Origin of the sequence: Kitasatospora sp. NPDC088264, from assembly GCF_040685715.1 — a bacterium.
Lineage (GTDB): Bacteria > Actinomycetota > Actinomycetes > Streptomycetales > Streptomycetaceae > Kitasatospora.
Window position 1 is genome coordinate 1 of sequence record NZ_JBFBIR010000035.1, and the last position, 57,671, is coordinate 57,671.

31 protein-coding genes, 1 tRNA gene and 4 pseudogenes (1 of these 36 running past the window's edge) are annotated in these 57,671 nt (G+C 71.6%); 25 read left to right on the top strand and 11 right to left on the bottom strand.

Annotated elements, in window-relative coordinates:
* Positions 1–167: 167 nt before the first annotated feature.
* The 3 genes from AB0O82_RS24645 to AB0O82_RS24655 form a co-directional block, all read right to left on the bottom strand.
* Complete coding sequence (locus tag AB0O82_RS24645; RefSeq protein ID WP_363586116.1) at positions 168–1,724, bottom strand: MFS transporter; 1,557 nt, start codon at positions 1,722–1,724, stop codon at positions 168–170.
* 672 nt (positions 1,725–2,396) lie between these two features.
* Positions 2,397–3,236 carry a hypothetical protein gene (locus AB0O82_RS24650; RefSeq protein ID WP_363586117.1) on the bottom strand — a complete coding sequence of 280 codons (840 nt, stop codon included), beginning with the start codon at positions 3,234–3,236 and terminating at the stop codon, positions 2,397–2,399.
* A 63-nt stretch (positions 3,237–3,299) separates the two neighbouring features.
* On the bottom strand, positions 3,300–3,827 hold the full coding sequence (locus AB0O82_RS24655) for a hypothetical protein (protein WP_363586118.1): 528 nt from the start codon (positions 3,825–3,827) through the stop codon (positions 3,300–3,302).
* Between the two features lie 351 nt (positions 3,828–4,178).
* On the opposite strand from AB0O82_RS24655, the gene ddaH reads away from it, so the two are divergent.
* A complete protein-coding gene (ddaH, locus tag AB0O82_RS24660; RefSeq protein WP_363586119.1) occupies positions 4,179–5,021 on the top strand; it encodes a dimethylargininase in 843 nt (280 codons plus the stop codon).
* Between the two features lie 24 nt (positions 5,022–5,045).
* Positions 5,046–5,693 (top strand): FMN-binding negative transcriptional regulator, encoded by a 648-nt coding sequence (locus AB0O82_RS24665; RefSeq protein WP_363586120.1) that lies wholly within the window; start codon positions 5,046–5,048, stop codon positions 5,691–5,693.
* Positions 5,694–6,500: 807 nt separating this feature from the next.
* On the opposite strand, the gene AB0O82_RS24670 is transcribed toward AB0O82_RS24665, so the two are convergent.
* A complete protein-coding gene (locus tag AB0O82_RS24670; RefSeq protein WP_363586121.1) occupies positions 6,501–6,707 on the bottom strand; it encodes a hypothetical protein in 207 nt (68 codons plus the stop codon).
* Between the two features lie 38 nt (positions 6,708–6,745).
* On the opposite strand from AB0O82_RS24670, the pseudogene AB0O82_RS24675 reads away from it, so the two are divergent.
* A pseudogene (locus AB0O82_RS24675) lies at positions 6,746–7,375 on the top strand (reverse transcriptase domain-containing protein); the annotation flags it as partial.
* Position 7,376: 1 nt separating this feature from the next.
* Here AB0O82_RS24675 and AB0O82_RS24680 read toward each other — a convergent pair.
* Complete coding sequence (locus tag AB0O82_RS24680) at positions 7,377–8,498, bottom strand: site-specific integrase (RefSeq protein WP_363586161.1); 1,122 nt, start codon at positions 8,496–8,498, stop codon at positions 7,377–7,379.
* Positions 8,499–8,708: pseudogene (locus tag AB0O82_RS24685) on the bottom strand (Arm DNA-binding domain-containing protein); the annotation flags it as partial.
* 484 nt (positions 8,709–9,192) lie between these two features.
* Between AB0O82_RS24685 and AB0O82_RS24690 the strand changes: the two are divergent.
* A tRNA-Pro gene (locus tag AB0O82_RS24690) sits at positions 9,193–9,279 on the top strand.
* Here the strand turns inward: AB0O82_RS24690 and AB0O82_RS24695 are convergent.
* Positions 9,245–9,873: pseudogene (locus AB0O82_RS24695) on the bottom strand (restriction endonuclease). The gene AB0O82_RS24690 and the pseudogene AB0O82_RS24695 overlap by 35 nt on opposite strands.
* A gap of 755 nt (positions 9,874–10,628) precedes the next feature.
* Between AB0O82_RS24695 and AB0O82_RS24700 the strand changes: the two are divergent.
* The 3 genes from AB0O82_RS24700 (at position 10,629) to AB0O82_RS24710 (ending at position 14,403) form a co-directional block, all read left to right on the top strand.
* Positions 10,629–10,844 (top strand): hypothetical protein, encoded by a 216-nt coding sequence (locus AB0O82_RS24700; RefSeq protein WP_363586122.1) that lies wholly within the window; start codon positions 10,629–10,631, stop codon positions 10,842–10,844.
* A 17-nt stretch (positions 10,845–10,861) separates the two neighbouring features.
* The gene (locus AB0O82_RS24705) at positions 10,862–11,188 is read left to right on the top strand and encodes a transposase (RefSeq protein ID WP_363586123.1); all 327 of its coding nucleotides are present in this window, start codon (positions 10,862–10,864) and stop codon (positions 11,186–11,188) included.
* Positions 11,189–12,327: 1,139 nt separating this feature from the next.
* Positions 12,328–14,403 (top strand): DUF2075 domain-containing protein, encoded by a 2,076-nt coding sequence (locus AB0O82_RS24710; RefSeq protein WP_363586124.1) that lies wholly within the window; start codon positions 12,328–12,330, stop codon positions 14,401–14,403.
* A gap of 57 nt (positions 14,404–14,460) precedes the next feature.
* Here AB0O82_RS24710 and AB0O82_RS24715 read toward each other — a convergent pair whose 3' ends face one another.
* Positions 14,461–14,589: a DUF6408 family protein gene (locus AB0O82_RS24715; protein WP_363586125.1), complete on the bottom strand. Its 129-nt coding sequence runs from the start codon at positions 14,587–14,589 to the stop codon at positions 14,461–14,463.
* 491 nt (positions 14,590–15,080) lie between these two features.
* Here AB0O82_RS24715 and AB0O82_RS24720 point away from each other — a divergent pair.
* Positions 15,081–15,423 (top strand): annotated as a pseudogene (locus AB0O82_RS24720) (HNH endonuclease); the annotation flags it as partial.
* Between the two features lie 7 nt (positions 15,424–15,430).
* On the opposite strand, the gene AB0O82_RS24725 reads toward AB0O82_RS24720, so the two are convergent.
* The 3 genes from AB0O82_RS24725 to AB0O82_RS24735 all read right to left on the bottom strand — a co-directional run bounded on the left by AB0O82_RS24725 (position 15,431) and on the right by AB0O82_RS24735 (position 19,854).
* Positions 15,431–17,332, bottom strand: a complete 1,902-nt coding sequence (locus AB0O82_RS24725) for a DNA/RNA helicase domain-containing protein (protein WP_363586126.1) — start codon at positions 17,330–17,332, stop codon at positions 15,431–15,433.
* Between the two features lie 496 nt (positions 17,333–17,828).
* Positions 17,829–18,248, bottom strand: coding sequence for a hypothetical protein (locus tag AB0O82_RS24730; RefSeq protein WP_363586127.1), 420 nt, complete (start codon positions 18,246–18,248; stop codon positions 17,829–17,831).
* A 463-nt stretch (positions 18,249–18,711) separates the two neighbouring features.
* Positions 18,712–19,854 (bottom strand): sensor histidine kinase, encoded by a 1,143-nt coding sequence (locus tag AB0O82_RS24735; protein ID WP_363586162.1) that lies wholly within the window; start codon positions 19,852–19,854, stop codon positions 18,712–18,714.
* Positions 19,855–20,121: 267 nt separating this feature from the next.
* On the opposite strand from AB0O82_RS24735, the gene AB0O82_RS24740 reads away from it, so the two are divergent.
* From AB0O82_RS24740 to AB0O82_RS24820, 17 genes are all read left to right on the top strand, one after another.
* The gene (locus AB0O82_RS24740) at positions 20,122–21,669 is read left to right on the top strand and encodes a glycosyltransferase family 39 protein (protein WP_363586128.1); all 1,548 of its coding nucleotides are present in this window, start codon (positions 20,122–20,124) and stop codon (positions 21,667–21,669) included.
* Positions 21,670–21,734: 65 nt separating this feature from the next.
* Positions 21,735–31,286, top strand: a complete 9,552-nt coding sequence (locus tag AB0O82_RS24745; protein WP_363586129.1) for an amino acid adenylation domain-containing protein — start codon at positions 21,735–21,737, stop codon at positions 31,284–31,286.
* Complete coding sequence (locus AB0O82_RS24750) at positions 31,273–43,632, top strand: amino acid adenylation domain-containing protein (protein WP_363586130.1); 12,360 nt, start codon at positions 31,273–31,275, stop codon at positions 43,630–43,632. The genes AB0O82_RS24745 and AB0O82_RS24750 overlap by 14 nt, the downstream gene beginning before the upstream one ends.
* 2 nt (positions 43,633–43,634) lie before the next feature.
* The gene (locus AB0O82_RS24755; protein ID WP_363586131.1) at positions 43,635–44,990 is read left to right on the top strand and encodes a serine hydrolase domain-containing protein; all 1,356 of its coding nucleotides are present in this window, start codon (positions 43,635–43,637) and stop codon (positions 44,988–44,990) included.
* 4 nt (positions 44,991–44,994) lie between these two features.
* Positions 44,995–46,311 carry an MFS transporter gene (locus AB0O82_RS24760; RefSeq protein ID WP_363586132.1) on the top strand — a complete coding sequence of 439 codons (1,317 nt, stop codon included), beginning with the start codon at positions 44,995–44,997 and terminating at the stop codon, positions 46,309–46,311.
* Between the two features lie 125 nt (positions 46,312–46,436).
* Positions 46,437–47,459, top strand: a complete 1,023-nt coding sequence (gene gntD / locus AB0O82_RS24765; RefSeq protein WP_363586133.1) for a guanitoxin biosynthesis L-enduracididine beta-hydroxylase GntD — start codon at positions 46,437–46,439, stop codon at positions 47,457–47,459.
* A gap of 39 nt (positions 47,460–47,498) precedes the next feature.
* On the top strand, positions 47,499–48,629 hold the full coding sequence (gene mppP, locus AB0O82_RS24770) for an enduracididine biosynthesis enzyme MppP (protein WP_363586134.1): 1,131 nt from the start codon (positions 47,499–47,501) through the stop codon (positions 48,627–48,629).
* On the top strand, positions 48,626–49,885 hold the full coding sequence (locus AB0O82_RS24775; protein WP_363586135.1) for an aminotransferase class I/II-fold pyridoxal phosphate-dependent enzyme: 1,260 nt from the start codon (positions 48,626–48,628) through the stop codon (positions 49,883–49,885). The genes mppP and AB0O82_RS24775 overlap by 4 nt, the downstream gene beginning before the upstream one ends.
* Positions 49,869–50,696 carry an enduracididine biosynthesis enzyme MppR gene (mppR, locus tag AB0O82_RS24780; RefSeq protein ID WP_363586136.1) on the top strand — a complete coding sequence of 276 codons (828 nt, stop codon included), beginning with the start codon at positions 49,869–49,871 and terminating at the stop codon, positions 50,694–50,696. Before AB0O82_RS24775 ends, mppR begins: the two co-directional genes overlap by 17 nt.
* A gap of 48 nt (positions 50,697–50,744) precedes the next feature.
* A complete protein-coding gene (locus tag AB0O82_RS24785) occupies positions 50,745–51,653 on the top strand; it encodes a winged helix-turn-helix domain-containing protein (RefSeq protein WP_363586137.1) in 909 nt (302 codons plus the stop codon).
* 12 nt (positions 51,654–51,665) lie between these two features.
* Entirely contained in the window at positions 51,666–51,878 is a 213-nt protein-coding gene (locus tag AB0O82_RS24790; RefSeq protein ID WP_363586138.1) for an MbtH family NRPS accessory protein, read from the top strand.
* A 65-nt stretch (positions 51,879–51,943) separates the two neighbouring features.
* Entirely contained in the window at positions 51,944–52,606 is a 663-nt protein-coding gene (locus AB0O82_RS24795; protein ID WP_363586139.1) for a response regulator transcription factor, read from the top strand.
* A 120-nt stretch (positions 52,607–52,726) separates the two neighbouring features.
* Complete coding sequence (locus AB0O82_RS24800; RefSeq protein WP_363586140.1) at positions 52,727–53,863, top strand: acyltransferase; 1,137 nt, start codon at positions 52,727–52,729, stop codon at positions 53,861–53,863.
* Positions 53,864–53,999: 136 nt separating this feature from the next.
* Entirely contained in the window at positions 54,000–55,181 is a 1,182-nt protein-coding gene (locus AB0O82_RS24805; protein WP_363586141.1) for a histidine kinase, read from the top strand.
* A 124-nt stretch (positions 55,182–55,305) separates the two neighbouring features.
* Positions 55,306–55,686 (top strand): hypothetical protein, encoded by a 381-nt coding sequence (locus AB0O82_RS24810; RefSeq protein ID WP_363586142.1) that lies wholly within the window; start codon positions 55,306–55,308, stop codon positions 55,684–55,686.
* 32 nt (positions 55,687–55,718) lie between these two features.
* Positions 55,719–56,618, top strand: a complete 900-nt coding sequence (locus tag AB0O82_RS24815; RefSeq protein ID WP_363586143.1) for an ABC transporter ATP-binding protein — start codon at positions 55,719–55,721, stop codon at positions 56,616–56,618.
* Positions 56,615–57,671, top strand: the 5' portion of a protein-coding gene (locus AB0O82_RS24820) for a hypothetical protein (RefSeq protein WP_363586144.1). Its footprint extends 563 nt past the window's final position; 1,057 of the gene's 1,620 nt are visible here — the first part of the coding sequence; it begins with the start codon at positions 56,615–56,617; its stop codon lies off the right edge, out of view. The genes AB0O82_RS24815 and AB0O82_RS24820 overlap by 4 nt, the downstream gene beginning before the upstream one ends.

Below are 57,671 nucleotides of genomic sequence, written 5' to 3' on the forward strand. Positions count from 1 at the left end.
GGGGGTGGCCTCGGCGGAGGTGTAGGTGTTGACGTCGGTCGCCTTGGGCAGGGCGGCGCAGAGCCCGGCGGCGACGGCGGGCGGGAGGGCCTCCTTGTCCGCTCCGGGCGGGCGCAGGAGGAGGCCCCGGGCTCAAGCGGGCAGGGACGCCGGCCTGCCGTCCGGGATCAGGCGGACAGCGCACCGTCCGGTGCCGACGCGTCCGACTTCTTCGTACGGATCAGCAGTGAGAACAGGCCTGAGGCGGCCGCACAGCACGCCGCCAGGAGGAACACGGTGTGCATGCCGTTGATGAAGGTGTCGTGGGCCACCCGGGTGACCGTGCCGACGAACTGCTCGGCGGTGCCCGCGTCCGTCTTCGCCCCGGCCAACTGCTGCTGGAGGCCCTGCTGGACTGCCGGCGGGAAGCCCAGTTCGACGCTCTTGAGCAGGGACTCGTCGTTGACCACGTGCTTGACCGCGTCGTTGTCGCCGCCGAAGGCCGTCGTCAGTGCCGGAGCGAACTTGGCCGTGACGACGGAGGAGAGCAGGCTGCCGAACACCGCGATGCCGAGCGTGCTGCCCAGCTGCTGGGTCGACTGCTGCACGCCGGAAGCGACACCGGCCTTGTCGACCGGGGCGTTCCCGACGATCGCCTCGATGGCCGGGATCATCATGAACCCGGCACCGAAGCCGGCCAGCACCAGCGACGGCACCAGGGCCATCTCCCCGGAGTCGGCCCCCAGGCGCAGCAGCAGCAGCAATGACGAGGTGGTGCAGGCCGCGCCGAGCAGCAGGGTGGCGCGGTTGCCGAACTTGCCAGCCGCGGCGCCGGCGATCGGCGCCGCCACGGTGAACAGCAGCGTCAGGGGCAGGAGCGCGACGGCGGCCTGCAGCGGGCTCTTGCCCTGGACGCCCTGCAGGTAGAACGTCAGGTAGAAGAGGATCGCGAAGAACGCGAACATGCTCACGATGGTCACCAGGCAGCCGGCCGAGAACGAGCGGACCCGGAAAAGCCCGAGCGGGACCATCGGGCTCTTGGTCCTGCTCTCGATGATGACGAACACGATCAGCAGCGCGACGCCGAGGCCCATGAAGCCCAGGACGTTCGGCGACGACCAGCTGCCCGCTGCCTGCACCCGGGTGACGCCCCAGACGAGGCTGACCAGCGCAAGCGTGAGGGTGATCGCACCGGGCAGGTCGAGTCGCTGGGGCACGCGCTGCGACTTCTTGATCACGAACAGCCCCACCAGCACGGCGACGATTCCGAACGGCAGGTTGATGTAGAACACCCACGGCCAGCTCGCGTGCTCCACCAGGAGGCCGCCCAGGATCGGACCGCCCGCCAGAGCCACCGCGGACACCGACCCGAACCAGCCGAACGCCATCGAGAGCTTCTCCGGTGGGAAGGCAGCCCGCAGGATGGCGAGGCCGGCCGGACCGAGCATGGCGCCGAAGACCGCCTGCAGCACCCTGGCGCCGATCAGCATCTCGACCGAGCCGGACAGCCCGCACAGCAGCGACGCGAGCGAGAACCCGCTGACACCGATGAGGAACGCGGTCTTGTGACCGATCTTGTCCGCCACCAGACCGGCCGGGATCAGGAGACCCGCGAGGGCCAGCAGGTAACCGGTCGTCACCCACTGGATTCCCTCGAGGCTCGCGTGCAGGGACGTGGCGATCGTCGGGTTCGCCACCGAGACGACGCTGCCGTCGAGTTGGACCACCATGATCCCGAACGCCACCGCAATGAGGCTCAGCCAGGCTGTCAGCGGCGCTTTGACCTTGGCATCCCGCCCGTCGGCCGCATCGCTTCCGAGTCCTTCGCCGACCATTAGTTCGCTCAATTTCCCGTCTCCCTACCTACTGCGGAACCCGGCTGACCGGTGTGGCTGACCGGCGTCGAGGGCGAGCGGCTGGCCGCGAAGACCCGACCACTGCCCTCTCGAGCGGGCAGGCGCTGCCCACCCGACTAAGACAACGCCAGTATGGCACCATGGTGGCATCGCTTTGACCCCATGACAACCCAATGTGGCGCCGGATGGTCTGGTGGGGAGCCTGGGCGCAGTGGGATCACGCGTCGGCGCGACCGCGGGGGGAGCGGGCTCCGGCCCACAGGCTCGTGGTGCGGGCGCATCTGGAAGCACAAGGGCAGCACGGCGCGCGGCATGGATCGACGGCGGTGGAATCGGGCTGGCCCGGGGCGGGGGAGCGCGGTCGGTCCGGGCTCTGCGCTGTCGATGGAAGGTGGGCCCGGCGGCCGTCGCGGTGGTGGTCGCGTCAATCCGGCGCCACTTGATCGATGCGGGTGTGGCAGGTGTGCGCGGTGGCTCGGCTTCGGCCTGTTCGGTCAGGCCGGTTCGGCCACGCCCGGGCGGACGGGGCGTGGCCGGGCTGGTGCGGCGCCGCGCGGTGGGTCAGGCGCGGCGGATCATGATGTCACCATTAGACGTCCGGGCCCGGACCGCTGCCGTCCGGCTCGCCGGCTGTGGGTTGTCGACGAGATCGAGGGAGTTCTCCACCCATCCCCGCCGGGTGCTGACGTCGAGGCGGGCGGACGTGCCCTCGCCGATGCCGAAATCGATGTCTCCGATGCCGGTTTCGAGCACGAAGGACCCCTCGCGGACCTCGCCGATGCTGATCCTGCCCCTGGCGGTCCTCGCCTCGACGGCGGCCGCCGCCCGGCCGACGGTGATGGCGCCCCGGGACGCGTTGACCCGTACGCTCGCGCCGGCCGACCCGATCCACGTGTCGCCGCCGGCGCTCTTGACGACCGCGGGGCCCTCGACCTCGGCGAGCCTCACCGTGCCGTGCCCGAGGGTGACCTCGGCGCCGCCGTCGACCCGTCCGGCCGTGATGTCGCCGCGGCCGGCTTCGACCGACAGCGGGCCGGTGTCGTCGAGCGCGATGTCGCCGGTCCCGGTCTTGAATCCGCACTTGCCCAGCTGGCCTTCGCACCGGAACACCGCGGTAGCCGCACTGCCGCGGACCTCGGAGCCGGCGGGCAGGTCGATCCGCACGTCGAGTGCGCCCTGCCCGCCGAAGAGTCCGCCCAGCTTCGGTGCCCTGACCACCAGCCGACCGTTCGTGAACTCGACCACCGCCTGATCGGCAGCCTTGACATCCGCTCCGACGGCCGCATCGTAGGGCTGGACCTCGACCACGGTGTCCACGCGGTCGCTCGCGACGATCCTCGCCTGGCCGGTAATCAGGCTGACGGCGACGGTGATCGGCTCAGGCGTGGCGAAAGTCGGCATGCGTATGTCCTCCGAGATGTCTGAGCCCGCCGCCCGCGGCAGGCATCGGGCCGCCGAGCTGCGTTACTCGATCCAGCCGGAGAGACTCTGCCCGCCCTGCGCGGCGCGCCGAGCGGCGGGGCGCGCGGGCGGCTGGAGAGTGGCGGAGACGGCCCGGACCAGCCAGGCGTTGATCGACAGCCCTTCCCGGCCGGCGGCCTCCTCGATCCGGGCCTTCAACTGCTCCGGCGGGCGGAAGTTGATCCGGGCCGTGCCGCCTTCTTCGGCGGGCACCGCGACGGTGGAGGCGGCGCCGTGCAGCGGCGCGCCGTACCCGCCGTCCTCGAGGTCGGCGGAGACCGGGTCGGAGGCCGGCAGCGTAACGACGAAGCTGGGGTCGAGTCCGTTCAGGCGCAGGTCGACCGAGCCGGGAGCCATGTCGCGGGTGATCTCGCTGGCGGCGTCCGAAAGCACGTTGAGGAAGGTGAGCCGGGCAGTGGACCCGAGCGGGCTGATCAGACGCTCGGCGAGCGCGCGAGCTTCCTCGCCGCCTGCCTCGGCCGCGACGAGGAGATCATGGCGGAGGTTGTCGACGTACGGCGTCAAGTCCATCACGCCATGCTACCGCCCGGCTTCTGCCGCCCCCGAACCAGGTCTGGGTGCTCGTTTGCCCGTGGTGAGGCGGGCTGGCCGCCCGTCGCGCCGGCCCTGGATGGCGCCGGGTCCGGCGCCATGGTGTCCTGTCGACCGGACGGCGGCGTGGGCGGCGGAGCGACGGCGTGCCCGCCGGTTCGTCGCGGGTACCGCTCGGTGCGATTGATCCGCCGACAGGGTGGCGAAAGCTTGGCGCCATGCTAGCTTGAGGCCGGATCAATCGCCGGGAATTGCCTGTTCGGATTTCCCCCACCCCCGCGGGGTATTCCCTTCTAGGTTTCTGAAATCCAGTCGAATGAGGGATCTGAAATGACGCAGGAATCCGATCGCCGTGCGCCTTCCGGAAACAGGATGATGCGACCGAGGAAATATCTGATGTGTCGCCCGACGCACTTCGACGTGACGTATTCGATCAACCCGTGGATGAACCCGGCGGCGCCGACTTCGGGCGACAAGGGGCTGGCGCAGTGGAAGCAGCTGCACGACGCGCTCGTCGACCTGGGGCACGACGTCTCCCTGGTCGAGCCGGTGCCGGGCCTGCCCGACATGGTGTTCGCGGCCAACGGCGCGACCGTGATCGACGGCAAGGTCCTGGTGGCCAGGTTCCGGCACCGGCAGCGTGTCGACGAGGCTCCGGCGTACCTCGAGTGGTTCCGCCGCACGGGATGGTCGGAGGTCAAGCAGGCCGAACACATCAACGAGGGCGAAGGCGACTTCCTCTTCACGGGGCAAGAGATCCTGGCCGGTTCCGGCTTCCGCAGTGATCTGCGGTCGCACGACGAGGCGCGGGAGTTCTTCGGCCGGCCGGTGCTGGGCCTCACCCTGGTGGATCCCCGTTTCTACCACCTGGACACGGCGCTCGCGGTGCTCGGCGGCGACGAGATCATGTACAACCCGGCGGCGTTCTCTGCGGAGAGCCGTGCAGTGCTGGCGGAGCGTTATCCGGACGCGATCCTCGCCACCGAGGCGGACGCGGACGTGTTCGGGTTGAACGCGCTGTCGGACGGCAGGCACGTGGTCCTGCCCCGTGCCGCGACCGGCCTGGCGGCAAGGCTGCGCGAGCGCGGCTACCAGCCGGTCGGCGCGGAGCTGACCGAGTTGCTGAAGGCAGGCGGCAGCGTGAAGTGCTGCACGCTGGAACTGCGCGCCTGAGACATTCGAGAGGACGTGTGACAGATGTTCGTTCCCGGTCAGTACCGGCCCCCGGACGGTACGTGGATGACGGACCTTGTCCGTGCCAATCCGCTGGCTCTGCTGGTGACCAACGGTGCCGCGGACGGTCCGTTGGCGACGCACCTGCCGGTGATCCCGGAACCGGCCCCGGATGCCTCCGACCGACCGACGGACCTGTCCGGCGCGGTGCTCCTGGGCCACATGAACAAGGCGAACCCTCAGTGGAAGGCCTTGGCTGACGAGACCGCGGCGGTCCTGACGTTCACGGGTCCGCACGCGTACGTGTCACCGACCACCTACGCGTACACCCCGGCTGCCCCGACCTGGAACTTCACCGCGGTCCACCTGCGCGGCAGGCTCAGCAAACTGGCCCCGGGGGAGGAGACGCTGCAGGTCGTCTGCTCGACCGTGGAGGCGTTCGAGGAGGACCACGGGACGGGCTGGGACATGTCTGGCTCTCTCGACTACTTCCGCAGGATCCTGCCGGCCGTGGGGGCGTTCCGCTTCACGGTGACCAAGGCGGAGGGCATGTTCAAGCTGAGCCAGGAACAGAAACCGGAGGTCCGCGAACGGGTCCGGGCCGTGTTCGGGGAATGCCCCTCGACCCGGCACCGCGAAACGGCGGCCCTGATGGGAAGACTGCCGTCCTGAACGCAACGCCGCCGGCCTTCGGGCCGTCGTCACCCGGCTTGTCGTTCCATTCCGGCCATCACTCGATCTGATGAGATCCCGGTCGGCGAAGGCCGCCCGCGAGACCTGCCGGTCGGAGCCCGGTGCCCGTCCCGGCCGGGATGTCTGGCCCGGTGCGCGTGCCGAGGGCTCAGCGATCGCCGGGCCGTCGCCCGGCGGTGCGCGGTGCCGCAGGAGGTTGGTCCGGCCGGATGGCGGGCCTTCGGCGCCCGGCTCGTCGGGGAGTCGCCGTGGCGGGTCCGCCCTGGTGTGTGGGCCAGGAGCATGGGTCAGTAACGGGGTTGCTGATACATCGGCCCAGGTCGGCAGTTTTGATCTTGTCGAGGCGGTCAGAGTCGATGCACATCTGTCCGCAGCATCTGGCGAGGCACTCACTGAGGCAGAGGCCCCAAGCGGAGGTGCGTTCCACGGGCACCGTCACGTTCAGGTAGCTCGGGGCCGACCAGTTCCCCGACCGACGGCGGACAAGGGGCCTCGGGCCACACCTGAACGGAACGAGAGCTCTCACGCGGCGAAGCGCGCGGTGACCGGATGGCCAGCCATGTGCTGGGTCTCGGCCTGGTCGAGGGCGCTGTCGCATCCGGTGCCCGCTGTCCTTCGGGTCGGCATTGGCGCAGGCAGCCCGCGAGCGGCTGAACCGGCGCAAACGGGGGCGACCCCGCAGTGGGTATCTGCACGGTCAAGCGCGGCGGCCAGGGGGGGCACCCCGGGAAGCCGGCCCGGTGCAGCTACGCCGGACCGGTGAGGGGCTTCGGCCGCGACGACTTGCTACGCGGCGAGCGGCATGTTGTCGTCGCCATGGGGGACGGCGCGGAGCCGGTCCGTCTGGGCTTGGTCGAGGGCTCGGGCGAGGGCGTTGACGGCCTGGTCGGCGGAGTCCTTGACCAGGTGGCCGTAGAGGTTGATCGTGGTCGCGAGGGTGGAGCGGCGCAGGGTCTTGGAGAAGATGGCCAGCGGGACGCCTTCGGCGATCATGATGCTGGCCGCGGTATGCCGCAGGTCGTGGGTGCGCCGTGAGGCGCTGTGGTTCGAGTGGAGGTGAGAGACCTTCGCCGCTGATCCTGGAACTCGGCGAACACCGGGACACCATGGCCGGCACGCCGCAGGGCGGCATCCTGTCCCCGCTGCTGGCCAACATCGCCCTGGGCGTGCTCGACGAGCACGTGATGGGGCCGTGGAAGCCGGGCGGGGCGATGTCGACCCGCGGCAAGCGCGACTACCGGCGCGCCAAGGGGCGGCCTACGTGGCGGCTGGTCCGCTACGCGGACGACTTCGTCGTCATGGTGCATGGCTCGCGCGAGCACGTTGAAGCGCTGCGCGAAGATGTCGCCGTCGCGCTGGCCCCGCTCGGATTGCGGCTGTCACCGGCCAAGACCCAAGTGGTTCACCTGGGCGACGGGTTCGACTTCCTCGGCTTCCGCATCCGGTGGAAGCGCAAGAGGGGGACGGACAAGTGGTACGTCTACACCTTCATCGCGGTCCGGCCCGTCCGGTCGGTGAAGGCGAAGATCCGTGCCCTGACACACAGGACATCGCAGCAGGACTTCGCGTCCGTGCTGGTCAGGCTTGCCCAGATCATGCGCGGATGGGCCAACTACTTCCGACATGCCGTGGCGAAGTGGACCTTCAGCAAACTGGACGCTTTCACCTGGTGGAGGCTCGTCCACATGCTGAGGGCGCGTCACGGCTGGAACTGGGGACAGGTCCGTCGACACCTCGCCGCCTCCGGGCGATGGGTGATCGCGGCCGACGGGGTCGAGTACTTCCGGATCCAGGGTGTGACGGTCTCCCGCTACACCTACCGGGGCAACAAGATCCCCTCCCCATGGCCTCCTGCGAACCCCGCCTGACGGCAGGAACCGTGGAGAGCCCGTTGCCGAGAGATCGGCACGGCGGGTTCGGAGAGCGGTCCGGGGAAACGGACCGGGAGCAATCCCGGCACCGCGCCCCGGGCCGACTCACCAGCCCGATGCGGGGGAGGTCGAGTTCGGCGGTGCGCTTGCGGAGCTGGTCGAGAACCCACTGCGGGCGCAGCGGCAGGCCGTCCGGCTTGGCGAAGACCAGCCCATCGAGCCGGCCGTCAGGGTGGGCGCTCATCTGGAGGGCGGCCTGGCGGTGGAGGGCCGCCATGACCCTAGGGGAGAGGCTGATCCAGGCGCGGCTGGCCTCGGTCTTCGGTTCCCGGAGGTGGATCTTGCCGTTGTCGATGGCGGCGAGGGTCCAGCGGACGAACAGCTTGCGGTCCACGAGGTGGACGTCCGACCAGTGCAGGGCGAGGACCTCACTGCGGCGCATCCCGGTGCCGAGCATCACCTCGAACAGGTCGGTCAGCCGGTCCGCGTAGCGCTCGGCGCCGTGGCGCAGGAACGCAGCGGCCTCATCGGGGGTCCAGCAGGTGCGCTCTTCGGCGCGCGGCCTGGGCGGGACGGAGTGCTTGGCCGGGTTGTAGCGCAGTCCCCAGGAGCGCACCGCGTGGTTGAGGGCGTTGCGCAGGGTGGAGACGATCCGGTAGATGGTGACCTTGCCGCGCTTGGCCTTGCGCTGGGCGGCGATCCACCGCTCGATGTGCTTGGGGCGCAGGTCGGGCAGCCGGTAGTGGCCGAACGCGGGGATGAGGTCCCGTTCCACGCACGCCTCGTAGCCGGCGTAGGTGTTCGGCGCGAGCTCCTCCTTCTGCGCCGCCAGCCACTGCCGCAGGAAGCTCGCCACCGTGACGCGACGGTCCTCGTACACCCCGCGCAGCTCACCGTTCAGCACCGCCTTCATCTCCCGGGCCGCCTCAGCGCGGGTGGCGAACCCACCGCGTCGGCGGGTCTTGCGATTCCCGTCCTCGGGGGCAAGGTCGACGCAGTACGTCCACTTCCCGTGCTTCAGATCCCCGGCTAGCCGCGGACACCACGGCCCCAACTGCTTCCCCGAACCGTCCGAACAACCACACCGCCGGTACACCCGACCCCGCTGCGCACGCTGTCCCATGAGCTTCCCCTTCTCTCGGACTGGGTGGTTCCTCTGAGGTAAGAGTGGCTGCTGTGTCGGGTGTGGCGGCAGAGCGCGTTGGGCGGTGTGCGGAGCATTCAGAACCAGATGGCGAAGACACGCTCAAGACGACACACCGCCTGGAAGATCACCATCCGTGACCAGTGGGTAAGCGACCGTGATCCGCCCGCAGGAGCCGGACCTGCAGGCTGGCCAGCGCCGCCGATGCAGCACCTGTTGGGATCGCATGGGGGTGCTTGCTGAAGGACCGACAGATCTCGGTCACCGGCAGTAGCGGTGGTGGGGTCGCCAGCCCTGGGACCAGTTTGGGACCGCACCCGACGAGCGCCCATGAACGCTGATGGGCGAAAACGGACGCTCGTGCGCAAAGTAAACGCTGAGTCACGGTCAGCATCTCGTGGCATCGCTTCCGCTGAAAGTCTCCAACTCACGTTAGCCTCAGGATAGTTGAGCAACAAAAAGCCGGGACCTTGAGGTCCCAGCTGTCGACAATAGTTGAACCACTTGACTGGGGGTCAAGGGGTCGCAGGTTCAAATCCTGTCGTCCCGACAGTGATGTCGGAAGGCCGTTGGCCGGGAGAAATCCCAGGCCAGCGGCCTTTTTGTTGATGATCCGACAGGTGATGGGTGGCTGCGGCGCAGCCGCTTTGTGATCTTGCTGGGGACCAGCCAGGGACCGCAGCCGTCGGCCGAGGGTCACCGCGATCTGCTGCGGCGACCCCATGGCCGTGCCTACACGAGGTCGCCGGCCTGCCAGCCCGGGGGACCTTGGGCAGTCCGATCAGGGCGTCGATGTTCAGGTGCTTGGTGAGCAGGGCCTTGAGGTTGCGGCCGTCGATGAGGCGGAGGCGGCCGTTGCGGTGGGCGAAGTCGTAGCTGTCTTTGCCGAACCACGAGGTGGTGACGGCGATGCCGTAGCCGGCGTCCTTGTCGTCGATGACGCCGGACATGGCGCGGACGGTGTTCACCGGGACCACGTTCTTGGAGCGTTTGGCCTGGATGGCGAAGATGGTGGATCCGGTCGGGTCGGCCAATGTCGCGACGGCGTCCACGCCGTCGTCGCGGAGCCCTGGGTGCGCCAGGTTTCGTAGCCCATGGCTTCGAAGAGTTTGCGGACCAGGCGTTCGAAGTCGTAGGGGTTCATCTGGAGCAGGTCGGGCCGGCTGTCCAGGGTGGCGACCACGGCGGTGTCGGTGGTGATGCGGTAGTGGGACAGGTCGGTCTCGACGATGGGTGTGACCGGTTCCAGGTCGTGGGGGTGCTTGGAGACGGTGGCGCCGAGCCGGTGGAGGCACTGCTGCGGGTCGAGCCTGGGCTCGTCCAGAACGAGTTCGGCGAAGTCCTTGCGCTGGGCGACGACGCTGACGACGCAGGCCCGGACGGTCTGGCCGGTCGCCCGATCGGTGGTGTTGACGCGGCCGTTGAGGATGACGGTCTCCACGAACGCGGCCGGTGTGGCGGAGAACGCCTCGTCCAGCGCGCGCAGTGCCAGGCGGGCCACGAGCCGTGCGTAGGCCTCGTGGATCTCGGCCTGCTTGGCGGGCTGGGGGATGACCTTGGTCTGCTGCGCGACGTAGCGGTAGGAGGCCACCGGGGGGACGATCTCGTGGTTGGGCAGCTCGACATCGACCAGGAGCTGCTGGGCCTCGGGGACGTAGACCGCCTGGGCCGCGGTCCGGCAGCCCGGGGGACAGGAGAGCGCTGCAGCAGGTCCTCGATCCGCTCCGCGACGCCCTGAGGACCCTCGTGATCGAAGGCCTCTTCGACGTGCGGGTGCCACGCCTCCAGACCTTCGGGGCGCAGCAGCAGGACTGATTCCAGTTCCTCACGGCGCCGGTTGAACTCGGCGGTGCTCTCCTCGGCCTGGGCCTTGAGTCGGGCCGTCTCGGCTTGCCGGGCTTGCCGTTGGGCTTCCTTCTCGGCCTGGGCGTCCGCGCGCTTCTTCGCCTCCTCCACCCGGCGGCGAGCCGTCTGGCGCTTGGCCAACTCGGCTTCCACGCGGGCGGCTTCCTTGGCTCGGGCGGCCTCCTCGCGTTGGAGGTGCTTCTCGCCGGCGGCCAGGAGCCGGGCGTGTTCGACGGCGGGGTCCACCTTCCGCTGAGCTTTGCCCCGTGACGTGGACACCCTGACACTTGGATCTTGTCGATCCAGGAAGGGAAGTCCAGGTGGGACGTCCGTCGAAGTACTCGGACGAGTTCCGGCATGATGCCGTCGCGCTGTACCGGGCCGCGGAGGGCCGGCGCACGTTCGCGGCCGTCGCGAAGGAGATCGGGGTCAATCACGAGACCCTGCGGAACTGGGTGCGCGCCGCCGACACCGAGCCGGCGTCGACCGGGCAGGTGCTGAACAGCGAGGAGCGGGCCGAACTCGTCCGCCTGCGCAACGCCGAGCGCGAGTGGCAGGCCGAGAAGGAGATCCTGCGCCGGGCAGCGGCCTATTTCGCACGGGAGATGAAGTGAGGGCCTGGCGGGCCGGTGCTCCGGCCCGCGCCGAACGGGCGTCGGCCGAGGCCGTGCTCGTTCACGAGATCCGCGGGGTCCACCAAGAGGCACGGGGCGCGTACGGGGTGTCGAGGGTGCACACCCCACCGCCACCCTCGCCGGCCTCACCGACGAACGCCAGCGCTTCTCCGACGAATACCTGCGCCTACGCACCGACCTCACCCCACAGATGTGGAAGGTCGGAACGGCGGATGCGGTCTCACGGCTGTGCCTGCCAGACGTCGATGTGAAAGCCATGCGCGGACTGAAGTTCCATGAGGCACTCCCCGAGCGGCTGGCTCTGGCCACACTCGCCACCAGACTCGCGGACCTCGACTCAGCGGCGGTCGTATTGTCTCAACCGGCTAGGTTCTCGCTCCGGGCGGACTGAAACCGTGGCTCGGGACTATTGGGACACGCGCGGACGGACGCTGGTGTACCCGGACGTAGGGCATATCTCGTACTTCGCTATCGAGTTGGCGGCGGCGTTCCGCGGTGGCTGGCGAGTACACGTTGGCCAAGGCCCAGGGGGTCGTCGAGGGCAGGGTCGAGAGACGTGGTGTCCTCCTGAAACGTGCTCAGCCGTGATGTGTTGCACACATCGAAGAGAAGGCCGGCGAAGCCCTCCCCGGACCGTGCCGCAAAGGAAAGCAACTGATGGCCGCGGCGGGGAATCAGTGGCGTGGGCGGATGAGTCCTCGTCGCGGCTGACGTGCGAGGGTGGGCGCCCGTAGCTGCTGGCCGGGGCCGAGGGCATCGACTGGTTCAGCTCCTTGGAGACGCTGGTCAGTGCATCAGTCGGGGGCGATCTGGGACCACGCGCTATTCACCTCCGCCTTTGAGGGCTTTTGGGTGAACGAACAGCGCGGGCTGTCTACCGCCTGACGTGCAGAGATGGCAATGGCCGGGCGACTGGGGGTATTGCGCGGCTGGGCCTTCGCCCGGGATGAGAATGATCTCTTGATGTACGTATCGCCGCTGAGCATTGTGTACTGACGGCCGCTTCTGCACGTAGGATCGACGGTACTGTTTGCGGCCCGACAGGCTTCCCGCTGAGGACATGCCCCCAACCCGCACGAATCACTCGTGGTCTGGTCTGGGGGAGTCCCTTCGTGCCCATGCTCCTGCTGAAGTTGTCGGCGCAGGATCTGCTCACTCTGAACTCGCGTCGCCGGATGGTGCCGCATCTTGCCGAACGGTGGCGAAAGTTCCGGGAGCACGAGGCTTCGGAGACGGAGCGGTTTGCGTGGGCGGAGAGTCTGATTTGTCTGGCGAACGATTTGGTTGCCGCTGATCGTGGCAATGTGCAGATGGTCGTCGAGTGCGCCGCGACTGCTGACGAGGACATCAAGGGGAGCAGTCCCAGGCTCGTGGACGTCGTCCTTGTGGGCCGCCACCCGCGCGAGAATCGGCCGTCCGTCCAGCTGGTGGAGCTGAAGCGTTGGTCGACCGTGACCAGGGTCGAGCGGGCCATTGCGGACCAGGTCTACGTGGCAGGCCTGGCGAAGCCCAAGAAGCACCCTGCGCTGCAACTGCGTGAGTACTACCATGCGTTCACCGGCAGCCGGGGCCCCTTCGGCATGGTCGACATCGAGTGCGGCGGCTTTGCCTACCTGCACAACGCCACTGAGGACTCTGTCCGTCCGCTGATCGACGTGGACGCACCGACGGGTGTCTATGCGCAGGTGTACACCGGTGATCGTCGCCGCCAGTTGCTGACCGACTTGCAGGGACACTTTGCCGCTGACGGCGGCGGCACCGAGGCCGAGCTGCTACTACAGGGCATCGGCGTGCGCAACGCACCGCTGCTCGACGCGATGATGTGGTCCCGGGGCACGGACACGGTCTTCACCCTGCGGGGGCGGCAGAAGGAGGTGGCTGATCAGATCCTGGAGACAGCTGCCAAGGTACTGCCCTCCTCGAAGCAGTCCGCGCTGGTTCCGGACGAGCGACGAGTAGTTTTCCTGGTGACCGGTGGCGCAGGCACCGGCAAGAGCGCTATCGGCCTGCAGATCAAGGCGGAGCTGGAGGCCGCTGGCCGGAACGTCAACTACGCCAGCGGGAGCAGGGCCTTCAACGCGGCGATGCAGGAGCACGTCGGTGTCGGTGACCGGGAGTTCAAGGAGACCTTCACCTACTTCTTCGATTACGTCACGACGCCCGACCCGCTGCTCGATGTTCTGATCTGCGATGAGGCACACCGACTCCGTGACCGCTCCGAGAACCGGTTCTGGCCGCCGGAGAAGCAGGGATCTCGGCCGCAGGTGGACGAACTCCTCGATGCGTCCCGGCTGACGGTGTTCTTCCTCGACGAAGGCCAGGTCGTTCGTCCGAAGGAGGTCGGTACGGTCGACCTTATCCAGCAGGCGGCTGATCGGCGCGGAGCCAAGGTGGTGCGGTACGGCCTCCGCGAGCAGTTCCGATGCGGTGGCAGTGACGCGTACGTCCGCTGGGTGCACGCGCTGCTCGGTATGTCGGATGACGAACCTGAGCACTGGACGCCGGACGGCTTGATGCATGTCGAGGTGGTGGACACGCCGAACGCGCTCAGGGACATCATCCTCGGCGAGGAGAGCGCCGGGGCATCCGCGCGTATGGTTGCCGGCTACTGCTGGCCTTGGACCGAGCCTCTGGGCCGGGAGAAGCGACTGGAGCGGGATGTCAGGATCGGTGACTGGCACGAGCCGTGGAACGCGAAGAGCGACAGCTTCTGCGCGGACGGCGTCCCGCCCGGTGTCAGGTGGTCGATGCACAAGAACGGCATCGGCCAGATCGGCTGTGTGTACACCGCACAGGGCCTCGAGTGGGACTGGTGCGGAGTGATCATGGGCGATGACATGGTGCGCCGGGACGACCAGTGGGTGTTCCGCCGAGGCAAGGAGACGGAGAAGTCGGCGCAAGGTGTAAGACGGGTGAGAGTTCCAGGATCGCTTGATCCGAAGGTCAGTGCGAGCAGCGTCGGTGACGAGGAGTTCGCCCGCCTGATTCGGCACGCCTACCACGTGCTGATGACCCGGGCCAGCCGGGCGACGGTGCTCTATTCCACGGACGAGGAGACCCGGGCCTACCTCAAGGGCCTTGTCGGGGAGACCGAGATCCACGGATTGCGGCCGACTCGGGAGAGCTTGCCATGGCATCACGCCCGTCCGAAGCGGGGACGGAAGAAGCCCAAGAACGACCTTCGCTTGTTCTGACCGAAGGTGTGGAAAGGGTGGACGTGGCGGGCTCGCCGGGCCCGCCACTGACCTGCGTCAGAAGAGCAGGTGCGCCACCGAGGTCAGCGCCGCCACCAGCATGTTGGAGGCGACTCCGACGGCGATGTCGGTGAGGATCTTGCGGATCCGTCCACGACGCGCAGGCTTGTACTCGATCGAGGTCATGCGGCCATCCCTAGGTAGTGATATCGGAATGGCAGGGGGCACCCTACCGGGCAACCACGCTCACGTCAGATGTTGACCACCTGACGGGCACAACCATCCGTCAATCGCCGCCTGTCGAGGGCGCACGGAACCTAGGCCTCGTACCCTCCGGGAAGGTGCGCAGCGCAATGATGCTACCGCGTGGACGCGTTGGCGTCGGGGATCAGCGAGCGGAACCTCGCAGGACGCACGCCGGTCCGCCGCCATGCCCCTCAGGGGCAGAGGCAAAGGGCTCACCGTCGGCGCGCGAAGCTGTCGTGTCAGTGCTGCCGTGGGATGGGCAGGGGCTCATGGCGGTGCCAGATCAATGACCTGTCCTCGCGGCGGAGTTCCGCGGATTCCCACTCAAGGCGGATCACACCGTCGGCCAGGGAGCAAGCGCAGGCGACGAGAACGAGCTTGGTGTCCGGTGAGAGGCGTGCGAGATCTGAATGAGGTTCGTCCTCGTCCGGGGAATGCTGGGAACGAGCACGGTCGGACCGGAAGCGGGCGCATGTGCGTTGGTGATCCCACGACGGGCCGGATGAGGTCGACAACGGTCTGTGCCTGCGCTCCTTGCACCACAAGCTTTTCGACAAGGGCGTCCTGGGTCTTGGGGAGGGGCGCCGCATACCCGTCTCACAGCGCTTCGTCGGACGCAGCGAGGCAAGCCGCCAGCACGTGCTGGCGTTGGCCGGACGGCCGGTCATCGGCCCGCAGGCAGGGGCTCCACTGGTCGCAGGCCTGCACCGGCGGTGGCACGGCGAACAGGTCTTCCGAGGCGAACCCGGGGAGCCCGTCGGCCCGGCGCGGTGAGTGCCGATCAGCCGCGACGGCCGTGCGCCACCTCGATCTGCTCCACCTGTTGGCCGGCCACCAGGTTCCGCAGTTTGGCGCGTGTCTCCGGGTCCGTCGAGTACACGACCGTTCCGATCATGCCGCGTGTCAGGAGCACCTTGTAGGTGTTGCGGATCAGGCGGTCGATGTCGGCGTCGGTGGTGGACTTGCGGAAGACGGGGTCCTTGGACGCCGTCCGGTCGGTGATCCACTGGTCGGTCCGCCAGATGAGGTCGGGCCCGAGGATGACGCCGCTCCAGTCGTACTCGAAGCCCTGGGCGGTGTACACGCAGCCGACCTGGCCGAAGCCGGCCGGGTCGGTGGCCCACAGCGCGGCTGGTGGGGCGCCGGCGATCGAGCGGTCGCCGTAGACGTTCCACGGGCGGGCCCAGTCACCGATGTGCACGTCGAGGGGGAGCTGGTCTCCTGGGGCCACCTTCGTGGTCCACTTCCAGCAGTACCCGGCCGACATGCGGGCGCCGTATCCCTCCGCGCGGCGGGCGTCGAGGAACGCCTCCAGTTCCTGGGGGCTGTCGACCACCTCCAGGGCGACCTTGCCGTCGGGCTCCCAGCCGACCGGGCCGCCGGGCTCGAGGCCCAGGAGGCGCACCACCCAGTGCAGGTAGGCGTCGCTGCCGCCGCAGCGGAACTGGCTGTCCAACTCCACCACCTGGCAGCCCAGGCCCTTCACGGCGGCGGCCGCCCGGATCTGGGCCAAAGTGCCCATCTCGCCAGGCCGGACGACCTGGTGCTCGTCCAGCAGGAAGACAGGCACCCGGGCGGCGTCGATCAGCTCCTCGATCTGGGGCTTGCCGGTGCGCTGGGCGGCCCGCGTGTAGCGGTTGGCCGACGTCTCCCGGATCCGGTGGGCCTCGTCGCAGATCAATACGTCCAGCCCGTTGCGTTCGGCGGTCATGAAGCTGTTGAAGTACTTGAACAGGTCCTGGACCTCACGCTTCCGCGCGCCGGCGATCCGGCGCATGGTGGTGGTGAATGAGCTGGACCCGGTCGCGTGCAGGGCCGTGACGCCACGCCGGTACAGATCGCCCAGGAGGGACAGCGCGATGACGCTCTTCCCGGTACCCGGGCCGCCCGTGATGACGACCACCTCCTTGTGGTCGGACTGCTGCGCCTGGCGTACCGCGCGCAGCACCAGCTCATAGGCGACCCGCTGTTCGTCCAGCAGGACGAACTGCTCGCGCTCGCGGACCTCGTCGGCGGCGACCGCCATCAGCTGCTTGGACGGGGCCACCTTGCCCGCAAGCAACTGGTCCGCAGCCTCCGCGCCGGAGACCGGCTTCAGCTTCGAGCGGAGGTACTGGATGAACTCCCCTCGGCGCTCGGCCGTGAAGAGCCGGCCGCGATCGTCCTGCGGCACCTCGTACAGGCCCTGGACACCGAACTCCGTCGCGTTGTGGAGGAAGGCAACGCCGGACAGCCGCTCGGGATGCGCCGCGAGCGCGCCGTTGAAGGAGATCAGGTAGTCGCAGTAGCCGCGGACCTGCTCGATCGGGTTCAGCACCGGCCGGGTGTACGCGTCGACCCGGCAGAGCAGCGGATCGCCGTCCTCCGGAAGCGCGCTGCTCCACTGCTTGAGCTCGACCACCACGTACGATGGTTCGCCCGTGCTCGGGTGGACGCCGGCGAGTATGACGTCGGCGCGCTTGCTGTTCAGCGGCAGTGAGTACTCGAGGAGCACCTCCACCATGTCGAGCCCGGCGTCCAGGAGCGCATTGGTCAGGGCCGGGATGCTCCGCTCCCAGGAACGCACCTCGGACGGGCTGGGCTTGTGGCCGTGCTTGTGGACGAACTGGTCGATGAGGCGCACGAACAGTGATCCGGCCAGGCTCTCGGCAGCGACCGCGGACGCGGAGTCGCGGAACAGCAAGACATGCTCCCAGGCAGCACGAAGTGACTCGTGCGGGTGGGGGCATGTCCCTGGAGGGAAGCCCGGCGGGCCGCGCTGATGACAGGGCTAAACCTACAGCGGAGAGTCTGAGCTCGTGCCCGAACACCTGAGCCTCCACCAACGCATGGCGGACCGGGGAATGGGTGACGGGGGAGGCTTGCGTGGCCGACGGAGCCTCGGAGCGGCCCCGTCTGGACCGGGCTACTCCAACGGCTTGGGCCACGAGAACTGCGACGGAGCCGGGGAGGGTCTGGAGCGGGGAGAACCGGGGACCACGCGTCGATCACCATTGCCTCTGAGGCGTCTTTCGGTGAACGAACAGCACGGGCTGTCTACCGTCTGACGTGCAGCGATGGCTACGGCTGGGCGACTGGGGGTCAAGGGGGTGCAGGTTCAAATCCTGTCGTCCCGACAGTGATGTCGCTTGTGAGGGCCGGTACTTGGGAACCAGGTACCGGCTTTTCCTGTTTCGGTGTCAGCTGGTAGTCGCCGGGCCGCATCGGCCTGGGGGTGGACGGTTCTTCTGTTCGTGCCTGTTGGTATGTGGGTACTTGGCGGTGCGGGCGTGGGTCTGGTGCCGTGGGCGGTCGACTGCGGCGCGGTCGGCATCGTTGAGGACCGAGGCGACGGCGTCGACGGCCGCGCGGGCGGCGAGGAACGTCAGGTCCGTATAGATGTTCGCGCTGGTGGACAGGGTGCGGTGGCGCAGGGTCTTGGAGGCGACGGTCAGTGGGACTCCGGCTGCGGTGGCGAGGTCGGCGGTGAGGTGGCGTAGGTCGTGGAGGGCGATGCGGGGGACGCCTGCCTTGTCGCAGAGCAGGTGGAAGCGGTCGAGGGCGGTCTTGGGGTGCAACAACCAGGTGGTGCTGACCAGGCCGAAGACCAGAGGCGGCAAGGCGTGGGTCGCCCTGTCCGACCGCGTCGTCGAGGCCCTCGAAGACCGGGCCGGATCACGAGCCTTCGGCCAGCTCACCCCCGCCGGCGGCAACGTCTTCCACCGCCACGGACGACCTCTGTGCTCGGCACGAAGAGCATCGCAGCAAAAGGCGGATAGGTGGCCGGCAGAGCCCACCCGCACGCCGCCGCCAAGTCGACCCCACGACCGAACCGCGTCGGCAACCAGATCGCGGGTGGTGTGAACTGCGGTACGGCCGGGCTCGGATCCTGCGTCGTACGGGAACCGGTCGCTGCTGGTCAGGCCGCGTATCGGTACTCGTTGAACTCCGCTGAGCACTCGGGTGCGGAGAAGCCGGTGAGCGGTCAGGCCGGCTTCCGTAACCTGCTGCCGGAGGAAGCGGCATCAATGATGTTTTCCCCGGATGTCATTCGGTGGTTGTGACGCAGAGGCCGGAGGGCGGTCACGGGGCTTTGAGGGGGAGGGCAGCGTGGACGCGGACGCCGCCGTCGGGGCGGGGGCTGGCGTCGAGGCAGCCGTTGACCATGGCGACGCGTTCGCGCATGCCGACCAGGCCGTGGCCGTGGCCGTCGGCGCCGCCGGTGGTGAGGTGTTCGTCCGTGCTGCCTCGGCCGTCGTCCTCGACCAGGACGATGAGTTCGCGTTCACCGAAGTCGACGGCGACGCGGGCGCGGGCGGCGGGGCCGCCGTGTTTGCGGACGTTGGTGAGGGCCTCCTGGACGATGCGGTAGACGGTCAGTTCGACGCCGCGGGGCAGTGTGCGGGGGCGGCCGCTGGTGGTGTAGTCGACGGGGAGGCCGGCGGTGCGGACCTGTTCGAGGAGTTCGGACAGTTCCTCGACGCCGGGTTGAGGCACGTATTCCTTGGCGGTGTCGGAGGTGCGCAGGACGCCGAGGACGCGGCGCATCTCGACGAGGGCCTGTCGGCCGGTGGAGGCGATGGTGCCGAGTGCCTCCTTGGCCTGCTGGGGGGAGCTGTCGAGGACGTGGGCGGCGCCGTCGGCCTGGACGATCATGGCGGAGACGTTGTGTGCGACGACGTCGTGCAGTTCACCGGCGATACGGGCGCGTTCGGCGGCGACGGCGACCTTGGCCTGGGCGTCGCGCTCGCGCTCGAGACGGGCGGCGCGGTCCTCCAGCTCGGTCAGGTAGGCGCGGCGGATCCGGGTGAGCCGCCCCCACGCCCAGCAGAGGACGAAGGGGGTGGACAGGAACCCGGAGAGTACGACCGCCCGCAGCCAGCCGGACGTGGGCCCGACGGCTTCGAAGCGCCAGACCGTCAGCGGGCCGGCGAGGGCACAGGCGGCCAGCGCCAGCCGGGAGGCCCAGGGAGGGCCGAACGCGGCACCGGCGTACGTCAGGGCGAGGTAGCCGACGCCGACCGGGCCCGGTGGAACGGCGAGAGCGAGCTGGCCGGCCGCCAACACCGCGCCGCCGACGACGGCCGGCCCGGACGCCCGGCGTCGGACGGCGACCAGTACGGACATCAGCACGACCGCGATCACCGGCCCTGGTCCGCCGCCGCGCGGCGCGTCCAGTAGGCCGATCAACAGCAGCAGCCCCGCCCAACCGGCGTCGACCGTCATCGGGTGGTGGCGCAGCCGGATGTTGAGTCGATGCACCCCCTCAGGCTAAGTAGCCGCGCCGGGGCCCAGGTCCACCGTGAGGGTGAGGCGGCATCAGTCGCAGGGTGGAGATGAACCCGTCAAAGGCGCTCCGGACTGAGCTGTTTAGCGGACGAGTCAAACACATGGAGCCTCGATCGGTAGTTCGACGAGGATCTGCCGAGGGTCGTGACGCCCGGCGTCCGGCCTGCCCAGGTGTCGGCAGATCTCCATTACGTGAGGGTTTTGATGGCTTCCACTGGTACGGACGGGACGCGGGTCACCGAACGGCAGGAGGCCGGGCCCGGGGTCTCCCCGTCGGCGGCGGTGCCGGCCTGGCGACCAGTGGCCGCCGTGGCGGCGGGCACGGCTGCCGTCCTGCTGTTGTTCATCAATGAATACGGCTATGACGCCGACGAGTTGTACTTCCGGATGCTGGGTGAGCGGGGGCTCGCTTGGGGCTACGTGGACCAGCCGCCGGCTCTGCCGGCGATCGTCCGGGTGGCCACGCTGGTCTTCGGGGACAGCCTCTGGGCGATCCGCGTCCCGGCGGTGCTGTGCGCGGTCGCGGTGGTGGTGCTCGGATCGCTGATCGCGGCCGAGTTCGGGGCCTCGCGGCGGGCGCAGCTGATGACGGCGATCGGCCTGGGCAGCTCCGTGATGGTGCTGAGCGTCGGCCACTGGATCCTGACCAGCAGCCTGGATGCCGTCGCCTGGTGCCTGGTGATGCTGTTCGTGCTGCGGGCGTTGCTGCGGCGGGACGGCCGGTGGTGGCTGTGGGCGGGTGCGGCGTGCGGTGCGGCGCTCTACGCCAAGTACATGGTGCTGCTGCTGCCGGTGGTGTTGCTGCTCGGTCTGGCCGTGGTCGGGCCCCGGGACGTCTTTCGCGACAAGCGGCTCTACCTGGGAATGGCGCTGGCGCTGGTCATCGGTGCGCCGAACCTGGTCTACCAGATCACCCACGACTTCCCGCAGATCCAGATGGCGCACGCGCTGGGCGCCAGCGACGGTTCGGCGAACCGCTCGATGTTCGTGTCGAACCTGCTGCTGCTGCTCGGTCCCGGGCTGGCGGTGTTCTGGGTCGCCGGTCTGATCGGGCTGCTCCGCAAGCGGGAGTGGCGCCCGGTGCGGGCGGTGGCGATCGGCTACCTGCTGGCGACGGTCGCCGCGCTGATGATCGAGGGCGGTCGGCCGGACTACACCGGGGGCTTCCTGGTCACACTGTTCGCCGTCGGGGCCGTCCGGGCCGACCGCTGGATCGCCCGCGGTCGGCGGCGGATGCCGGTGGTCGCGGTCGGGCTGGTCCTGACCGCGCTGCTCCAGATGCTGTTGACGCTGCCGGTCATTCCGGAGAGGTCGCTGCACAGCGCGGCGATCAACAGCATGGCGTTGGAGACCGTCGGCTGGCCGACCACGGTCGCGCAGGTGGCGGCGGTGTACGACGGGCTGTCGGCGGATGAGAGGGCCCGCGCGGTGCTGCTGGCGGGCAACTTCGGCGAGGCGGGTGCGCTGGACCGCTACGGCGAGAAGTACGGCCTGCCCGCCGTCTACAGCGGGCACAACGAGCTCCACAACTGGGGGCCGCCGCCCGACTCCGCGGAGGTGGTGGTCGCCGTGGGCATCGACCAGGACCGGCTCACCGCGGACTTCGAGCGGTGTACGGCCGTCGCCCGGCTCGACAACGGGCTGGATATCGGCAATCCAGAGCAGGGCCGGCAGATCTCGATCTGCCAGGGGCCGCGCGCGCCGTGGAAGTCGCTCTGGCCCGCGTACCGCCATCTCGGCGCGTACGAGTGACAGGCCGAGGACACCGTGAGTCGCGGTCCCGCAGAGCAATCCCAAGCCGAGGAGGAGGAGTACCGATGGGTGTGGCGCAGGAGCGTTGCCTGGACCAGCTGTTCGCCGAGCAGGCCGCTCGGACGCCGGATCGGACGGCCCTGACGTACCGGGGCGAGTCGCTCAACTACGCCGAACTCGACTCCAGGTCAGATGAGTTGGCACGGCTTCTGGTCGATCGCGGTGCCGCCCCCGAACGGTTCGTGGCGTTGCTGCTGCCGAGGTCGACCGAGATGCTGGTGGCGATCCTCGCGGTGCTCAAGTCCGGTGCGGGCTACCTGCCGATCGATCCCGAGTACCCGGCCGAGCGGATCGCCCACGTGCTGGAGGATGCCCGGCCGGTGCTCACCCTCACCACGACCGAGGTGGGCGAGGGCCTCGCCGGCGTGCCGTCCGACGCCTCCTGGCTGGCCCTCGACGATCCGGGCACGGCCGGGGCGGTGGCTGCGGCCGCGTCGGTGGCCCTGCCGACGGCCGGGCGCAGCCCGGAGAACCCCGCGTACGTCATCTACACCTCGGGCTCCACCGGGCGGCCCAAGGGCGTGGTGATCCCGCACGGCAACGTGGTGCGGCTGTTCGCCTCGACCGCGCACTGGTACGGCTTCGACGAGCGGGACGTGTGGCCGCTCTTCCACTCCTTCGCGTTCGACGTCTCGGTCTGGGAGATCTGGGGCGCACTGCTGCACGGCGGCCGGCTGGTGGTCGTGCCGCAGGAGGTGACCCGCTCGCCCGCCGACTTCCTGCGGCTGCTGGTCGACGAGCAGGTCACGGTGCTGAACCAGACCCCGTCGGCCTTCTACCAGCTGATGCCGGCCGACCGCGCCGAACCGGAGCTGAGCGCCCGGCTGGCCCTGCGCTGGGTGGTCTTCGCCGGGGAGGCGCTGGACCTCGGCAGGCTTGGTGAGTGGTACGAGCGCCACGGCGACACGGCGCCGATCCTGGTCAACATGTACGGGATCACCGAGACCACCGTGCACGCCTCCTTCATCACGCTCGACGCCGAGGGGGCCGCCGCGGACGCCGGCAGCGACATCGGCACGGCCATCCCCGACCTGACCTTCCACGTGCTCGACGCCGGTCTGCGCCCGGTGGCGCCGGGGGCGGCAGGCGAGTTGTACGTGGCCGGCCCCGGGCTCGCCCGGAACTACGCGAACCGGCCCGACCTGACCGCGGCGCGTTTCGTGGCCTGCCCGTTCGGCGGGCAGGGCGTGCGGATGTACCGCTCCGGCGACCTGGTGCGGTTGCGCGCCGACGGCGGTCTGGAGTACCTGCGGCGCGGTGACGACCAGGTGAAGCTACGCGGCTTCCGGATCGAACTCGGGGAGATCGAGGCCGCGTTGGCGCGCGAACCGACCGTCGGTGGGGCCGCGGTGCTGGTCCGTGAGGACCGCCCGGGAGACCGCCGGCTGGTCGCCTACCTGGTGCCCGGCGAGCCGACCGCCCAGGTGCCGCCGCCGTCGCGGCTGCGCGAGCTGTTGACCGACCGGCTGCCCGGCTACATGATCCCGGCGGCCTTCCACGTGATGGAGCGGTTCCCGCTCACCACCAACGGCAAGCTCGACCGCGCGAGCCTGCCGGCGCCGACCCGACAGGACAGTGTGGAGGCGGAGTCCGTCGCACCGCGCGATCCCGTCGAGGAGATGCTGGCCGTGGTCTGGCGCGAGGTGCTGGGGCTGGCCGAGGTCGGGGTCACCGACGACTTCTTCGAACTCGGCGGTGACTCGCTGTCCGCGGTCCGGGCGATCTCCCGGATCAGGGCGGAGCTCGGCTGGGACCTGACCGTCCGGGCGCTGCTCCGGGCGCGGACCATCGCGGAACTGGCGGACGGCCGGGCGGCGTCGGCCGCGGCGGCTCCGATCGAGTCGGTGGCCGGGGACGGCAGGCTGCCGCTCTCCTCCACCCAGCGGCGGTTCTGGTTCTTCCACGAGTTCGATCCGGACAGCGCGGCGTACAACGTGCACGTCGGCCACCGGCTGCGCGGCGCCCTGCGGACGGACGCGCTGCGACGCGCCCTGGTGGAGCTGGTCGAGCGTCACGAGCCACTGCGCACCACGATCTCCACCGAGGACGGGGAGGCCTTCCAGGTGGTCGCCCCGGCACCCGGGGTGGACGTGCCGCTCACCGTGGCCGACCTTTCGACGCTGTCCGCGAGGAAGCGGGCCGAGGAGTTGGAGCGGCTGCTGGCCGAGGAGGCCGACCGGCCGTTCGACCTGCGCACCGGACCGGTGCTGCGGGCGCTGTTGGTCCGCTTGGGCGAGCGTGACCACGTCCTCGTGCTCGGCGTTCACCATCTGGCCACCGACGGCTGGTCGATGGGGCTGATCGCCGACGAGCTGAGCGCCCTGTACACCGCCGCCTGCGAAGGGCGGCCGGCCGCGCTGGAGCCGCTGCGCATCGGCTACGCCGACTACGCGGTCTGGCAGCGGGACCGTGCGGCCGGTGCGGACACGGCGGAGCAGCTCGACTACTGGCGTGACCGCCTGGCCGGACTCACGCCGTTGGAGCTGCCGTTCGACCGGCCGCGCCCGGCCGTGCGCACCTCGGCCGGCGCCGTGCACCGCTTCGGGGTCGACCACAGCGTGGTGACCGGCCTGAAGGCACTGGGCGGGGCGAACGGCGCCACCCTGTTCATGACCCTGGTCGCGGCCTGCCAGGTACTGCTGGCCCGGCTCTCCGGCCAGTCGGACATCGCCGTAGGCACGGCCGTCTCCGGTCGTGACCGGCGCGAACTCGAGCAACTGGTCGGTTCGTTCATCAACACCGTGGTGCTGCGCTCCCAGGTGGACGGGCGGACCGGGTTCCCGGAGCTGCTGGCCCAGGTACGGGAGACCGTGCTCGGTGCCTTCGCCCACCAGGACATCCCGTTCGAGCACCTGGTGGACGAGCTCTGCGAGGAGCGGGACCCGAGCCTCACCCCGCTGGTGCAGGCCATGGTGGTGCTGCAGAACGCCCCGGCCGGAGCCCTCGACCTCGCCGGGATCCGCAGCGAGTGGCTCGACCTGCCGCGCCGGGCGGCGGTGCTCGACCTCACCCTGGAGTTCACCGAGCGGGACGGCGCGCTCGACGTCATGGTCGAGTACAACACCGACCTGTTCGACGCGCGGACCATCGAGCGGATGGCCGACCGGCTGCGGGCGTTGCTCACCGAGCTCGGCACCGACCCCCACCGGCGGATCTTCGAACTCTCGCTGCTGACCGGCCCGGAGCGCGAGCAGTTGCTGTCCGGATGGAACGACACCGCCGCCGACCACGACGTGGTGCGGGGGGTGCACCACCGGTTCGCGGAGCAGGCCTGTCGGGCGCCGTCGGCGATCGCCGTCGGCGCCGGGGAGCGGCTGCTCTCGTACGCCGAGCTGGACGAGCGGGCCAACCGGCTGGCGCACTACCTGGTGGAGCACGGCGTGGCCCGGGGCGTGCCGGTGGTGCTGTCCATGGAGCGGGACCCGCTGCTGCTGGTGGCGATGCTCGGCGTCCTGAAGGCGGGCGGGGTCTACGTGCCGCTCGCCCCCGATCTGCCGGCCGAGCGGGTGCGCCTGGTCGTCGAGGACACCGGGGCTCCGGTGCTGCTCACCACCTCCGCCACCGCCGGGGGGCTTCCGGCGTCGGGGACGCCGGTGGTCGAACTCGACCGCGCCTGGCCGGAGATCGCACGCCGACCGGAGACGGAGCCGGACATCCGGGTGGAGCCGGACGACCTGGCGTACATCGTCTACACCTCCGGCTCCACCGGTGTGCCCAAGGGCGTGATGGTCTCGCACCGCTCGCTCGCCGACCTCTGTGCCTGGCACAACCGGGCGTACCGCGTCGGGCCCGCCGACCGGGCCTGCCAGCTGGCGGGGCTCGGGTTCGACGCGGCGCAGTGGGAGCTCTGGCCCTACCTGACCGCGGGCGCCCGGGTCGACCTGCCGGAGCCGCACGTCCTGGACGACCCGTCCGCCCTGGTGGACTGGTTCACCCGGAGGGGGACGACCGTCTGCTTCCTGCCCGCCCCGCTGGCGGAGGTCCTGCTGGACCAGCCCGCCCTCGCCGGCACCGCCCTGCGCACCGTTCTCACCGGTGGCGACGTGCTGCACCGCCGACCCGCGCCGGGGCTGCCGTTCCGGTTGGTCAACAACTACGGGCCGACCGAGGTCACGGTGGTCGGCACGGCCGGCGAGGTGGCGCCCGGGGAGTCGGACGGCCGACCGCCGGGCATCGGCACGCCGGTCGACAACACCGGCGCCTACGTGCTCGACCCGTACGGGCAGCCCGTCCCGGTGGGCGTGCCCGGCGAACTGCACCTGGCGGGCGCCGGGTTGGCGCGGGGCTACCTCAACCGGCCCGGCCTGACCGCCGAACGCTTCGTCGCCTGCCCGTTCGGTCCGCCCGGCGCGCGGATGTACCGCACTGGCGACCTGGTGCGCCGCCGCCCGGACGGGGCGCTCGACTACCTCGGCCGGATGGACACCCAGGTCAAGGTGCGCGGGTTCCGGATCGAGCTCGGTGAGATCGAGAGCCTGCTCGGCGCCGTGCCCCGGGTCGCGCAGAGCGCGGTCACACTCGCCGCCGACGGCCGTCGGCTGGTCGCGTACGTCACCCCCGAGCCGGGTGCCGACCTGCGGACCGAGGCACTCGCCGCGCACCTTCGGGGGCTGGTGCCCGGGTACATGGTGCCGGACGTCTTCGTGGTCCTCGACCGGATGCCGCTCACCCCCAACGGGAAGGTCGACCGGGGGGCGCTGCCCGCCCCGGAGCCGGCTCCGGCGGGGGAGGTCGAGCCGGTCGAGCCGGTGACCGGGGCCGAGCGTACGCTGGCGGGAATCTGGGCAGAGGTGCTCGGCGCCGGGCAGATCGGCGTTCACGACAACTTCTTCGCCCTCGGCGGCGACTCGATCCTCAGCCTTCAGGTGGTCGCCCGGGCCCGTCAGGCGGGTCTGCGGCTCACCTCCAAGGACGTGTTCCGCCGGCCGACCATCGCCGAGCTGGCGGGTGGGCTGGAGCCGGGACAGCCGGCCGGGGCGTCGCCCGGAACAGGCCGGGTGGAGGGTCCGGCGCCTCTGACGCCGATCCAGGACCTGTTCTTCGAGCACGTCCACAGCGAGGGTGCGGCGGCCTTCAACCAGTTCGTCACCGTCGAACTCGCCGAGGCGCCGTCCGAGTCCGCGCTGCGGACGGCGGTGGCGGCCGTGCTGGACCACCACGACGTCCTGCGGATGCGCTTCGACCGGGCCGACGGGCGCTGGTCGCAGCAGAACGCGGCCGAGGAGCCCGCCGGGCTGCTGCGCACCGTGGACCTCGCCGGGCTCGGGGATGCGGAGGCCGCGACCCTGGTCGACGCCGTGACCGAGGAGGCGCAGCATGCCATGGACCTGGCCCGGGGCCCGCTGCTGCGGGCCGTCCTGTTCACCGCCGGGCGCCGGCCCGCCAGCTTGCTGCTGACGGTGCACCACCTGGTCGTCGACGGGGTGTCCTGGCGGATCCTGCTGGAGGACCTGGAGACGGCGTACCGGCAGGCGCTGGCCGGTGACCCGGTGGACCTCGGCGCGCGCACCGGTTCGTTTCGGGACTGGGCACGGAGGTTCGCCCGGCTGGCGGCAGACGGGCACTTCGACGGCGAACTCGCCCGCTGGAAGCCGGTCTTCGAGCACGCCGAGCACCAACTGCCGCCGGGCGCGGCCGGGCCGAATCTGGTCGCCGGCACCCGGGAGGTGCGGGTCCGACTCGACGCCGCCACCACCGAGGCGCTGCTCAAGGGCGTTCCCGAGGTCTACCGCACCGAGGTGAACGACGTCCTGCTGGCCGCCCTCGCGCCGGTCCTGGCCCGGTGGACCGGTCGGCCGCGTACGGTGATCGCCCTGGAGGGGCACGGGCGTGAGGAGCTCTTCGCCGACCTGGACCTCTCCCGCACGGTCGGCTGGTTCACCTCGTACTTCCCAGTGCTGCTGGACGCCGCCGCCGACGAGGCCGGCCCCGGTGGCCTGCTGAAGTCGGTCAAGGAGCAGCTGCGGGCCGTGCCCGGTCGCGGGCTGGGCTACGGCGCGTTGCGGCGCACCGTCCGGGCGCCGGAGTTGGCGTCCGACCCGCTGCCGCAGTTCGGCTTCAACTACCTCGGCCGTTTCGGCGCCGCCGCGCCCCGAGGGCTGTTCCGGAGCGTCTCCGAGATCGGCCTGTACCAGGACCGTGAGGGCACCCGGCTGCACCTGATCGACGTGGTCGGTGCGGTGCGGGACGGCCGGCTGGAGTTCACCTGGCAGTACGGCGGGCAGGTGCACGACCGGGAGACCGTCGAACGGCTGGCCGCGGAGTACGCCGAGGCGCTCGCCGCGCTCGTCGCGCACTGCGCCGAGCCGGGGGCCGGCGGCCGTACGCCGTCCGACTTCCCGCTGAGCGGGCTGGACCAGGAGGCGCTGGACCGGCTGGTCGGTGACGGCCGGCAGGTCGAGGACGTCTATCCGCTCACCCCGATGCAGAGCGGCATGCTCTTCCACAGCCTGGTGGACGAGCGGCGCGGTCTGTACCTCGAGCAGAACCACTTCGAGCTGTCCGGCGTCCGGCGCCCGGAGCTGCTCGGCCCTGCCTGGCAGCGGGTGGTGGACCGGACGCCGGTGCTGCGCACGGCGCTGCGCTGGGACGGCCTCCCGGAGCCGCTGCAGGTGGTGCACACCCGGGCCCCGCTCGAGGTGGTGCGGCTGGACTGGACGCGGCTGGACGGTGCAGGGCACCGGGCGGCGGTCGAGGTGCGTCTGCGCGAGGACCGCGAGCGCGGGCTCGACTTCGCCGACGCGCCGCTGATGCGCATCGCCGTCGCCGCGCTCGACGACAGCCGGGTCCGGGTGTTCTGGACCTTCCACCACGTCCTGCTGGACGGTTGGAGCGCGGCCCGGCTGCTGGCGGAGGTGCTCGCCGAGTACACCGCCCTGGCCGGGGGCCGGAGCCGGACGCCCGAGCGGCGCCGTCCGTTCCGCGACCATGTCGCCTGGCTGCGCGGACAGGAGCCCGGGGCGGGCGAGGAGTACTGGCGCGGCGTGCTGGCCGACTGGGAGTCGCCGACCCCGTTGCCCTTCGACCGGCCGCCGGCGGTGGGCCACCGGAGCGCCTCCTCGGCCGAGGTGGCGCTCGAACTGCCGGCTGAGCTGTCCGAGCGGCTGTACGGCGTGGCGCGTGAGGTCAGGGTGACGCTGAACACCGTGCTGCAGGGGGTCTGGGCGCTGCTCCTGGTCCGCTACAGCGGTGAGGCGAAGGTCTGCTTCGGCGCCACGGCGTCCGGCCGGTCCGCCGAGCTGGACGGCGTGGACGACATGATCGGCCTGTTCATCAACACCCTCCCGGTCAGCGTCCTGGTCGACCCTGGCGCCGAACTGGCCGACTGGCTGAGGCAGTTGCAGGAAGGACAGGCCCAGGCCCGGCAGTACGAGCAGGTGCCGCTGGCCCGGCTGAAGCAGTGGGTGGCGCCGCACAGCGACGCGGAGCTGTTCGGCAGTGTGGTGATCTTCGAGAACTACCCGGTGGACGACCGGCTGGCGGCCGACTTCGGCCTGGAGCTCGGCGGCATCAAGGCGCGCAGCGGCACCAACTTTCCGCTGAACCTGGTCGCCTACGCCGAGGAGCGGCTCTCGCTGCTGCTGCACTACGACCCCGAGTGCTTCGACGCGGCCACGGTCGAGCGGATGGCCGGGCATCTGGAGGTGCTGCTCGCGGCCGTCGCCGAGGACCCGCACCGGGCGCTCGGCCGGCTGCCGGTGCTCACCGCCGCCGAGCGGCACCGCCTCGGGCAGGAGTGGAGCGGCACCACCACCGCCGATCCGCTCGACCGGAGGGTGGAACAGGTGATCGCCGAGCTGGCGCGGCGGCAGCCCGACGCCGCCGCGATGGTGGCCGGGGACACCGTCGTCGGCTACGCCGAACTCGACCGGCGGGCGAACCGGCTCGGCCACCACCTGGCCGCGCTGGGAGTGGCCCGGGGCGACGTGGTGGGGATCGCGCTGGATCGCGGGGTGGACGCCGTGGCGGCCATCCTCGGCGTGCTGAAGGCCGGGGCCGGCTACCTGCCGCTCGACCCCGACTTCCCGCCGGAGCGACTGAACGCCATGCTGGCCGAAGCCGGCCCGCGGGTGCTGCTGACCCGGCGCGACCTGGCCGACGGGTTCGCCCGGCCCGGCATGGTCGTGGTGTGCCCGGAGGAGGAGGACGCGGCGATCTCGGCCCGGCCGGACACCGCACCGGAGGCCGGGGCGGGCCCGCGCGACCTCGCCTACCTGATGTTCACCTCGGGCTCCACCGGCCGCCCCAAGGGCGTGATGATCGAGCACCGTTCGCTGTACAACATCGTCCTGGCGGCCGGCCGGGCCTACGGGCTCGGCCCCGGGAGCAGGGTCCTGCAGTTCTACACGCTCAGTTTCGACGGCGGCGTCTGGGACGTCTTCAAGACCCTGGTGGCGGGGGCGACCCTGGTCCTGGCCCGGCCCGACGCGGTGCAGAGCCCGGAGGTGCTGCAGCGGCAGCTGCGCGAGGACCGGATCACCGCCCTGACCGTGCCGCCGGCCCTGCTCCCCGCGCTGGACCCGGGCGCGCTGCCGGACCTGGCCGTGCTGGGCGTGGCCGGTGACGTCCTGCCGCCCCAGCTCGCCGAGGAGTGGTCGCACGGCCGACGCCTGTTCAACATCTACGGCCCGACCGAGACCGCGATGGCGGTCGCCATGTTCCCGGTCGAGCCGGGCGCCGGGCACCGCACCGTCCCGCTCGGCACGCCCGCGCCCAACGTCAGGGCGTACGTCCTGGACGCCCGTCTCTCGCTGGTGCCCGTGAGCGTCATCGGCGAGCTGTACATCGGCGGGGTCGCGTTGGCGCGGGGCTACCTCGACCAGCCCGCGCTGACCGCCGGACGGTTCGTCGCCGACCCGTTCGGCCCACCCGGAGCCCGGCTGTACCGCACCGGCGACCTGGTGCGCTGGAACGCCGACGGGCGGCTGGAGTTCGCCGGCCGGGCGGACCAGCAGGTGAAGATCCGCGGGTTCCGGATCGAGCCGGCCGAGGTGGAGAACGCGCTGCTCGGCCTGGACGGCGTCGGCGAGGCCGTGGTGGTCGCCCGTGCAGAGGAGTCCGGGCACAAGCGCCTGGTCGCCTACGTGGTGCCCGTGCCCGACCGGCCGGCGCCGGACGCCGCGCGGTTGCGCCGGGCGGCTGCCGCCGTCCTGCCGGGCCACCTGGTGCCTTCGGCCTTCGTGGTTCTGACGGCCCTGCCGCTGAACCCCACCGGCAAGGTCGACCGCCGGGCGCTGCCTGCGCCGACCCGCCAGGACACCGTGGCGGTCGGCTACCTGGCGCCGCGCACTCCGACCGAGGAGGCGCTGGCCCGGATCTGGGCCGAGGTGCTCGACGCCGAGCGCATCGGGGTCGAGGACGACTTCTTCGACCTCGGCGGGGACTCCATCACCAGCCTGCGCCTCATGTCGCGGATGGCGGGAGTGTTCGGTGTCGAGCTCTCGCCCGCGGACTTCTTCGACCGGCCGACGGTGGCCGCCCTCGCGGACGTCCTGGAGGAAAAGATCTTGATCAGCCTGGAAGAAGCAGTCGGAGGCGGTACGCATGGCAGGGCATGACCGGAAGGGCACCGTGGACGGCACCGCCTCGAGGGAGGCCCGGATCGCCGCGCTGCCGGCCCACCTCCAGGAGCTGCTGCGCGGCCGGCTGATGGGCCAGGCGCTCGACGACTGGGAGCAGGACCGGATCACCCGGGTCTCCCGGGAGGGCGGCTCACCGCTCTCCTCGGCCCAGCAGCGGCTCTGGTACCTGCACGAGATCGACCCGGAGAGCATCGAGTACAACACCCTGCGGGCGCTGCGGCTGACGGGCGCGCTCGACGTGCCGGCGCTGCACACCGCGCTGAACCGTCTGGTGCGACGGCACGAGTCGCTGCGCACGGTCTTCGACGCGGTGGACGGGATCGGCCTGCAGCACGTCCGGCCGGCCGAGGAGGTGCCGCTGCCGGTGACCGATCTCGCCGCCCTGCCCGCCGAGGAGCGGGCGGCCGCCGTCCGGGCCGGGCTGCTGGATGAGGCGAGGCGCCCCTTCGACCTGCGCACCGGCCCGGTGTTCCGGACTCGCCTGCTGCGACTGGACGAGCGCGAGCACGTCCTGGTGCTGAGCATGCACCACATCGTCACCGACGGCTGGTCGCTTGGCGTCCTGGTCGGCGACCTGGCCGCGCTGTACTCCGCCGAGACCGACAGTCGGCCGGCCGAGCTACCCGAACTCGCCGTCCAGTACGTCGACTTCGCCGCCTGGCAGCGGGACCGGGCGGCCGGTACGGAACTGGGCGGTCAGCTGGAGTACTGGCGGGAGCGGCTGGACGGCCTCGCCCCGCTCGACCTGCCGACCGACCGTCCTCGGCCGCCCGTGCGCAGCGGTGCCGGCCGGCTCCACGAGTTCGAGGTGCCCGCCGAGCTGACCGCCCGGCTGCGCGAGGTGGGCCGGAGCGGTGGCGCCACCCTGTTCATGACCCTGGTCGCCTCGGTCCATCTGCTGCTGTCCCGCTGGACCGGGGGACCCGACGTCGCGGTGGCGACCGCGGTCTCCGGCCGGGCCCGGACGGAGACCGAGCAACTGGTCGGCTTCTTCGTCAACAACCTGGTGCTGCGCGGCCGGATCGACGAGGACCTGCCGTTCACCGAACTGCTGGACTCGGTACGGACGACCGTGCTGGCCGCGCTCGCGAACCAGGAGATCCCGTTCCAGCAGGTCGTCGAGGTGCTCCGGCCGGAGCGCGACTCCAGCCGGCCGCCGCTGGCCGAGGTGGCGGTCAACCTGCACAACACCCCCGAGCCCGCGGGGGCGCCCGCGGGCCTGCGGATCGAGGACGTCGATCCGCCGGTGGTCACCAGCAGCATGGACCTCTCCTTCGACTTCTTCGAGCGGTCGGGCGCGCTGACCGGCTACCTCGGATACAACACCGACCTGTTCACGGCACGGACCGTGGAACGGATCGCCGGCCACCTGGTGACCCTGCTCACCTCGATCGCGCGGACGCCCGGCGAGCCGATCGCCGGGCTGTCGATGCTCGGCCCGGACGAGTGGCACCGGCTCACCGAGGAATGGAGCGGCACGGGGCAGGGGCGCGAGCCCCGGACCGTACCGGAGCTCTTCGCGGCCCAGCTCGCCCGCGACCCGTCCGCGCCGGCCCTGATCTGCGGCGACGAGACCCTCGACTACCGTGGACTCGACGGGCGGGCCAACCGCTTGGCGCACCTGCTGATCGCCCACGGCGCCGGCCCGGAGAAGCTGGTGGCGATCGGCCTGCCCCGGTCGGTGGCGGCCGTCGTCGCGATCCTGGCCGTCCTGAAGAGCGGCGCCGCGTACCTGCCGCTGGACCTCGACCACCCCGAGGAGCGGCTGCGCCTGGTCCTCGGCGACGCCGCGCCCGTCCTGCTGGTGACCGAGGCCGCCACCGCGGACCGGCTCCCGACGGCGGCGGCGGTGATCGCCCTGGACGCGCCGCGGACGACCGCCGAGATCGCCGCGCTCCCGGATACCGCGCCCGAGCCGGCCGGGGCACTGCTCCCGGCGCACCCCGCGTACGTCATCTACACCTCGGGATCGACCGGGCGCCCGAAGGGCGTGGTGGTCACCCACGCGGGCGTCCACGGCCTGGTGGCCGGCCAGTCCGCCCGCTTCGGCACCGTACCGGGCTCGCGAGTGCTGCAGTTCGCCTCGCCGGGCTTCGACGCCGCCTTCTCCGAGATCGGCATGGCCCTGCTCTCCGGCGGCGCCCTGGTGGTCGCCGGAAAGGACGAGATGGTGCCCGGCGAACCGCTGGCCACGCTCATCGCCCGGGACCGGGTCACCCACGTCACCCTGCCGCCGAGCGCCCTGACGGCGCTCCCGGCGGAGCGGATCCCCGCCGAGCTGACGCTGATCGTCGCCGGCGAGGCGTGCCCGCCCGCGCTGGCCGCCACCTGGTCGGCCGGGCGCCGGATGATCAACGCGTACGGGCCGACCGAGTCGACCGTCTGCGCGACGTTCAGCGACCCGCTGGACCCGGCCGCCCTCGGCGACGGCCCCGTGCCCATCGGCCGCCCGCTGCCCGGTGTCCGCGTGCGCGTGCTGGACGGCCGGCTCCGCCCGGTGCCGGCCGGCGCCCCCGGCGAGGTCTACCTGGCCGGGCACGCTCTGGCCCGCGGCTACCTGGGCCGGCCCGGCCTGACCGCCGAACGCTTCGTCGCCGACCCGTACGGTGCGTCCGGTACCCGGATGTACCGCACCGGGGACCGCGCCCGGTGGCTGCCGGACGGCACGCTCGACTACCTGAGCCGGGGCGACGAGCAGGTCAAACTCAGGGGGTTCCGGATCGAGCTCGGCGAGGTCGAGGCCGTGCTCGCCCGGCATCCTGCGGTGACGTCCGTCGCGGCGGCCGTCAAGCAGGACGAGCGCGGTACCCGCCGGCTGGTCGCCTACCTGGTCGTCGAGGCCGACGGTCCCGACGCGGCGCGGCTGCGCGCCCACGCCCGCGAGCAGCTGCCCGAGTACATGGTCCCGGCGGCGTTCGTCCTGATGGACCGCCTGCCGCTGAACGTCAACGGCAAGGTCGACCGCCGGGCCCTGCCCGATCCGGACCTGCGCCGTGACCCGGCCGCCGCGGCCCGGGTCGCGCCCCGCAACGCGGTCGAGGAGACGCTCGCGCGAATCTGGCAGGAGCTGCTCGGGGTCGAGGAGATCGGCGTCGAGGACAACTTCTTCGACCACGGCGGCGACTCCATCCTCAGCCTTCAGGTGGTCGCCCGCGCCCGCGAGGCGGGCCTGCGGATCACCGCCCGGCAGACCTTCCTGCGCCAGACCATCGCCGAACTCGCCGCCGAGGCGGCCGGGGACGGGCGGCCCGAAGCCGCGGCGCGGCGCGGCCCGGTGAGCGGCGAGGTGCCGCTGACCCCGATCCACCACTGGTTCTTCGAGCACCTCGAGGACAGTCTCGACCGGTTCAACCAGGCGGTGTTCCTCGAACTGCCGGCCGACGGCACCGACGAGGCGGCGCTCCGCTCGGCGCTCGTCGCGCTGGTCGAGCACCACGACGCCCTCCGGCTGAGGGCCGGTCGGACCGACGGGCGGTGGCGGCTGCACCATGCGGCCGACGGCGGCGAGGACTTCGAGCGGGTCGACCTCGCGGGCCTGGAGCCGGAGCAGCAGGAGGCCGCCGTCCGGGAGCTCGTCGAGCGGACGCAGACCGGGTTCGCCCTGGCGGAGGCGCCACTGCTGCGCGCCCGGCTCCTCGGGCTCGGCGAGGGCCGTCGGCCGCGGCTGCTGCTGGTCGTCCACCACCTGGCGGTCGACGCGCTGTCCTGGCAGATCCTGCTCGCCGATCTGGAGACCGGCTACCGGCAGGCCCGCCGGGGCGAGCCGATCGTCCTGCCGCCGCGGAGCACATCCTTCCAGGAGTGGGCCACCCGGCTCGGGGAGCACACCCGCGCCGGCGGCTTCGCCGACCAACCGGAGCACTGGGCCGGGGTGGAGACGGCCGTCGCCGCCGCGTCCCCGCTTCCCGTCGACCACGCCGGAGCGAACACCGCGGGGTCGGTGCGCACCGTCTCGGTACGACTGGACGCCGAACGCACCGACGCGCTGCTGCGCAAGGTGCCGGCCGTCTACCGGACCCAGGTCAACGACGTCCTGCTCAGCGCGCTGTGGCGGGCGGTCTCCGACTGGACCGGAGACGGTACCGTGGCGGTCGCGCTGGAGGGCCACGGCCGCGAGAACCTGTTCGCCGACGTCGACCTCTCCCGGACGGTCGGCTGGTTCACCACGCTGTTCCCCGCCGTGTTGACCGCCCCGGTCGGAGCGGGCTGGGGCGAGGTGCTGAAGGCCGTCAAGGAGCAGCTGCGCGCCGTGCCGTCCAACGGCCTCGGCTACGGCGCCCTGCGCCGCCTGGGCGGGACGGACGGCGGTGCGACGGCCACCGAGCCGGGGGTCAGCTTCAACTACCTGGGCCGGCTCGACGCGGGGACGGCGCAGTCCGAGCTCTTCCTCGGCCGGCTGCCCGTCGAGGGGCACGAGCGCAGCGCGGGCCAGGCCCGCCACCAACTGCTGGAGGTCAACGGCTGGGTCGCGAACGGGCGGTTGGAGTTCCACTGGGCGTACTCGGGTGAGCTGCACGACGAGGGGACGGTGCGGAGGGTGGCCGACGCCTTCCTGGCCGCGTTGGGGGAGATCGTCGAGCACTGCGCCACCCCGGGCGCGGGCGGCTGCACCCCCTCGGACTTCCCGCTCGCCGCACTCGACCAGGCCACCGTGGACCGGTTGGCCGGTGACGGCCGCTCGGTCGAGGACATCTACCCGCTCACCGCGACCCAGAGCGGCATGCTCTTCCACGCGCTCTCCGAGGCCGGCCGGGACATGTACACCGGACACTTCGGCGTCCGGCTCGGCGGGGTCGGGGACGTGGCGGCGCTGGCCCGGGCCTGGCAGCGGGTCGTGGACCGAACCCCGGTGCTGCGCACGGCCGTGGTCTGGCAGGACGTCGCCGAGCCGCTACAGGTGGTGCACGCCGACGTCCGGGTGCCCGTCGACCAGCTCGATCTGCGGGCGCTGCCCGAGGCGGAGCGGTCGGCCGAGCTAGAGCGGCTGTGGGCCGAGCGGACGGGGCGGAGCCTCGACCTCGTCAGTGCACCGCTGATCCGGGTGGCTGTCGTCCGGCTCTCCGGCGATGAGGTGGAGGTGTTCTGGTCGACCCACCACATGATGCTGGACGGCTGGAGCTTCGCCGGGGTGCTGTCCGACGTCTTCCGGGAGTACTCCCTGCTCACCGGTGGTCCGGCCGGTGCCGCCACGGTGCGCCGCCCGTACCGTGACTACGTGCAGTGGCTGGCCGGGCAGGACGATGCCGAGGCCGAACGGTACTGGCGCGGCGCGCTGGACGGGTTCACCGTGCCCACTCCGCTGCTCTTCGACCGCCAGCCGGTGCGGGCGCACGACACCCGCTCCTCCCGCGAGGAGAGGATCTGCCTCGGCCCGGAGCGCTCCGCCCGGCTGTACGAGGCGGCCCGGGCCGCCCGGCTGACCGTCAACACGCTGGTCCAGGGAGCCTGGGCCGTCCTGCTCGCGCGCTACAGCGGCGAGACCGAGGTGTGCTTCGGCGCCACGGTCTCCGGCCGCCCGTCGACCCTGCCGGGCGCGGACGCCATGGTCGGGCTGTTCATCAACACCGTGCCGGTCCGGGTCGCGGTCGACGGCACCGCTGAGGCCGCCGAGTGGCTGCGCGGCCTGCAGGCGGCCCAGGTGGAGGCGCGCCAGTACGAGCACGTGGACCTGGCCCGCGTCCAGCGCTGGAGCGGCAGCCCGAACGGCCTCTTCGACAGCATCGTGGTCTTCGAGAACTACCCGTACGACGAGGCGGAGGCGGCCAGGTCGGGGCTGCGGGTGGGCGCGTACCGGGGCGACGAGCACACCAACTACGCGCTGACCCTCACCGCCCACGCGGGCGAGGAGTTCCAGCTGGCGATCGGCTACGACCCGGCGCTCTTCGACCCCGACACCGTCGCCCGGATGACAGGGCACCTCACCACCCTGCTCGACGCGCTCGCCGCGGCGCCGCACACCGCGGTCGGTGAGCTGCCCGTGCTCACCGAGGCCGAGCGTCGGCGGCTGCTGGTGGAGTGGAACGACACCGCGACCCACCTGCCGAGGCCGCGCACCGTACCCGAGCTGTTCACCGAACAGGCCGCCCGCACGCCGGACGGGATTGCGGTGTCCGACCAGGACGAGCGCCTGACGTATCGTCAACTTGACGTGAGGGCGAACCAGTTGGCGCACCACCTGATCGGCCTCGGAGTGGCTCCGGGCGTGCTGGTGGGCGTCTGCGTCGCGCGCGGCGTGAACGCGGTGGTCGCACTCCTCGCGGTGCAGAAGGCCGGCGGCGCGTTCGTCCCGTTGGACCCGGAGTACCCGGCGCAGCGGCTGAGCCAGATGCTCGCGGACTCCGACGTCCCGGTGGTCGTCACCGAGGAGCGGCTGCTCGACCGGGTCGCCCGGCACCAGGCGCGGACGGTCTGCCTGGACCACGACCGGCAGGTGCTGGCGAGCCTGCCCGAGACGGCGCCGGTGAGCGGGGTGACCCCGGGCGACCTCGCCTACGTGATCTACACGTCCGGCACCACGGGCCGGCCCAAGGGCGTGATGGTCGAGCACCGGCACGTCTACCACATGGTGAACGGCTGGGACGCCCGCTACGGTCTGACCGCGCTCCGGCCTCGGGTGCTCTCGGTCTCCAGCCTCTCGGTTGACCTCTTCTTCGCGGACTTCCTGCTGGCCACCCTGTTCGGCGGCACGATGACGGTCTGCCCCTCGAAGTCGGTGAGCGACCCGGTCGCGCTGGCCGATCTGCTGCTGGCCGACCGGTCCGAGCTCATGATCACGGTGCCGACCCTGGCGCGCGCCCTGGTTGCCGAGCTGGGCTGGCGCGGGGTCAGGCCGGAGGCGCTGAAGGTGCTGATGGTCGGCTCCGAGGGCTGGCCCGCGGACGCGGCCGCGGAGGTGCTGACCGGGCTCGCCCCCGGCACCGTCGTGGTCAACGCCTACGGCTCCACCGAGACCACGGTCGACTCCACGGTGTTCCAGCTCGGCGGTGACCCGCTGGGCGACACGGCCTTCGTGCCGATCGGACGCCCGCTCGCCAACACCCGGATCTACGTGCTGGACCGGGACCTGCGGCCGGTGCCGACCGGGGTGGTGGGCGAGTGCTGGATCGCCGGTGACGGTGTCTCCCGGGGCTACCTGAACCGCCCCGAGCTGACCGCCGAGCGCTTTCGTGACGATCCCTTCGTCCCGGCGCACGGCGCCCGGATGTACCGGACCGGCGACCTCGTCCGCCGCCGGGCGGACGGCAACCTCGAGTGCCTCGGCCGGGCCGACGACCAGGTGAAAATCCGTGGCTTCCGGGTGGAGCTCGGCGAGGTCGAGGCAGCCCTGGCCCGCCACCCCGGCGTGCACTCCGCCGCCGCGGCGGTCCGCAAGGACGACACCGGCCCCGGCCGCCTGGTCGGGTACGTCGTAGCCGCCGGAGGGCCGGTGCCCGAGCCCGCGGAGTTCCGGGCCTTTCTCGCCGAGAGCCTGCCGGTCGCGGCCGTGCCCACCGCCTACGTGGTGCTGGACGCCCTGCCGATGACCCCCAGCGGCACGGTCGACCGGCGGGCCTTGCCCTCCCCGGCCGCCCCGGACGCCGCCGACCTCCCGTACACGGCGCCGCGGACCGACACCGAACGGCTGCTGGCCGGGATCTGGGCGGAGGTGCTCGGCGTCGCCAGGGTCGGCGTCGAGGACGGCTTCTTCGAGCTCGGCGGGGACTCCATCCTGAGCATCCGGGTGATCTCCCGCATCCGGGCCGCCCTCGGGCTCGCGGTGTCGCCACGCCAACTGTTCGACACGCCCACCGTCGCCGGACTGGCCGCCTGGCTCGACCAGGAGACCGTCGCGGAATCGGCCGGCCCGGTGCCGGTCGACCGAGGCGGCCCCCTGCCACTCTCCTCCGCCCAGCAGCGGCTGTGGTTCCTGCACGACTTCGCACCGGAAGGCACCGAGTACAACACCGCGCTCGGGCTGCGGCTGGACGGCGAGCTGGACGTGGACGCGCTGCGCACGGCGCTCGCCGCCCTGGTCGCCAGGCACGAGCCGCTGCGCACCGTCTACCGCACCGTGGACGGCCGGGGGGTCCAGCTGGTCCGGCCCGCCGAACAGCCCGAACTCCTGCTGTTCGAGCCGGGCGAGGCGGCCGCGGGCGACGCCGAGGCCGCCGCGCAGGAGTGGTTGCGCCGATGGATCGGGCAGCCGTTCGATCTGCGCGGCGGCCCGGTGATGCGGGCCGCGCTGGCCCGGTCCGGTCCGAACCGGCACCTGCTCGCGCTGGTCATCCACCACATCGCCACCGACGGCTGGTCGATGGACGTCCTGGCCCGCGACCTCGGAGCCTGCTACATCGCCGCGACGGACGGGACCGCCGCAGTCCTCCCGCCGCTGCCGGTGCAGTACGCCGACTACGCGGCCTGGCAGCGGGAGCGGCTGGACACCCCGGAGCAGCACCGCCACCTGGAGTACTGGCGGGACCGGCTGGCCGGCCTCGCCCCGTTGGAGCTGCCCACGGACCGGCCGCGTCCGGCCGTCCGGGAGACGGCGGGGGAACTGCTCGCCCTCGACGTCCCCGAGTCGCTGGCGGACCGGCTCCGGGCCGTGGCCCAGCAGCAGGGCGCCACCCTGTTCATGGCCCTGGTCGCCGCCGTCCAGGTGTTGCTGTCCCGGTACTCGGGGACGCGGGACGTCGCCGTCGGCACCCCGACCTCCGGCCGTGGTCGCCCCGAACTGGAGGACATGGTCGGGTTCTTCGTCAACACGGTGGTGCTGCGGACGACCGTCGACGAGTCGCTGTCCTTCGCGCAACTGCTCGGCCAGGTGCGGGAGACCGTCCTGGAGGCCTTCGTCCACGAGGAGGCGCCCTTCGATCAGCTGGTCGAGACGTTGCGGCCGGAGCGCGACCCCAGCCGCAACGCCCTGGTCGAGGTCATGGTCGGTCTGGAGGCCGACCGCTCGGGCGAGATCCGGTGGCCCGGCATCCAGGTCGAGCCGACCCCACTCGTCAGTTCCGAGGTCAGCCACGACCTGAGCTTCAACTTCTACGAGCAGCAGGGGCGGCTGAAGGCGGCGATCGGCTACAGCACGGCCCTGTTCGACCCCGGCACCGTCGCGGCGATGGCCGAGCACCTGGGCGTGCTGCTGACCGGCGTGGTCACCGGCCACCGCCGCCTGGCGGACCTGCCGATGCTCGCCGGGGGAGCCTCCGGCCCGGCGCTGCCCGGCCCCGAGCTGCGCGGGCCCGGTGTCGGCGTGGTCGAGGGCTTCGAGCGGCAGGCCGCCGAGACCCCCGGGCTGACTGCCTTGGTCGGCCCCGACGGGGCGCTGACCTTCGCCGAGGCCAACGCCCGGGCGAACCGGCTGGCACGCCTGCTGATCGCGCGGGGCGTCGGCCCCGAGCGGCTGGTCGCGGTGGCCGGCACCCGGGCCGCGAGCACTGTCGTGTCGGTGCTCGCGGTGCTGAAGGCCGGTGCCGCGTACCTCCCCGTCGATCCCGAACTTCCTGCCGAGCGGGTCGGGTTCATGGCGGAAGACGCGAATCCGATGCTGGTCATCGGTGAATTGCAAGGTATGACAAAGGAGTTGCCGGTACTCAATCTGGAGGACCCGTCCGTTCTGGCCGAGTTGTCGGCGCTGTCCGCCGAGGACCCGACGGATACGGACCGCTCGGAGCCGCTGCGCCCCGAGCACCCGGCCTACCTCATCTTCACCTCCGGTTCCACCGGGCGGCCGAAGGGCGTGCTGGTCGAGCACCGGAACCTGGCCAACCTCCTGCTCGACCACCGGGAGCGGCTGTTCGGCCCGACCGTCGGGCTGAGGTCCGCGCTCACCACCACGTTCTCCTTCGACAGCTCGCTGGTCGGTCTGCTGCTGTTGGCCTGCGGCGGTGAGCTCCACGTCGTGGACGAGGCCGTACGGCGGGACCCGGAGGCGCTGGTCGCGTACGTCGCCGAGCATCGCATCGACCACCTGGAACTCACCCCGACCTTCGCCGAACAGCTGATCGCGGCCGGGCTGTTGGCCGGTTCGGGGCACCGGCCGCGACTGGTCCTGCTCGGCGGCGAGGCGGTCGGCGACCGGCTGTGGCGCCGGCTGGCCGAGGCCGACGGCGTCACGGCCCACAACTGCTACGGCCCCACCGAGTGCACGGTGGACAGCCTGCACGCGCCGGTCGTCCCCGGCCGCCCCGTCATCGGCCGCCCCGGTGCCAACACCGGGGCGTACCTGCTCGACCCGTACCTGCGGCCCGTCCCGGCCGGCCTGCCGGGCGAGCTCTACCTGGCGGGCCGCCAGCTCGCCCGGGGCTACCTGAACCGGGCCGCGCTCACCGCCGAGCGTTTCGTCGCCGACCCGTTCGGTGCCCCCGGCGACCGGATGTACCGCACCGGTGACCTCGCCCGGCGGCGGGCGGACGGCTCGGTGGAGTTCCTCGGCCGGAGCGACGACCAGGTCAAGCTGCGCGGCTACCGGATCGAACTCGGCGAGATCGGGGCGCTGTTGCAGGGGCACCCGGCGGTGGCCGCCGCCGTCGCGGTCGTGCGGCCCGGCCCGGTCGGCCTGCCTCAGCTGGTGGCCTACGCCACCGGGGCCGGGGTCGGGGCCAGCATGCCCGACCCCGCCGAACTGCGGGCGCTCGCACGGAAGTCGCTGCCGCACTACATGGTCCCCGCGACCGTCGTGGTGCTGGACGAGATGCCGCTGACACCCAGTGGCAAGGTGGATCTGCGGGCGCTGCCCGCGCCCGGGCCGGCCGAGATCCCGGAGGGCGAGTACACGGCCCCGCGCAGCGACACCGAGCGGACCCTCGTGGAGCTCTGGGCGGACGTCCTCGGCCTCGAGCGGGTCGGCGTGACCGACAACTTCTTCGAGTCGGGCGGCGACTCCATCCTGAGCATCCAGCTGGTCCACCGGATCAGGCGGGCGGGACTGCGGGTGGTCTCCCGGGACCTCTTCCTGAACCCGACGATTGCCCAACTGGCCACGGTGGTCGTCCCCGAGACGGCCGCCGAGCCGGACCAGCACGAGCCGTCGGCGGGCGACGTGCCGCTGACGCCGATCCAGGCCGCCTTCCTGGGCGCCGACCCGGTGGCCCCGCACCACTTCACCCAGTCGGTACTGATCGAGCTGGTCGACGGGGTGGACGAGCAGGCCCTGCGCGGCGCCCTGGCCGAACTGCCCGCCCGGCACGACTCGCTGCGCCTTCGCTACCGGCGCACCGGTGAGGGATGGCGGCAGTACACGGTCGACGTCGGAGTCGTCGACCTCTTGCAGCGGCACGACCTGTCGGACCGTCTGGAGCCGGACCAGCTCGCGGAGATGGACCGGCTGGCCGGTGAAACGGACGCCGCACTGGACCTGGAGGCCGGGCCGCTGCTGCGGGCCCTGCTGTTCGACCTCGGCGCGGGCCGTCGGCCGCGGCTGTTCCTCACCGCCCACCACCTGGTGGTGGACGCGGTCTCCTGGCGCATCCTGCTGGACGACCTGCAGACCGCCTACGAGTGCGCGCGGACCGGTGGGCCGGGCCGGCCCACGCCGCGCAGCGCCTCCTTCCGCCGCTGGGCGGAGCGTCTGCGGCAGCACGCCGTGGACGGCGGCTTCGACCACGAGGCGCCGTACTGGGCGGCCGTCCCGCCGGCTGCCGACCTTCCCCGGGACGGCGACGGGCCGAACCTGGGAGGCTTCGTCGACGCCGTGACGGTGGCCCTGGAGCCGGCGGAGACCGCGCGGTTCCAGCGCGCGGTCGGGAGGCTGCGCACCTCACCCCGCGATCTGCTCCTCGCCGCCCTGGCCCGCACCATCGGCGGGTGGACCGGTGAGCGCCAGGTGCTGATCGACCTGGAGGGGCACGGCCGCGAGGAGATCTTCGACGGCCTCGAACTCTCCCGTACCGTCGGCTGGTTCACCACGCTCTACCCGGTCGCGCTGGAGCTCCCCGAGCAGGACGGTGACTGGCCGGCCCTGGCCCGGTACGTCCGGCGCCAGGTGCGCGCGGTGCCCGGCAACGGCCTGGGCCACGGCGCCCTGCGACACCTGAAGGAGTCGACCGGCCCGGCCCCCGCCACCGCGCAGGTGGTGTTCAACTACCACGGCCAGGCCGACCCGGTGGGCGGGGGCGGCGACGGCGTGCTCTACCACGCCTTCCACTCCTCGATCGGCCGGGACCGCAGCCCGGACGCCGAGATCGACCACCTGCTCGAGGTGGTCGGCGCGGTGAGCGAGGGGAGCCTGCGACTCAGCTGGTACTACTCCCGGAACGTGCACCACAGGGAGACCGTGGAACGGCTCGCCCAGGACCTGCTGGCCGCCCTGCGGTCGATGGCCGGGCACGCGGCGGGGCGGTGAGCATGAGCGACCAGCACCCGATCGACGAGCCGGGCCTGTCCGCGCTGCTGGAACGGCTGTGCCGGGCGCACCGGGTCCCCGGCGCCCAACTGGCCGTTCACCACCGGGACCGCACCGTGTCGGTGGCCGTCGGCGAGCAGGTCCTCGGCGTCGGCCGGCCGGTCCGCCGCGACAGCGCCTTCCCGCTCGCCTCGCTCACCAAGCCGTTCACCGCCGCGCTGGTGATGACCCTGGTCGCGGACGGGGACGCCGGGCTGGACGACCTCGTGGCCTGCCACCTCCCGGAGGCCGGGCTGGACACCACCGGGACGGTCCGGCAGGTGCTCAGCCACACCGCGGGGCTGCCGGCGGTCGTGCCCGAGGACGCCGGGAAGGCCGGCAGCGCGCGCCACTTGGCGGCCCGGTACGCGAACCGGCAGTCCGAGGTGGCCGCGCCGGGGACGGCGTTCTCCTACTCCAACGTGGGGTACGTCTTGGCGGGCCTCCTGGTCGAGGAGATCACCGGAATGCCCTGGCCGGAGGCGCTGGACGCGATCCTGCTGTCCCCGCTCGGGACCGCCCCGGCCTTCGTCGGGGACGTCCGCGAGCCGGGTGGCAGGTCCGTGGTCGGCGGCCACGTGGTGCGGGCGCCGGGTAGGCGGACGATCCCGGTGCCCGAGCAGGGCGTGTCGGTGGTCGAGGCGTCCGTCGGATCCCTGGCGCTCAGCGCCGGGGAGGTGGCCCTCTTCGCCCGCCAGTTCCTGGCCCGGCCGGGCCCGTTGCTGGCCGCGGACACGGTCGCCGAGATGCGCCGGGACCAGCTCGCCGGCGTCCCCTTCGGGCCGTACGGGATGGCCGACGGCTGGGGGCTCGGCTGGGCCCGGTACCGCGACGGCGGCTCGGACTGGTACGGCCACGACGGCACGGGCGACGGGATCTCCTGCCACCTCAGGTTCGAGCCCGTCGAGGGCACGGTGGTGGTCCTCACCACCAACGCCAACACCGGCCAGAACCTGTGGGCCGACGTGGTCGGGAAGCTCCGCGAGGCCGGGCTCGCGGTCCCTGGGCAGGGAGCCCTGGACACGGACGGCGATCCGGCGGACGCGCCCGACGACTGCCTCGGCGGCTACGCCAACGGCGACCTGGAGTACCTGGTCACCCGGGGTGGGCCCGGGCTGCTGCTCGGCCTCGGCGGCCCGCCGCAGTACGAGCTGAGCTGCACCGCCGATCTGCGCTTCACCATGCGTGAGGCGGGCGGCGAACCGTCCGTCGGCCTGGTACACGCCGGACGCTTCCTCCGCGATCCCGGCACCGGCCGGGTCGAGTACCTCCAGGTGTCCGGCCGGCTCGCGCGCCGAGGCCGGTCCGAGAAGTGGTGAGTGAATGACCGTCGCACGCCCGACCAGTGGAACGACGAGTGAACCGACGACGGGACCGGATGGTGAACCGACGAGTGGGCCGCCAGGCCCGCCGACGGCACGGCCGCTGTCCCGCAACCGCAACTACAACATCCTGTGGACCGGCCAGCTGCTCTCCGAACTGGCCTTCGAGATCGCGATGGTGGCCATCCCGCTGCTGATCCTGGCCCACACCGGATCGGCGATCCAGATGGGCACGGCCTCGTCCGTGCTCGCCGCCGTCCGGATGCTGGCCGCGATCCCCGCCGGCGCGATCGCGGACCGCTGGAACCGGCGCACCGTGATGCTCACCTGCCAGGCCCTGCGGGCCGTCGGCATGGGCAGCCTCGCCGCCGCGCTGGCCCTGGACCGTTACAGCTACTGGCACCTGCTGGCCGTCGTGGTGCTGGAGGGGGCGCTCGGCTCGGTCTTCGAGCCGGCCGAGCACGCGGCCCTACCGCAGGTGGTACCGGAGTCCCAACTCTCCACCGCGGTGGCCCGCAACGCAGCCCGCCCGTACGTGGCCACCCTGCTCGGCCCGTCCGTCGCGGGGTTCCTGTTCGCCGTGCACCCGACCGACCCCTTCGCGGTGACCGCCGCGGTGCTCGCCCTCTCGGCGGGCGCGCTGACCCTGCTCAGGCTGCCCCCCGTGGCCGGCCCGGGCACCGGGAAGCCGGACGGCGGGATGGGCGGCGAGATGGCCGCAGGGTTCCGCTGGGTCCTGCGCAACCGGGTGCTGCGGACCACACTCGTCTGGATGGTGGGCACCAACCTGGTCTTCAACGCCCTGTTGGTGATCATCCTGGCGGTGTCCAACGAGGACAGGACGGCGCCCGGCGAGATCGGCCTGATGATGGCCTGCCTCGGGGTGGGCGGACTCCTGGGAGCCGCCCTCGCCCCCTGGCTCCACCGCCGCCTGCCGGCGCCGGTGATCGTGCTGGGCTTCGCCTGGCTGGCCGCCGTCGCGACGGCCCTGATGGCCGTCGTCTCGGGTGGCGTGCCGCTCGGCGTGCTGCTCGGCCTCGCGGCCCTGTTCGCACCGGTGGCCAACACCACGGTGATGACCCACCAGCTGATGGTCACCCCCGACGGTCTCCGGGGCCGGGTGAGCTCCATCGCCGCCCTGTGCTCCGGCGGGGCCGGGGCGCTGGGCCCGTTGGCCGGCGGAGTGCTGGTGGCCAGGTCCGGGGGCGGCACCGCGGCCGTACTGGCCTGTGCCGGGGCACTGGCGCTGATCGCCGTCGGTACGACCGCGAGCCCGGTGCTGCGCCGCTTCCCAGCGGCCGACCGGACCCGCGGGTAACCGCCGTTCCGGCCCCATGGCAATTTCACTCTCTGTTCAAGTGTCTGGAAACCCCCGGCGGACATCAGTGAGGCTCCCGGTGCACCGGGAGGTCTGCCCCAGGACCGTCAAGGGAGGTCCCGCTCGTGTTCCACATCCGACTCACCGACGAAGAGGTCTTGGCCGTCGAGGCGATCGCCGACGAACTCGCCCACCGGTACGACACCGTGGAGTCGCCGGTGTTCCAGCGCGAGAGCCGCACCCACGCGCAGGAACTGCCCCGCCGACTGCGCGGGAGGCTCAACGAGTTCCGACTGACCGAGAAGTCCGGAACCCTCGTGGTCTCCGGTCTCCACGTCGAGGACGCGTTGCTCGGACCCACCCCGGCCGAGCGTCGCAGGAAGCCCGCCCCGTCCCCCTCGCTCAGCCAGGACATCGCCTTCTTCCTGATCGGGAGCGTGCTCGGCGACCCGATCGGCTGGGCCACCCAGCAGGACGGCCTGATCATGCACGACGTCTACCCGGTCAAGTCGCACGAGCACGACCAGATCGGGTGGGGAAGCGCCGAGACCCTCAGCTGGCACACCGAGGACGCCTTCCACCCGCTGCGCACCGACTACCTCGGTCTGATGTGCCTGCGGAACCCGGACGGCGTCGAGACCACCGTCGCGGACATCGCCGACGTCGAGCTGGACGCCGGGGCCAGGGCCGCGCTCAGCGAGCCGCGCTTCCGCATCCTGCCGGACGACGCGCACCGCGGCGGTGCCCAGTCCGCCGGGGCGCAGGATCGCGAGGAACTGCTGCGCCGGCGAGCCCTGGAGCGGGTGGAGCAGGCGCTGCGGCAGCCCGACCCGCTGGCCGTCCTGTTCGGCGATCCCGACGACCCCTACCTGGTCATCGACCCGTACTACATGCAGGGAGTCCACGACGACGAGGAGCAGCGGGCGCTCGACGCCATCGGCGCCGCCATCGACCGGGCCCTGACCGGAGTCGTCCTACGGCCGGGCGACATCTGCTTCCTCGACAACTACCGGGTGGTGCACGGCCGCAATCCGTTCCGCGCCCGTTACGACGGCACCGACCGCTGGCTGCGCCGTCTCAACATCGCCCGCGACCTTCGCAAGTCCCGGGAGTACCGGCTCAGCGCCGACTCCCGGGTCATCTACTGACCGTCACCGAAGCCCCCATTTTTCTCACGTGAGGAAACCGTGACCGGAATACAGCAGAACAAGGGCAACCTGACCCAGTGGGAGTACCTCGCCCTCAACAGCGAGCTGAACATCGCGGACGGGCACGCCCGACAGGCGTTGACCCCTGGCCAGACGAAGGTCGTCGACGAGCTGCCGCTGCTCTTCGCCGAGGGCGAGCGCCGCCCCGTCGAGCAGATCGAGCGGGAGGCGCACGAGGCTTACTTCACCCTGCTCGGCCAGGACGGCTACCCGTCCGAGCACGGCCGGGTGATGAGCTGCTACTCCTCGTCCGTCGCGATGGAGATCCTCTCCCGGGCGCTGGCGTCCAAGGTGGAGACGGTCGCCCTGGTCCACCCCACCTTCGACAACATCGCCGACCTGCTGCGCGGCAACGGCCTGCGGCTGGTCCCGATCGCCGAGGACCCGCTGCACGGCGAGGACCTGACGCCGGAGTTCCTGGCCTCGGTGGGCTGCCTCTTCCTGACCACGCCCAACAACCCCACCGGGCGGGTCGTCAGCGAGAAGCGGCTGCGCCGGATCGCCGAGCAGTGCGCCGAGCACGACGTGGTCCTGGCCCTGGACACGTCCTTCCGCGGCTTCGATCCGCGCGCCCACTACGACCACTACGCGGTGCTCGACGCCAGCGGCTGCCGCTGGGCGGTGATCGAGGACACCGGCAAGCTCTGGCCCACGCTCGACCTGAAGGCCGGCATGCTGGTCGCCTCGGAGGACCTCGGGTTGCCGGTGCAGAAGATCTACTCCGACATCCTGCTGGGCGTCTCGCCGCTGATCCTGGCGATGATCCGCCGCTTCGCCGAGGACGCGGCCTCCGGCGGGCTGGGCGAGCTGCACGAGTTCATCGCGGGCAACCGGGAGCTGGTGCGGACCGGCCTGGCGGGCGTGCCCGGCGTCGACTTCCCGGACCCCGACAGCAGAACCAGCGTGGAGCGGGTCCGCTTCTCCGGCCGCACCGGTACCGAGGTGTGGGAGGCCCTGCGGGAGCACAATGTCTTCGCCCTGCCCTGCCGGCAGTTCCACTGGGCCGAGCCGGCCGAGGGCGACCGGATGCTGCGCATCGCACTGGCCCGCTCGCGCGAGCCGCTCGCCGAGTCGGTCCGCCTGCTCAGGTCCGTCCTGGAATCCAGGTGACCGTGGCGACGCCCGCCCGCCACGCCCGGCGGTGGCAGCGCGGTCTGGTGCAGGAGACGGCCGAGCCCGGAGTGATCGACCTCGGGCCCGGTTACCTCGACCCCGCGTTGCTCCCGGTGGAGCTCGTGCGGGAGGCGCAGGTGAGCGCACTGGCCGAGTTCGGCGCCGCCGCGCTGGCGTACGGGAACAACGCGGGGGCCCATCCGCTGCGGGAGGCACTCGCCGAGCGGGCCACCCGTGCGGACGGGCACCCGTGCGGGCCGGAGAACGTCCTGGTGACGGCGGGCACCTCGCAGGCGCTCTACCTGATCTCCACCGCGCTGGCCTCCCCGGGGGACGCGGTGCTGACCGACGGCCTCTGCTACGACCTGGCCCAGAAGCTCTTCACCGATTGCCGGCTCACCCTGCGGCGGGTGCCGGCGGACTCCGCCGGCATGTCGCCGCAGGCCCTGCGGGAGACCCTTCGCGCTCCGGCCCCGGGGGGCGTCCGGCCTGCCTTCCTCTACCTCAACCCGACGTTCCACAACCCGACCGGCCGGACGCTGACGACGGCCCGGCGACGGGAGCTGCTCGCCGTCGCGGCCGAGTACGGGCTGCTCGTCGTCGAGGACGACGCGTACGCCGGCTTGGCGCTCGACCCGGCGGCGGAGCCACCGCAGTCGCTCGCCGCGCTGGCGGACCACCGGGGCGTGCTCCGGCTCGGCACCTTCTCCAAGACGCTCGCCCCGGGGCTGCGGCTGGGCTGGCTGCTCGGCGATCCCGCACTCGTCGACCGGCTGGCGGCGCACGGCCTCTTCGTCAGCGGCGGCTCGCTCAACCACACCGCCTCGCTGGCCGCCGCCGTCGTGCTCGCGAACGGTGAATACGATCGCCATGTGGCCTTTCTGTGTGGGGAGTTGGCGGCGCGCCGGGATGCCCTGGTGGCCGGCCTGCGGGCCGTCGACCTGCCGGAGCCGGTGCGGTTCCGGGTCCCGTCCGGGGGTTACTTCCTGTGGCTGGAGCCGGTGGCCGGCCACCGGGAGGCGGAACTGCTCCGGGCGGCGGCCCTGGCCGGCGTCCGGATCGCCGCGGGTTCCCGGTTCGGCCCTGGTGGCGAGAACTCCTTTCGGCTGGCCTTCAGCTTCAACTCGTCCGGGCGACTGGTGATGGCCGCCGAGCGGCTGGCCGCCGCCTGGCGCACCCTTTCGCCGCCGTCGACCACCCACCCGTCGGCGACCCCGCTATCGACAGGAGCCGAATGTGTCCGTGACCGATGAGGGGATGCCCGCCGTCGTGGGCGGCCTGCGGGGGTACAGCCTGCCGCTCTCCCCGTCCGGAGGGTCGTCCATGCTCACCCCGCCCCCATGGCACTTCACCGGTGAGGTGGTGATGGTGGACTACCGGGTCGAACCCGAGGCCGTGGCCGCTTTCCTGCCACCCGGGCTGACGCCGGGCAGGGACGCCGGCGCGGCGGCGGCCGTCTTCGCGGAGTGGCAATGGTGCTCGGACTCGGGGGAAGAGCTGGCCGACCCGTGCCGCAACCGCTTCTCAGAGTTCCTGGTCCTGCTCGCCTGCGAGTTCGAGGGGGAGCCGATGGCGAGGTGCCCGTACGCCTGGGTCGACCAGCCCGTGCCGATGATGCGCGGCTGGGTGCAGGGCATGCCCAAGCAGTTCGGGGTCGTCCACCAGAGCCGGCCGGCCACCGTGGGCCGGGCCGGGCCCAGGCTGGCTCCTGGCGGGACCTTCGCCGCAACGATGTCCGTCCACGGCCGCAGGGCCGTCGAGGCATCGGTGACACTGACGGGAATCTCCCCTGAGCCGCCAGGGTTGCACATGGTACCGTTGGCGCACACTTTGCATATCCCTGACTGGACGTCAACTCGACCTAGAGAGACGGCTCTTGTGGCGTCCGAAGTGTCCGATGTGGAGTTCTCGCAGGTGTGGTCGGGGGCGGCCGAGTTCGGATTCTTCGATGTGCTGGGAGCGGACTTCGCCCGGCTCGCCCCGGTCGAAGTGGGCGCCGGTCACGTGTTCTCCTACGCCGAGACGCTGCATGGCGGCCGGGTCCTGAGGGGCAGCGAGGATTGAACAGGTACTGAGTCCCGCCTGATAAAGCGACTTACGGGGGCAGTCTTTGTGTTGAGAATTCACTTCACCGTCGAGGATCTGGCCCGGCTGCGCATGGTCGCCGGCCTGGGCCCGCTGACGGAGGGCGTCTTCGCCCTTCACCGGTTCAGCCACAGCGGCAGCGTGGCGTTCCAGCCCTGGCGCATGCGAGTGCGTGCCGTCCTGGGCGTGCGCACCGCGGAGCTGGAGTTACTTGCGCAACAGGCTCCGAACTTGACCGACCTGATCGAGCTGCTCGGGACGTCCACTGCGCCTGGCGAGGGGCAGGCCGGTCCGACGGCGCTCCTGAGCTCCTTCACCCAGGTCGCGGTCCTGCCGCACTGGGCGGACGTCAAGCCGCAGCTGGAGCGGGTGCGGGACGCCCGCGGCCGGGTCGCGATCGCCCTCGGTGCGGAACGGCTGTTGAGCGCCCTCCACCCGCGGCTGATCTGGAACGCGCCGACCCTGGAGGTTCGCGGCGGGCCGGATCGGGACGTCCACCTCGGCGGCCGGGGGCTGGTGTTGAGCCCCTCGTTCTTCCTGCACGACCAGTCCTGCGTGTTCATCGACGACGACCGCGAGGCCGGCGGGCCCGCCGTCGTCTTCCCGATCGGCTCCGGCGTCAAGCCCGGGCTCTGGGATGCGTGGCAGTCGGACGAACAGGCGCTCGGCGCGCTGGTCGGCCACACCCGGGCGGCCGCGATCCAAGCGCTCACCGACAGCCGCACCACCGGTGAACTCGCCGAACAGCTGGGCATATCGCTGGCCGGCGCCAGCAAGCACGCCGCGGTCCTGCGCCGGGCCGGCCTGATCACCACCGCCCGCAACCGGAACACGGCGCTGCACACCCTCACCTCGCTCGGCATGGCCCTGCTGCAGAGCCGCGAACTCACGCCGGTGCCGTTTCGCAGTCACCAACGAACCTGGATCTCGGCCTGAGGAGGCGCGACCATGAGTTCTCCCAACCCCTTCGACGACCCCGACGCCATCTTCCACGTCCTGGTGAACGACGAGGGCCAGCACTCGCTGTGGCTGGTCTTCGTGGACGTCCCGGCCGGCTGGCGGACGGTCCTGGCCGACGCCGACCGTGAGGCGGCGATCGCCTACGTCAACACCAACTGGACGGACATGCGGCCCGCGAGCCTGGCGGCCCGGCAGGGCTGACCGGACCCGGTCCCACCCGGCGGACCGGAGCACCCCGGTCCGCCGCTATGACAGAATTCCTGGCTGTGACCATTCGATTACTGCTCGCAGACGACCAGGAGATGGTCCGCCGCGGAATGCGGCGGATCCTTGAGAACCAACCGGACATGGAGGTGGTCGGCGAAGCAGCGGACGGCGTCGCCGCGGTCGAAGCGGCGCGCCGGCTCCGGCCGGACGTGGCGCTGGTGGACATCCGGATGCCACGCATGGACGGTCTGGAGGTGGTCCGCCTGATCGCCGGCCCCTCGGCGACGCCTCCGATCAAGGTGGTCGTCGTCACCACCTTCGATCTGGACGAATACGTGTACCCGGCGCTGCGCCACGGCGCCTCCGGATTTCTGCTCAAGCGCTCGGGCCCGACCTTGCTGGTCGAGGCGGTCCGGGCCGCGGTGGCGGGCGACAGCCTGATCAGCCCCTCCATCACGGTCCGGCTGCTCAAGCACGTCACCGGCGTCCGTCCGGGCGGCCCGGCCATGGTCGAGTCGCTGACCGGGCGGGAGACGGAGATCGCGGGGAAGGTGGCCGAGGGGAAGACGAACTCCGACATCGCCGGGGAACTGTTCATCTCGGCGGGCACGGTGAAGACCCACGTGGCGAGCATTCAGCGCAAGCTGGGCGTCAAGAACAGGGTCGGAATCGCCGTGCGCGCCTTCGAGATGGGATACGCGACCGGTCGATTGGCCGAGTGAGGTGTTCCTTCGCACGTCGAGTGCCGAAGTCATCGCGGATCAGGGTGGCCGGTCCGGTGCACATGCGGCACCGAAACAGCGAAAGGCACCCCCATGCACGATCGAACAAACCGAACCCGATTGGACTCACTGACCGGTCTGCGATTCCTCGCGATGATTCCGGTCTTCCTCTTCCACAGTTCGTTGGAGGGAATCTTCGACAACGCCCGGACGGACTGGGACTACCTGAACGCCCTCGGCACCTCCGGGCACGTCGCGGTGTCGTACTTCTTCGTCCTCAGCGGATTCGTGCTGACCTGGTCGTACCGCCCGGCCGACGGCGTCGGCAGGTTCTGGCGCCGGCGGCTGTTCAGAATCCTCCCCAGCCACTGGGTCGCCCTGGTGGCGGTGATCCTGCTGATCGGCCACTACGGCGACCTGACCGACTGGTCAGGACTCGGCGCCCAGGCCCTGCTGCTCCAGGCGTGGGTGCCCGACCCCTCGTACTTCGACGTCGGCAACACCGTCACCTGGTCGCTCTCGGCGGACCTGGCCGTCTACGCGCTCTTCCCGCTGCTGTACCGGCTGATCGAGCGGATCCGGCCGGGTCTGCTCTGGCTCTGGGCCGGAGCCTGCGTGCTGGTCACCGTCCTGGTGCCGGTGGTGGCGCAGAACTTCGTCGCGGACGACCGCCCCATGCCGCTCTTCGGGGTGTCGATCGACCAGTACTGGGTGGTGTACTTCTTCCCGCTCACCCGCCTGGCGGAGTGCCTGCTCGGGATGCTGCTGGCGCGGATCGTGCTGACGGGCCGCTGGATCGACTGGATGCGACCGCTCGTGGCGGTGCCGCTGCTCGTGGTCGGCTACGTGATCGGGCAGCAACTGCCGTACCTGTACCGGCTCAGCGCGGCCACGGTGATCCCGATGGGCCTGCTCACGGCCTCTCTCGCCGCCGGGGAGATGGCCGGGCGGCGCATCGTGCTCAACCACCGCCTCGTCGTCAGGCTCGGTGAACTCTCCTTCGCCTTCTACCTGGTGCACAACCTGGTGCTCAAGTACGGCCACCTCGCCCTGGGGACGGTGGACAAGGACGGGGAACTGGTCGGCCCCACCTACGGCCTGCCGGTGGGCATCGCGCTGATCATCGCCGCCCTCCTGTTGTCGCTGCTGCTGGCCTGGGTGATGAACGTCCTGGTGGAGCGGCCCGTCATGCGCCGTTGGTCCAGGCCCCGGGCCCTGCCGGGGTCGGCACCGACCCCGGTGGGTGGGGCTGCGTGATCTCCCGCCGGTCCAGTATGCCGTCCGGTCGTGTCGAAAAGATCTGCCGAACGGCAGATGCCTGACGATCGGTCATCTGTCGGGGGGCGCGCCGTTCCCCTGCCGTGCGTAGGCTCGGCCCGTGCAGACCGAACTGATGCCTGATGCGCATCGCCGCCGCACGGTGTGTGCGACGGCGACGGCACTGATCGCGGCTCCGGCGGTGATCGCCCCACCGAGTGCGTGGATCGTGGTCGTGGTCGCCGTCGCGGCGATGGCGACCGCGATCCTGCGCCGGCCGCTGGGTCCGGTCGCCCCGGTCCTGGCGGCCGGCCTGGTCGCGGGGCTCTCGCTCGTCACGGACGCCGTCTATCCCGGACCGCGGGGGTTGGTGCTGCCGTGGCTCCCGGTCGAATTCGCGGCCATGCTGGTGCTGACCTGGCAGGTGATCCGGCGGGCGCCGGTCCGCCAAGTCGCCCTGGTCGGTTCGGCGTTGGCACTCGCCCTGATGGCCCTCCCGCTGCGCTTCACCCTCCGGCTGCCGCAGACGGTCCTCGGGCCGTCGGTGGTCGCCGTCGCCATGGCGACGTTCCCGGTGGCCTGCGCCGTCGGCGTCGGGTTCTACCTGCGGGTCCAGGACGACCAGCGGGCCCGCGCCGTCCAGCGCGCCCGCCGGGAGCAGCGGCTCGACGTGGGCAGGGATCTCCACGACTTCGTCGCCCACGAGCTGACCGGGATCCTGCTGGAGGTCCAGGCCGCCCAGGTCAGCGCCTACGACGAAGAACAGAGCAGAGAGCTCCTGTCCCGCCTGGAGGCGGCCGGCCTGCGGGCGCTGGACTCGATGGACCACACCCTGCAGACGCTGCGCGACCCGGAGGCACCCGCGCTCGCCGAACCTCCGCCGACCAAGGTCCACGGCCTCGCCGACCTCCCGGAGCTGGTGGAGCGCTTCCTGGCGTCCGGCACGACCGGCGGCTCCCTCGAACTGGAGCCGGGCCTGGAGGGAGCCGCCCCGCGCGAGATCCAGGACGCGGCCTACCGCGTCGTCCTGGAGGCGCTGACCAACGTCCGCCGGCACGCCCCGAGCGCGGCCCGGCTGGAGGTGGAGGTGGTTCGCGTCCCGGGCCCCGCCCTGCGGGTCACCGTCACCGACAGCGGACGGCAGGGCGGCCCCGGCGGTCTGCTGGCCCGCCGCCCCGGCGGCGGTGGCACCGGCCTGGCCGGCTTGTCCGAGCGGATCGGCGCCCTCGGCGGCGACCTGTCCACCGGCCCGCACGCCCGCGGCTGGCGCGTCCGCGGGGAACTGCCGCTGCGACCCGACCGGACGGGCCGGGGCTGACCGGTCCCGACGGCTCGGAGACCGCCCGCGTACGGCGCGAATATCTGCCGAACGGCAGATGGCAGGCGGCCGCGGATCGGCGAGGATCTCCACCGTGCCCGATCCCAGACTCCCGGAGGTACCGGTGATTTCTCGCCCGAAGGCGACACCCGCCCTGCTCGCTCTCGCCGTGGCCGCCCTCATCCCGTTGACGGGCTGCGCCAAGGCCTCGGACGCCGCGCCCGAGGACAAGGCCTTCGAGTTCAGCGGCAAGTCCCTGAACGTGAAGGCGCACGGCATCCCCACCGACCTCGTCCCGGCCGACCGCAAGGACGTCAAGGTCACCCGCTGGTTCGACAAGGCCAAGGTCGGTGACGCCAAGGAGATCTGGACGCTGGAGGACGGAACCCTCGAACTCCAGGCGCAGTGCACCGGACTGGCCAACTGCGACGCCAAGTTCCGGGTGGAGGTGCCCCGCGGCGTCGCCGTGACGCGCGACGGCAAAGAGACGGACCTCAAGGGCTGAGGCCGACCGGTCCGACGGGGAAGAGAGAGACGATGCTCGAACTGATCGATATCACCAAGGTCTACAAGGGCGGCAAGCGCGCCGTCGACAGCATGACGATGAACCTGGGCCCGGGCATGCTGGGCCTGCTGGGGCCCAATGGCGCTGGGAAGTCGTCGCTGATGCGGATCGTGTCCACGGTCACCAAGCCCACCAGCGGCCAGGTGCGCTACCAGGGGTCCGACGCGGTGGCCAACCCGGATCTGCTGCGCCGCGAACTCGGCTACCTGCCGCAGGACTTCGGGGTCTACCCCAACCTGACCTCGCGGGAGTTCCTGTCCTATCTGGCGGCGGCCAAGGGGCTCTCCGCACGCTCGGCCCGGGCCCGGATCGACGAGCTGATCCAGCTGGTGAACCTGACCGAGGCCGTCAAGCGCCCGCTCGGCAAGTACTCGGGCGGCATGCTGCGCCGGGTCGGCATCGCGCAGGCCCTGCTGGCCGATCCCAAGGTCATCGTCGTCGACGAGCCGACGGCCGGCCTGGACCCGGAGGAGCGGGTGCGCTTCCGCAACCTGCTCAGCGACCTCGCGGCCGACCGGGTGGTGATGCTCTCGACCCACATCGTCTCCGACGTCGAGTCGGTCGCCTCGGACATCGCCGTGGTCGCTCAGGGCCGCCTGCTGCGCCGGGGTGCGCCCGACGAGCTGCTCCGGGAGATCGACGGGCAGGTCTGGGAGGCCGTGGTCGCCCCGGCCGACGTCGCGACCGTGCAGGCCCGCCACGTGGTCAGTCGCATGGTCCGGACCGCGAACGGCGTGCGCCTGCGGGTGCTCGCCGCCGCCCCGCCGTTCCCGGACGCGACCAGGGTGTCGCCCGACCTCGAGGACGCCTACCTGGGCGTCATCCACCGGTCCGCCGAGCGGATCCCGACCGGGCAGGCGGTGCGGCGGTGAACGCACGCGCCCTCGCAGGCCTTGCGGTCGGCGATTTCCGCGACCGGGTGCGCCGTCCCGCGTACGCGGTGACGCTGCTGGCCGCGGTCGGTCTCGGCTACCTGGCCGTACCGAAGGTGGACAGCACGTGGGTGATCATGGATGTGGGAGGCAGCCGAGGGGTCTACAACAGTGCCTACGTCGGCGCGGTCACCGCTCTCGCCGGTGCGCTCTGGCTCACCTTCGGCGGCTTCTACGTCGTGCGCAGCGGCATCGCACGGGATGAGACGACCCGCGTCGGCCAGGTCCTGGCCGCCACCCCGCTCCGCACCCGCAGCTACCTCCTCGCCAAGTTCCTGAGCAACCTGCTGGTGCTCGCCTCCATGGTCGGCGTGCTGGCAGTCACCGCGCTGGTGATGCAGATGGCCCGAGGGGAGAACCGCTCGGTCGACCCGGTCGCCCTGCTCGAACCGTTCCTGCTGCTCTCGTTGCCGCTGATGGCGCTGACCGCCGCGGCCGCGATCCTCTTCGAGACGGTGCCGCTGCTGCGGGCCGGCTTCGGGAACGTCATCTGGTTCGTGCTGGCCCTGATGATCTCGATCGGCGGCCAGTCGGGGTCCGCGCCGCTGGGCGGTCTCGGCGTGCACGAGGTCGCCCGGTCGATGAAGGCCTCGATGGAGGCCCAACACCTGCAGACCGGAGACGGCGGATTCAGCCTCGGCCTGACCAAGGTCACCAAGCCGCTGGGCACCTTCATGTGGGACGACTTCGCCCCCTCCGGCGGGTTCGTCCTGGGCCGGCTGGTGCTGATCCTGCTGGCGCTCGCCGTGGCCCTGCTGCCGGCGCTGTGGTTCGGCCGGTTCGACCCGGCGCGCTCGGTCGGCTTCCCGGTCCGGGCCCGGAGGGAGGCCGTTGAGCCGCTCGCGCCCTCGACCACCGAGCCGCTCGGCACCGACCCGGTGGAAGATCCTGCGTTCCGCTGGTCCACGGCCCCGGGCGAGTTGCCGCAGACCGAGCCGACCCGGGCCGGAGCCGTCGGCCGCCTGCTCGTCGGCGAGGTGCGCATCCTCCTGC

What these genes read in the sequence shown, in the direction of transcription:
- AB0O82_RS24755 (WP_363586131.1), top strand. Translation starts at nt 43,635, where the DNA reads ATGAGCGACCAGCACCCGATCGACGAGCCGGGCCTGTCCGCGCTGCTG.
- AB0O82_RS24665 (WP_363586120.1), top strand. Translation starts at nt 5,046, where the DNA reads ATGTTCGTTCCCGGTCAGTACCGGCCCCCGGACGGTACGTGGATGACG.
- ddaH (WP_363586119.1), top strand. Translation starts at nt 4,179, where the DNA reads ATGACGCAGGAATCCGATCGCCGTGCGCCTTCCGGAAACAGGATGATG.
- AB0O82_RS24680 (WP_363586161.1), bottom strand. Translation starts at nt 8,498, where the DNA reads ATGAAGGCGGTGCTGAACGGTGAGCTGCGCGGGGTGTACGAGGACCGT.
- AB0O82_RS24655 (WP_363586118.1), bottom strand. Translation starts at nt 3,827, where the DNA reads ATGGACTTGACGCCGTACGTCGACAACCTCCGCCATGATCTCCTCGTC.
- AB0O82_RS24760 (WP_363586132.1), top strand. Translation starts at nt 44,995, where the DNA reads ATGACCGTCGCACGCCCGACCAGTGGAACGACGAGTGAACCGACGACG.
- AB0O82_RS24650 (WP_363586117.1), bottom strand. Translation starts at nt 3,236, where the DNA reads ATGCCGACTTTCGCCACGCCTGAGCCGATCACCGTCGCCGTCAGCCTG.
- AB0O82_RS24670 (WP_363586121.1), bottom strand. Translation starts at nt 6,707, where the DNA reads ATGATCGCCGAAGGCGTCCCGCTGGCCATCTTCTCCAAGACCCTGCGC.
- AB0O82_RS24745 (WP_363586129.1), top strand. Translation starts at nt 21,735, where the DNA reads ATGGGTGTGGCGCAGGAGCGTTGCCTGGACCAGCTGTTCGCCGAGCAG.
- AB0O82_RS24750 (WP_363586130.1), top strand. Translation starts at nt 31,273, where the DNA reads ATGGCAGGGCATGACCGGAAGGGCACCGTGGACGGCACCGCCTCGAGG.
- AB0O82_RS24740 (WP_363586128.1), top strand. Translation starts at nt 20,122, where the DNA reads ATGGCTTCCACTGGTACGGACGGGACGCGGGTCACCGAACGGCAGGAG.
- AB0O82_RS24815 (WP_363586143.1), top strand. Translation starts at nt 55,719, where the DNA reads ATGCTCGAACTGATCGATATCACCAAGGTCTACAAGGGCGGCAAGCGC.
- AB0O82_RS24805 (WP_363586141.1), top strand. Translation starts at nt 54,000, where the DNA reads ATGCCTGATGCGCATCGCCGCCGCACGGTGTGTGCGACGGCGACGGCA.
- AB0O82_RS24790 (WP_363586138.1), top strand. Translation starts at nt 51,666, where the DNA reads ATGAGTTCTCCCAACCCCTTCGACGACCCCGACGCCATCTTCCACGTC.
- AB0O82_RS24715 (WP_363586125.1), bottom strand. Translation starts at nt 14,589, where the DNA reads ATGACCTCGATCGAGTACAAGCCTGCGCGTCGTGGACGGATCCGCAAG.
- AB0O82_RS24710 (WP_363586124.1), top strand. Translation starts at nt 12,328, where the DNA reads ATGCTCCTGCTGAAGTTGTCGGCGCAGGATCTGCTCACTCTGAACTCG.
- AB0O82_RS24735 (WP_363586162.1), bottom strand. Translation starts at nt 19,854, where the DNA reads ATGACGGTCGACGCCGGTTGGGCGGGGCTGCTGCTGTTGATCGGCCTA.